54 protein-coding genes and 2 pseudogenes are annotated in these 57,007 nt (G+C 66.2%); 26 read left to right on the top strand and 30 right to left on the bottom strand.

The genetic code is table 11. The annotated features are described in order from the left end of the window. Window positions 1–99: 99 nt before the first annotated feature. The 5 genes from A5678_RS13395 to A5678_RS13375 all read right to left on the bottom strand — a co-directional run bounded on the left by A5678_RS13395 (window position 100) and on the right by A5678_RS13375 (window position 4,930). A complete protein-coding gene (locus A5678_RS13395) occupies window positions 100–834 on the bottom strand; it encodes a TetR/AcrR family transcriptional regulator (RefSeq protein WP_156746910.1) in 735 nt (244 codons plus the stop codon). A 78-nt stretch (window positions 835–912) separates the two neighbouring features. After that, on the bottom strand, window positions 913–3,090 hold the full coding sequence (nrdE, locus tag A5678_RS13390) for a class 1b ribonucleoside-diphosphate reductase subunit alpha (protein WP_082945553.1): 2,178 nt from the start codon (window positions 3,088–3,090) through the stop codon (window positions 913–915). Continuing rightward, the gene (gene nrdI / locus A5678_RS13385; protein ID WP_067210928.1) at window positions 3,060–3,503 is read right to left on the bottom strand and encodes a class Ib ribonucleoside-diphosphate reductase assembly flavoprotein NrdI; all 444 of its coding nucleotides are present in this window, start codon (window positions 3,501–3,503) and stop codon (window positions 3,060–3,062) included. The genes nrdE and nrdI overlap by 31 nt, the downstream gene beginning before the upstream one ends. Window positions 3,504–3,610: 107 nt before the next feature. Continuing rightward, window positions 3,611–3,850, bottom strand: coding sequence for a redoxin NrdH (locus tag A5678_RS13380; RefSeq protein ID WP_007171236.1), 240 nt, complete (start codon window positions 3,848–3,850; stop codon window positions 3,611–3,613). A gap of 519 nt (window positions 3,851–4,369) precedes the next feature. Beyond that, on the bottom strand, window positions 4,370–4,930 hold the full coding sequence (locus tag A5678_RS13375; RefSeq protein ID WP_231983662.1) for an NAD(P)H-dependent oxidoreductase: 561 nt from the start codon (window positions 4,928–4,930) through the stop codon (window positions 4,370–4,372). A gap of 93 nt (window positions 4,931–5,023) precedes the next feature. On the opposite strand from A5678_RS13375, the gene A5678_RS13370 reads away from it, so the two are divergent. Continuing rightward, the gene (locus A5678_RS13370; RefSeq protein WP_068043036.1) at window positions 5,024–5,638 is read left to right on the top strand and encodes a TetR/AcrR family transcriptional regulator; all 615 of its coding nucleotides are present in this window, start codon (window positions 5,024–5,026) and stop codon (window positions 5,636–5,638) included. Continuing rightward, window positions 5,638–6,671 (top strand): annotated as a pseudogene (locus tag A5678_RS13365) (DNA polymerase IV). Before A5678_RS13370 ends, A5678_RS13365 begins: the two are co-directional and overlap by 1 nt. On the opposite strand, the gene A5678_RS13360 reads toward A5678_RS13365, so the two are convergent. Beyond that, window positions 6,606–7,529: an SDR family oxidoreductase gene (locus A5678_RS13360; RefSeq protein WP_068043034.1), complete on the bottom strand. Its 924-nt coding sequence runs from the start codon at window positions 7,527–7,529 to the stop codon at window positions 6,606–6,608. The pseudogene A5678_RS13365 and the gene A5678_RS13360 overlap by 66 nt on opposite strands. Window positions 7,530–7,556: 27 nt before the next feature. Beyond that, window positions 7,557–8,192: a TetR/AcrR family transcriptional regulator gene (locus A5678_RS13355; RefSeq protein WP_068043033.1), complete on the bottom strand. Its 636-nt coding sequence runs from the start codon at window positions 8,190–8,192 to the stop codon at window positions 7,557–7,559. 114 nt (window positions 8,193–8,306) lie between these two features. On the opposite strand from A5678_RS13355, the gene A5678_RS13350 reads away from it, so the two are divergent. Next, complete coding sequence (locus A5678_RS13350) at window positions 8,307–9,785, top strand: cytochrome P450 (RefSeq protein ID WP_068043032.1); 1,479 nt, start codon at window positions 8,307–8,309, stop codon at window positions 9,783–9,785. A gap of 79 nt (window positions 9,786–9,864) precedes the next feature. Here the strand turns inward: A5678_RS13350 and A5678_RS13345 are convergent, their stop codons facing one another. Beyond that, a complete protein-coding gene (locus tag A5678_RS13345; protein WP_068043031.1) occupies window positions 9,865–10,356 on the bottom strand; it encodes a homocitrate synthase in 492 nt (163 codons plus the stop codon). Between the two features lie 316 nt (window positions 10,357–10,672). On the opposite strand from A5678_RS13345, the gene A5678_RS27130 reads away from it, so the two are divergent. Next, complete coding sequence (locus tag A5678_RS27130) at window positions 10,673–10,813, top strand: hypothetical protein (RefSeq protein WP_156746909.1); 141 nt, start codon at window positions 10,673–10,675, stop codon at window positions 10,811–10,813. 659 nt (window positions 10,814–11,472) lie between these two features. Here A5678_RS27130 and A5678_RS13340 read toward each other — a convergent pair. The 3 genes from A5678_RS13340 to A5678_RS13330 all read right to left on the bottom strand — a co-directional run bounded on the left by A5678_RS13340 (window position 11,473) and on the right by A5678_RS13330 (window position 15,216). After that, window positions 11,473–12,462 carry a sensor histidine kinase gene (locus A5678_RS13340; RefSeq protein ID WP_068043030.1) on the bottom strand — a complete coding sequence of 330 codons (990 nt, stop codon included), beginning with the start codon at window positions 12,460–12,462 and terminating at the stop codon, window positions 11,473–11,475. Between the two features lie 97 nt (window positions 12,463–12,559). Next, window positions 12,560–13,990: a FadR/GntR family transcriptional regulator gene (locus A5678_RS13335; protein WP_068043028.1), complete on the bottom strand. Its 1,431-nt coding sequence runs from the start codon at window positions 13,988–13,990 to the stop codon at window positions 12,560–12,562. A gap of 32 nt (window positions 13,991–14,022) precedes the next feature. Further along, the gene (locus A5678_RS13330) at window positions 14,023–15,216 is read right to left on the bottom strand and encodes a thiolase family protein (RefSeq protein WP_068043026.1); all 1,194 of its coding nucleotides are present in this window, start codon (window positions 15,214–15,216) and stop codon (window positions 14,023–14,025) included. Between the two features lie 53 nt (window positions 15,217–15,269). Here A5678_RS13330 and A5678_RS13325 point away from each other — a divergent pair, with 53 nt between their 5' ends. Then, a complete protein-coding gene (locus tag A5678_RS13325) occupies window positions 15,270–15,605 on the top strand; it encodes a Zn-ribbon domain-containing OB-fold protein (RefSeq protein ID WP_068043025.1) in 336 nt (111 codons plus the stop codon). Window positions 15,606–15,696: 91 nt separating this feature from the next. Here A5678_RS13325 and A5678_RS13320 read toward each other — a convergent pair whose 3' ends face one another. Further along, complete coding sequence (locus tag A5678_RS13320) at window positions 15,697–17,862, bottom strand: acyl-CoA dehydrogenase (protein ID WP_068043023.1); 2,166 nt, start codon at window positions 17,860–17,862, stop codon at window positions 15,697–15,699. Window positions 17,863–17,970: 108 nt separating this feature from the next. Beyond that, a complete protein-coding gene (locus A5678_RS13315; RefSeq protein WP_068043021.1) occupies window positions 17,971–18,729 on the bottom strand; it encodes an SDR family NAD(P)-dependent oxidoreductase in 759 nt (252 codons plus the stop codon). Window positions 18,730–18,850: 121 nt separating this feature from the next. Between A5678_RS13315 and A5678_RS13310 the strand changes: the two genes are divergently transcribed. From A5678_RS13310 to A5678_RS13295, 4 genes are read left to right on the top strand one after another with little or no spacing between them, the layout of a single operon-like run. Next, window positions 18,851–20,380 carry an ATP-dependent DNA ligase gene (locus A5678_RS13310; RefSeq protein WP_068043019.1) on the top strand — a complete coding sequence of 510 codons (1,530 nt, stop codon included), beginning with the start codon at window positions 18,851–18,853 and terminating at the stop codon, window positions 20,378–20,380. 39 nt (window positions 20,381–20,419) lie between these two features. Further along, on the top strand, window positions 20,420–22,684 hold the full coding sequence (locus A5678_RS13305) for a carbon starvation CstA family protein (protein ID WP_068043017.1): 2,265 nt from the start codon (window positions 20,420–20,422) through the stop codon (window positions 22,682–22,684). 9 nt (window positions 22,685–22,693) lie between these two features. Then, complete coding sequence (locus tag A5678_RS13300) at window positions 22,694–24,223, top strand: Hsp70 family protein (protein WP_068043016.1); 1,530 nt, start codon at window positions 22,694–22,696, stop codon at window positions 24,221–24,223. A gap of 7 nt (window positions 24,224–24,230) precedes the next feature. Next, the gene (locus A5678_RS13295; protein WP_068043013.1) at window positions 24,231–24,896 is read left to right on the top strand and encodes a nitroreductase family protein; all 666 of its coding nucleotides are present in this window, start codon (window positions 24,231–24,233) and stop codon (window positions 24,894–24,896) included. 14 nt (window positions 24,897–24,910) lie between these two features. Here the strand turns inward: A5678_RS13295 and A5678_RS13290 are convergent, their stop codons facing one another. After that, window positions 24,911–25,372 carry a cyclic nucleotide-binding domain-containing protein gene (locus tag A5678_RS13290; protein ID WP_068043010.1) on the bottom strand — a complete coding sequence of 154 codons (462 nt, stop codon included), beginning with the start codon at window positions 25,370–25,372 and terminating at the stop codon, window positions 24,911–24,913. A gap of 139 nt (window positions 25,373–25,511) precedes the next feature. Here A5678_RS13290 and A5678_RS13285 point away from each other — a divergent pair, with 139 nt between their 5' ends. Beyond that, a complete protein-coding gene (locus A5678_RS13285) occupies window positions 25,512–26,342 on the top strand; it encodes an oxidoreductase (RefSeq protein ID WP_068043006.1) in 831 nt (276 codons plus the stop codon). A gap of 44 nt (window positions 26,343–26,386) precedes the next feature. On the opposite strand, the gene A5678_RS13280 is transcribed toward A5678_RS13285, so the two are convergent. The 3 genes from A5678_RS13280 to A5678_RS13270 all read right to left on the bottom strand — a co-directional run bounded on the left by A5678_RS13280 (window position 26,387) and on the right by A5678_RS13270 (window position 30,196). After that, window positions 26,387–27,493: an NDMA-dependent alcohol dehydrogenase gene (locus A5678_RS13280; RefSeq protein ID WP_068043005.1), complete on the bottom strand. Its 1,107-nt coding sequence runs from the start codon at window positions 27,491–27,493 to the stop codon at window positions 26,387–26,389. Continuing rightward, the gene (locus A5678_RS13275) at window positions 27,490–28,764 is read right to left on the bottom strand and encodes a cytochrome P450 (protein WP_068043004.1); all 1,275 of its coding nucleotides are present in this window, start codon (window positions 28,762–28,764) and stop codon (window positions 27,490–27,492) included. The genes A5678_RS13280 and A5678_RS13275 overlap by 4 nt, the downstream gene beginning before the upstream one ends. Before the next feature lie 133 nt (window positions 28,765–28,897). Further along, a complete protein-coding gene (locus A5678_RS13270) occupies window positions 28,898–30,196 on the bottom strand; it encodes a sensor histidine kinase KdpD (RefSeq protein WP_231983661.1) in 1,299 nt (432 codons plus the stop codon). Window positions 30,197–30,232: 36 nt separating this feature from the next. On the opposite strand from A5678_RS13270, the gene A5678_RS13265 reads away from it, so the two are divergent. Further along, window positions 30,233–30,907, top strand: coding sequence for a response regulator transcription factor (locus A5678_RS13265; RefSeq protein ID WP_197502134.1), 675 nt, complete (start codon window positions 30,233–30,235; stop codon window positions 30,905–30,907). Here the strand turns inward: A5678_RS13265 and A5678_RS13260 are convergent. Next, on the bottom strand, window positions 30,900–31,094 hold the full coding sequence (locus tag A5678_RS13260) for a ferredoxin (RefSeq protein ID WP_068043001.1): 195 nt from the start codon (window positions 31,092–31,094) through the stop codon (window positions 30,900–30,902). The genes A5678_RS13265 and A5678_RS13260 overlap by 8 nt on opposite strands. 176 nt (window positions 31,095–31,270) lie before the next feature. Between A5678_RS13260 and adhE the strand changes: the two genes are divergently transcribed. Continuing rightward, window positions 31,271–33,904, top strand: coding sequence for a bifunctional acetaldehyde-CoA/alcohol dehydrogenase (gene adhE / locus A5678_RS13255; protein WP_068043000.1), 2,634 nt, complete (start codon window positions 31,271–31,273; stop codon window positions 33,902–33,904). On the opposite strand, the gene A5678_RS13250 is transcribed toward adhE, so the two are convergent. Then, window positions 33,889–34,845: an LLM class F420-dependent oxidoreductase gene (locus tag A5678_RS13250; protein WP_068042998.1), complete on the bottom strand. Its 957-nt coding sequence runs from the start codon at window positions 34,843–34,845 to the stop codon at window positions 33,889–33,891. The two genes, adhE and A5678_RS13250, sit on opposite strands and share 16 nt — an antisense overlap. A gap of 455 nt (window positions 34,846–35,300) precedes the next feature. Here A5678_RS13250 and A5678_RS13245 point away from each other — a divergent pair, with 455 nt between their 5' ends. The 4 genes and pseudogenes from A5678_RS13245 to A5678_RS13230 all read left to right on the top strand — a co-directional run bounded on the left by A5678_RS13245 (window position 35,301) and on the right by A5678_RS13230 (window position 38,939). Further along, on the top strand, window positions 35,301–36,497 hold the full coding sequence (locus tag A5678_RS13245) for an acetyl-CoA C-acetyltransferase (RefSeq protein WP_231983660.1): 1,197 nt from the start codon (window positions 35,301–35,303) through the stop codon (window positions 36,495–36,497). Then, window positions 36,494–37,276, top strand: coding sequence for an enoyl-CoA hydratase/isomerase family protein (locus tag A5678_RS13240; RefSeq protein ID WP_068042996.1), 783 nt, complete (start codon window positions 36,494–36,496; stop codon window positions 37,274–37,276). Before A5678_RS13245 ends, A5678_RS13240 begins: the two co-directional genes overlap by 4 nt. Window positions 37,277–37,322: 46 nt before the next feature. Next, window positions 37,323–37,643 (top strand): annotated as a pseudogene (locus A5678_RS13235) (CoA transferase); the annotation flags it as partial. Beyond that, window positions 37,644–38,939 carry an acyl-CoA dehydrogenase family protein gene (locus tag A5678_RS13230; RefSeq protein ID WP_068042992.1) on the top strand — a complete coding sequence of 432 codons (1,296 nt, stop codon included), beginning with the start codon at window positions 37,644–37,646 and terminating at the stop codon, window positions 38,937–38,939. It begins immediately after the preceding pseudogene. Here A5678_RS13230 and A5678_RS13225 read toward each other — a convergent pair. Then, window positions 38,936–39,583 (bottom strand): MspA family porin, encoded by a 648-nt coding sequence (locus A5678_RS13225; protein WP_068042991.1) that lies wholly within the window; start codon window positions 39,581–39,583, stop codon window positions 38,936–38,938. The two genes, A5678_RS13230 and A5678_RS13225, sit on opposite strands and share 4 nt — an antisense overlap. A 247-nt stretch (window positions 39,584–39,830) precedes the next feature. Here A5678_RS13225 and A5678_RS13220 point away from each other — a divergent pair, with 247 nt between their 5' ends. Next, entirely contained in the window at window positions 39,831–40,058 is a 228-nt protein-coding gene (locus A5678_RS13220) for a hypothetical protein (protein ID WP_231983659.1), read from the top strand. On the opposite strand, the gene A5678_RS13215 is transcribed toward A5678_RS13220, so the two are convergent. Genes A5678_RS13215 through A5678_RS13200 form a run of 4 tightly spaced genes read right to left on the bottom strand, consistent with a single transcriptional unit; the run spans window position 40,059 to window position 43,237 of the window. Continuing rightward, the gene (locus A5678_RS13215; RefSeq protein WP_068042986.1) at window positions 40,059–41,030 is read right to left on the bottom strand and encodes a phosphotransferase family protein; all 972 of its coding nucleotides are present in this window, start codon (window positions 41,028–41,030) and stop codon (window positions 40,059–40,061) included. Beyond that, the gene (locus tag A5678_RS13210) at window positions 41,031–41,831 is read right to left on the bottom strand and encodes an SDR family NAD(P)-dependent oxidoreductase (protein ID WP_068042984.1); all 801 of its coding nucleotides are present in this window, start codon (window positions 41,829–41,831) and stop codon (window positions 41,031–41,033) included. It abuts the gene before it with no gap. A gap of 45 nt (window positions 41,832–41,876) precedes the next feature. Further along, window positions 41,877–42,317: a DoxX family protein gene (locus A5678_RS13205; RefSeq protein WP_068042982.1), complete on the bottom strand. Its 441-nt coding sequence runs from the start codon at window positions 42,315–42,317 to the stop codon at window positions 41,877–41,879. Continuing rightward, window positions 42,314–43,237, bottom strand: coding sequence for an alpha/beta hydrolase (locus A5678_RS13200; RefSeq protein WP_082945550.1), 924 nt, complete (start codon window positions 43,235–43,237; stop codon window positions 42,314–42,316). Before A5678_RS13200 ends, A5678_RS13205 begins: the two co-directional genes overlap by 4 nt. Window positions 43,238–43,304: 67 nt before the next feature. On the opposite strand from A5678_RS13200, the gene A5678_RS13195 reads away from it, so the two are divergent. The 7 genes from A5678_RS13195 to A5678_RS13170 all read left to right on the top strand — a co-directional run bounded on the left by A5678_RS13195 (window position 43,305) and on the right by A5678_RS13170 (window position 50,227). Continuing rightward, window positions 43,305–43,628, top strand: coding sequence for a multidrug efflux SMR transporter (locus tag A5678_RS13195; protein WP_082945554.1), 324 nt, complete (start codon window positions 43,305–43,307; stop codon window positions 43,626–43,628). A gap of 190 nt (window positions 43,629–43,818) precedes the next feature. After that, window positions 43,819–44,436: a hypothetical protein gene (locus A5678_RS13190; protein WP_156746908.1), complete on the top strand. Its 618-nt coding sequence runs from the start codon at window positions 43,819–43,821 to the stop codon at window positions 44,434–44,436. A 215-nt stretch (window positions 44,437–44,651) separates the two neighbouring features. After that, window positions 44,652–46,130, top strand: coding sequence for a hypothetical protein (locus tag A5678_RS13185; RefSeq protein WP_068042974.1), 1,479 nt, complete (start codon window positions 44,652–44,654; stop codon window positions 46,128–46,130). Window positions 46,131–46,155: 25 nt separating this feature from the next. Continuing rightward, window positions 46,156–46,332 carry a hypothetical protein gene (locus A5678_RS27555; RefSeq protein ID WP_197502133.1) on the top strand — a complete coding sequence of 59 codons (177 nt, stop codon included), beginning with the start codon at window positions 46,156–46,158 and terminating at the stop codon, window positions 46,330–46,332. Between the two features lie 18 nt (window positions 46,333–46,350). Then, a complete protein-coding gene (locus A5678_RS13180; protein WP_068042969.1) occupies window positions 46,351–46,785 on the top strand; it encodes a hypothetical protein in 435 nt (144 codons plus the stop codon). Between the two features lie 218 nt (window positions 46,786–47,003). Next, entirely contained in the window at window positions 47,004–47,402 is a 399-nt protein-coding gene (locus A5678_RS13175; protein ID WP_068042967.1) for an MmpS family transport accessory protein, read from the top strand. Continuing rightward, window positions 47,399–50,227, top strand: a complete 2,829-nt coding sequence (locus tag A5678_RS13170; protein ID WP_068042965.1) for an RND family transporter — start codon at window positions 47,399–47,401, stop codon at window positions 50,225–50,227. The genes A5678_RS13175 and A5678_RS13170 overlap by 4 nt, the downstream gene beginning before the upstream one ends. Here the strand turns inward: A5678_RS13170 and A5678_RS13165 are convergent. The 6 genes from A5678_RS13165 to A5678_RS13145 all read right to left on the bottom strand — a co-directional run bounded on the left by A5678_RS13165 (window position 50,224) and on the right by A5678_RS13145 (window position 54,260). Further along, window positions 50,224–50,964 (bottom strand): SDR family NAD(P)-dependent oxidoreductase, encoded by a 741-nt coding sequence (locus A5678_RS13165; protein WP_068042963.1) that lies wholly within the window; start codon window positions 50,962–50,964, stop codon window positions 50,224–50,226. The two genes, A5678_RS13170 and A5678_RS13165, sit on opposite strands and share 4 nt — an antisense overlap. Window positions 50,965–50,979: 15 nt before the next feature. Then, window positions 50,980–51,225 (bottom strand): hypothetical protein, encoded by a 246-nt coding sequence (locus tag A5678_RS26520; protein WP_082945549.1) that lies wholly within the window; start codon window positions 51,223–51,225, stop codon window positions 50,980–50,982. An 88-nt stretch (window positions 51,226–51,313) separates the two neighbouring features. Next, the gene (locus A5678_RS13160; RefSeq protein ID WP_068043040.1) at window positions 51,314–51,508 is read right to left on the bottom strand and encodes a long chain fatty acid-CoA synthetase Faa4p; all 195 of its coding nucleotides are present in this window, start codon (window positions 51,506–51,508) and stop codon (window positions 51,314–51,316) included. Window positions 51,509–51,906: 398 nt separating this feature from the next. Beyond that, window positions 51,907–53,106 (bottom strand): NAD(P)/FAD-dependent oxidoreductase, encoded by a 1,200-nt coding sequence (locus A5678_RS13155; protein ID WP_068042961.1) that lies wholly within the window; start codon window positions 53,104–53,106, stop codon window positions 51,907–51,909. 3 nt (window positions 53,107–53,109) lie between these two features. Next, complete coding sequence (locus A5678_RS13150) at window positions 53,110–53,298, bottom strand: ferredoxin (RefSeq protein ID WP_067204616.1); 189 nt, start codon at window positions 53,296–53,298, stop codon at window positions 53,110–53,112. After that, window positions 53,295–54,260 carry a metal-dependent hydrolase gene (locus tag A5678_RS13145; protein ID WP_068043039.1) on the bottom strand — a complete coding sequence of 322 codons (966 nt, stop codon included), beginning with the start codon at window positions 54,258–54,260 and terminating at the stop codon, window positions 53,295–53,297. The genes A5678_RS13150 and A5678_RS13145 overlap by 4 nt, the downstream gene beginning before the upstream one ends. Before the next feature lie 294 nt (window positions 54,261–54,554). Here A5678_RS13145 and A5678_RS13140 point away from each other — a divergent pair, with 294 nt between their 5' ends. After that, window positions 54,555–55,364 (top strand): DUF1906 domain-containing protein, encoded by an 810-nt coding sequence (locus A5678_RS13140; RefSeq protein WP_068042959.1) that lies wholly within the window; start codon window positions 54,555–54,557, stop codon window positions 55,362–55,364. Window positions 55,365–56,146: 782 nt separating this feature from the next. After that, a complete protein-coding gene (locus tag A5678_RS13135) occupies window positions 56,147–56,872 on the top strand; it encodes an MBL fold metallo-hydrolase (RefSeq protein WP_068042957.1) in 726 nt (241 codons plus the stop codon). Window positions 56,873–57,007 lie beyond the last annotated feature (135 nt).

Here is a 57,007-nt window from a genome sequence, read left to right as displayed (position 1 = left end):
ATCGGTCTTCCTGTTAGCTCTCCCGAAATACCCAGTACCCAGGGTATCGAATGCCACGAGTGTTGACGAACGGCGGAGCGATGTCAACGCCGCTGCGGCTCAGCTCGCGGCGGGGTTGCTGGGCACCACGCTGTGAACCGGCTGGTCTGGGTCCATCGTGATGCCGAGCACCTCGGCGGTGCCGACGATGACCCCCACCATGATGGTCGTCAGATGGGCGACGAACTGGTCGCGCGGCATGCGGCGCGCGCTTTGCGGGTCCGGGCCAAGCCACCACTCCGTGGCCGACGCCGCCGAGCCGAAGGCCGCATGCGCGGCCAGCTCGAACGCGGCATGATCGAGCTCCATCTCACGCAGCTCGTTGTCGAACAGGTCGGCCATCGCCAACGTGATCCCGCGGCCCTCGTTGAGGATCTGGGGGCTGGCCGCCGAGCGGCCCTGAATGAAGACCCGCAGCACGTTGGGGTGCTGGTCGACGAGGCCGACGTACTCGTCGACGGCGCGCCGGATCACCTCGCGCGCCGAGTCGGTCTTCAGGTCCACCGCCGGGAAGATCGCCGCCCAGAGCATGTCGCGCAGGCGTTCCCCGATGGCCTGGAACAGATCAGACTTGTCGTGGAAATGGCGGTAGATCTTCGGCTTGGCGGTGCCGGCCTCCTCGGCGATCTCCCGCACGCTGAGCTCGGGACCCAGACGGTCGATGGCGCGGAACGCCGCGTCCACGATTTCACCGCGCACCTTCTTGCGGTGTTCGCGCCAGCGCTCGCTGCGCGCGTCGACCTTGGCCCCCGGCGGCTTGACGCCGGGGTGGGGTGGTCGCGGAATTCTCACCACGTCAAGCACCATACCCCTCCGGGACCGCCCTGAGCCGCTGACCTGGGCAGACTGCGCGCCGGGAGCCCGGCGCGGCCGTCAGAGCATGCAGGACACGCAGCCCTCGACCTCGGTGCCCTCCAACGCCATCTGCCGCAGCCGGATGTAGTACAGCGTCTTGATGCCCTTGCGCCAGGCGTAGATCTGCGCCTTGTTCACGTCGCGGGTGGTGGCGGTGTCCTTGAAGAACAGCGTCAGGCTCAGCCCCTGGTCCACGTGCTGGGTCGCCGCGGCGTAGGTGTCGATGACCTTCTCGTAGCCGATCTCGTAGGCGTCCTGGAAGTACTCCAGGTTGTCGTTGGTCATGTAGGGCGCCGGGTAGTAGACGCGGCCGATCTTGCCTTCCTTGCGGATCTCGACCTTGCTGGCGATCGGGTGGATCGAGCTGGTGGAGTGATTGATGTAGGAGATCGACCCCGTCGGCGGGACGGCCTGCAGGTTCTGGTTGTAGATGCCGTACTCCTGCACCGATTCCTTCAGCCGTTTCCAGTCGTCCTGGGTCGGGATCCGGATGTCGGCGTCGGCGAAGAGCTGACGCACCTTCTCCGTCTGCGGCTCCCACACCTGCTCGGTGTACTTGTCGAAGAATTCCCCCGACTTGTACTTCGACCGCTCGAAACCGCCGAACGCCCTGCCGCGCTCGATGGCGATGCGGTTCGACGCCCGCAGCGCGTGGTAGAGCACCGTATAGAAGTAGATGTTGGTGAAGTCGATGCCTTCCTCGGACCCGTAGAAGATGCGCTCCCGGGCAAGGTAACCGTGCAGGTTCATCTGCCCCAGCCCGATCGCATGGGATTCGTTGTTGCCCTGCTCGATCGAGGGCACCGACGTGATCGACGTCTGGTCACTCACCGCGGTCAGCGCGCGGATCGCCACCTCGATGGTCTGCGCGAAGTCGGGCGAGTCCATCGCCTTGGCGATGTTCAGCGATCCCAGGTTGCACGAGATGTCCTTGCCCACTTTGGAATACGACAGATCGTCGTTGAACTCCGACGGTGTGGACACCTGCAGGATTTCCGAGCACAAGTTCGAGTGCGTGATCTTGCCCTCGATCGGATTGGCCCGGTTCACCGTGTCCTCGAACATGATGTAGGGGTAGCCCGACTCGAACTGCAGCTCGGCCAGCGTCTGGAAGAACTCCCGCGCCTTGATCTTCGTCTTGCGGATGCGGGCGTCGTCGACCATCTCGTAATACTTCTCGGTCACCGAGATGTCGGCGAACGGCAACCCGTAGACCCGCTCGACGTCGTACGGCGAGAACAGATACATGTCCTCGTTCTTCTTGGCCAGCTCGAAGGTGATGTCGGGAATCACCACGCCCAGGCTCAGCGTCTTGATCCGGATCTTCTCGTCGGCGTTCTCGCGCTTGGTGTCCAGGAAGCGGTAGATGTCGGGGTGATGCGCGTGCAGGTACACGGCGCCGGCGCCCTGGCGCGCACCCAGCTGGTTGGCGTAGGAGAACGAATCTTCGAGCAGCTTCATGATCGGGATGACGCCCGAGGACTGGTTCTCGATGTTCTTGATCGGCGCGCCGTGCTCACGAATGTTGCTCAGCAGCAACGCGACTCCCCCGCCGCGCTTGGAAAGCTGCAGGGCGGAGTTGATCGATCGCCCGATCGACTCCATGTTGTCCTCGATGCGCAACAGGAAGCAGCTCACCGGCTCGCCGCGCTGCTTCTTGCCCGAGTTCAAGAACGTCGGGGTGGCCGGCTGGAAGCGGCCGTCGATGATCTCGTCGACCAGCTTCTCGGCCAGTCCGGTGTCGCCGGCGGCCAGGGTGAGCGCCACCATGACCACGCGGTCCTCGAAGCGCTCCAGATACCGCTTACCGTCGAACGTCTTCAGCGTGTACGAGGTGTAGTACTTGAACGCGCCGAGGAACGTCGGGAACCGGAACTTCTTGGCATACGCGCGGTCCAGCAACTCCTTGACGAAGTTGCGCGAGTACTGGTCGAGAACCTCACGCTCGTAATAGTTTTCACGGATCAGGTAGTCGAGCTTCTCGTCCTGATTGTGAAAGAAGACGGTGTTCTGGTTGACGTGCTGCAGGAAGTACTCGCGGGCCGCCAGCACGTCCTTGTCGAACTGAATCCTGCCGTCGGCGTCGTACAGGTTCAGCATCGCGTTGAGCGCGTGGTAGTCAGATCCCGCCTGGCCCCCAAAAGGGTTGGTGTGCGCGCCGGACGTTACAGGCTCTGCAGTGACGGTTGGTGGCACGTCTGTTCCTTCCAGAATTCTTCCAAACCCGCGCGGACGGCTTCCACGTCGTCCGGGGTTCCCATCAGTTCGAAGCGGTAAAGGTAAGGAACGCCGCATTTGCGCGAGATCACGTTGCCCGCATAGGCGAATTCGGCGCCGAAGTTGTTGTTGCCCGCGGCGATGACGCCGCGGATCAACGACCGGTTGTGCTCGTTGTTCAGGAATGCGATGACTTGCTTGGGGACATAGCCACCGGCATTGAGATCCGGGGTGGCCCGGCCGCCGCCGTACGTGGGCAGTATCAGCACGTAAGGCTCGTCGACCTCGATGCGGCCGTGCAGCGGTATCCGCGTGGCGGGAACACCCAGCTTCTCCACGAAGCGGTGGGTGTTCTCCGACACGGAGGAGAAATAGACCAGTGGCGATCGCAAGCGCGGCGCTGGGGGCACCTCCCGCTTGCGTAGCGGGTCGCCACTAATCCAACTTGGGTTGCGCGACTGCACCGCAACCTCCTTACCTAATGTCTGCCACTAACTGCTCAGGCGCTGAGCGCCGATTCCGCGAGCGCCTTGATGCGGTCCGGGCGAAAACCCGACCAGTGGTCGTTGCCCGCCACCACCACCGGGGCCTGCAAGTAACCCAGCGCCATCACGTAGTCGCGCGCCTCGTTGTCCAGCGAGATGTCGACCTTCTCGTAGCCGATGCCCTGCTTGTCCAGGGCCTTGAACGTGGCGCTGCACTGCACGCATGCCGGCTTGGTGTACACGGTGATGCTCATAGAAGCCGCTCCTTTGCGGAAGGTGGGACTTGTTATGGACTGGCAACTACTCGGGTACTGCAACGAACTCTGTCCTCGCTGTGTTACAGCGGCCCGTCAAGTCCTCCGATTCCCGTCCTGCGACCGACGGGGTCGAATGACCTGTCGAGCCGATTTCGGGTGGTGAACCAGGCCCCGGTCGGGCTGGTGAACCTGGGATCTGCCGGTGCTCGAAACACTACACCTAGTGGCTGACAAGATGTCGAGATACAAGATGTTCGGAATAACATTTCTGAAATTCGCTGGTCGTAAGCCCTCTCGATGACACGCGCCCGGCGTGTCGCAGGTCACATTTCTCATCGAGCCCATCCATACGAATGGGTATATCAGCGGCCACCGACAACACCGCGCCGGCGCCGGCCCATCACCCAAGGCCGGGCCGCCGCCAGCAAAGCCGCCAGCCGGAGGCTGGCGGCTTTGGCCATTCGATTACAGCAACCTCGCTGGTCGCCCGGCGACCGGCTTGTTGACTTCTGCCAATCAGCCGACTTCGGCGACGAGCTTCCCGACGAGATCACGTACGTTCCCCGAGAGTTCGGCGTGCTCCGCTGGCGCCTTGCCTTCCAGGGTTTTGAACGGCACCGAGAGCTTGATCGACTCGACAACGCGTGCGCCGGCTATCCCGAACGACTTGCGGGTTTCGTCGTGCGCCCAGACCCCGCCGTACTGACCGAAGGAGCCGCCGATGACGGCCAGCGGCTTGCCCTTAAGAGCGCCGTTGCCGAACGGGCGGGACAGCCAGTCGATCGCATTCTTGATGACGGCCGGAATGCTGCCGTTGTATTCCGGGGTGACCACCAGCGCGGCGTCGGCCTCCGCCGCAGCGGCGCGCAGCGCGCTCACCGGAGCGAGCGGCGCAGCGTCGGCGTTCATCGCGTGGTCGATTTCCTCGTTGTAGAACGGCAGTTCCGCCAGCCCTTCGAACACCGTCACAGCGACGCCATCGGGGGCGACGTCCGCCGCCAGCTCCGCAATCTGACGATTGATCGACGCCGCGCGCAAGCTCCCCACCAACGCCAAGACCTTGATGTTTTCCGCCACCGTTGTCGTTTCCCTTCGGTTGTTGATTTCCATCCTCGCATGCTGCAACCGGACTGTAGTCCGGTTCTATTCCCGCCGCGTTAAAGTACTGGGGTGAGCAGTATCGAGCGGCTCGGCGAGTTGCCCGTGTGGGCGCCGCAAGCGGCCCTGCCGGAGCGGGGTGACGCGGCGCGTAACCGCGCCCTCCTCTTGGATGCGGCCCGGCGCTTGATCGCCGAGCGCGGTGCGGATGCCGTCACCATGGACGACGTGGCCGCCGCCGCCGGCGTCGGCAAGGGCACGTTGTTTCGCCGGTTCGGCAGTCGCGCCGGCCTGATGATGGTGCTGCTCGACGAGGACGAGCGAGCCAGCCAACAGGCCTTTCTATTCGGCCCGCCCCCACTGGGGCCCGACGCTCCGCCGACCGACCGGCTGGTGGCGTTCGGCCGGGAGCGGATCTGCTTCGCCCACGCCCATCACGAACTCCTGTCGGAAGCCCACCGCGATCCGCAGACTCGTTACAGCGCGCCCGTCCTGGTGCATTACACCCATATTCGGGCGTTACTCCAGGCGGCGCACACCACCGGCGATCTCGACGCTCAGACCAATGCCCTGCTGGCCCTGCTCAACGTGAACTACGTCGAGCATCAGCTCAACGATCGCGGCCATACCCTCCAGACCTTGGGTGATGCCTGGGAAAGCTTGGCGCGCAAGCTTTGTGGCCGCTGATGAGTCCGGTCTGGGTCCTGCACGTCGACCTCGATCAGTTTCTGGCGTCGGTCGAGTTGCGCCGCCATCCCGAGCTGGCCGGGCTGCCGGTCATCGTCGGCGGCAACGGCGATCCGTCCGAACCGCGCAAGGTCGTCACCTGCGCCTCCTATGAGGCGCGGGAGTTCGGCGTGCGCGCCGGCATGCCGTTGCGGTCCGCCGCGCGCCGCTGCCCCGACGCGACGTTTCTGCCGTCGGATGCCGCCGCCTACGACGCGGCCTCCGAACAGGTGATGGGGTGTTGCGCGATTTGGGGCACCCGGTCGAAGTGTGGGGATGGGACGAGGCGTACGTCGGGGTGGCGGCGACCGACCCGGCCGAAGTCGCCGAAGAGATCCGCGCGGTCATCTCGTCGGAAACCGGGCTGTCCTGCTCGATCGGAATCAGCGACAACAAACAACGCGCCAAGGTCGCGACCGGCTTCGCCAAACCGGCGGGCATCTTCACGCTCACCGATGCGAACTGGATGACCCTGATGGCGGACCGCCCGGTCGACGCGTTGTGGGGGGTCGGCCCCAAAACGGCCAAAAAGCTTGCCACGCTGGGAATCACGACGGTGTGGGAGCTCGCGCGCAGTGATGCCGAGCTGCTGACGTCCGCGTTCGGCCCGCGCACCGGCCTGTGGCTGTTGCTGTTGGCCAAGGGCGGCGGTGACACCGGCGTCAGCGCCGAGCCATGGATTCCGCGCTCCCGCAGCCACGTCGTCACCTTCCCGCGCGACCTGACCGATCGCAGCGAAATGGATTCGGCCATAACACAACTGGCCGAACAGGCGTTGGTGGACGTGCTGGCGTCGGCCCGGATCGTGACGCGGGTCGCGGTTACCGTGCGAACAGCGACGTTCTACACCCGCACCAAAATCCGCAAGCTGGACACCGCCACTACCGATCGCGACACCATCGTCGCCGCTGCGCTACGCGTGCTGGACCTATTCGAGCTCGACCGCCCGGTCCGGCTGCTCGGGGTGCGCCTCGAACTGGCCATGCCGGACTAGCGGCGCCGGGGCCGGCCGCAGAGCGCGCGTGAAGATGACGTTGACCTGACGCATCGCCACGCTGTAGGGCCACCAGGCCAGCCGCTTGAACGCGTACAGCGCCCGGATGTCCGCCGACGTGTAGATCAGGTAGCGGTTCTTGGCGACCCCGACCAAGATCTTCTCGGCCGCCTTCTCCGGCGAGACGGCGTGGCCGCTGAAGCGGTTCACCCAACGGGCGACCTTGGGATCTTCGCGGTCCACCCCGGCGATCTCGACGGTTTGGACCAGCGGGGTGTTCACCGCGCCCGGCACCACCACCGAGACCCCGATCCGGTGGCGGGCCAGGTCGAAGCGCAGCACCTCCGACAGGCCGCGCAGACCGTACTTGCTGGCGCTGTAGGCGGCGTGCCACGGGAGCGCGACCAACCCGGCCGCCGACGACACGTTGACCAGGTGCCCGCCGTTGCGGGCGGCCACCATCGGCGGCACGAACGTTTCGATGACGTGGATCGGACCCATCAGGTTGATCGCGATCATCTTGCTCCACTGGTCGTGGGTCAGCCGGTCGACCGTGCCCCAGGCGGACACTCCGGCGATGTTCAGCACGACGTCCATGCTCGGATGGTCGCGATGGATGTCGGCGGCGAAGGCCGCCACCTGCTCGTAGTCGGCGATGTCGAGGGCCCGATGTTCGGCCACCCGGGCGCCCAGCGCGCGGGCGTCGGCGACGGTGAGCTCGAGGCCCGCCCGGTCTCGGTCGGTCAGATAGAGTTCGGCGCCTTGTGCGGCCAGCCGCAACGCGGTGGCGCGGCCGATGCCGCTGGCCGCGCCGGTGACCAGACACCGTTTGCCTGCGTAGTACCCCTGCTGCCCCATTGCCGTGACGATACCGGCGGTAACGCCCTAGGGACGCCCGCCCCACAGGGCATGCAGCCACAACCGCTCGAGCACGCGCACGCGCCGGTCGCGATCGCTGTCACGGCCGGCCAGGATGGGATCGCCGGTCAGCACGAGCGCGGTGGTACCGGCCAGGGTGCGGATCAGTGTCGGCAGATCGTCGCTGATGGGGCTGGCGGTCCCGGCCTTCATCTCGGCCTCGACGATGGCGACGATCTGACCCAGCACCACCTCGAATTGTTGATCCATGAGGTTACGGATCTCGACGTCGGTAGTGCGGGCCTCGTTGCAGGCGGTCATCACCGGGTCGTTGTGCGCGTAGACGGCCGCCGCGCTGCCGACCATGCGCTCGGCGAACTGCTCCGGAGACTCGCCCAACTGGCGAGGGGCGAAATCCTGGGTCAGCTCTTCGAGTTCCTGGGCGGCCTCGGCCATCAGCTGGGCGAGCACGGCGTACTTGGAGTCGAAGTAGAAGTAGAAGCCCGACCGGGCCACCCCGGCCCGGAGGCTGATGGTGCTGACCGACAGCTCCGCGAATGGCTTCTCCTGCAGCAGTTCCCGCACCGCCTGCAGGATCGCCTGGCGCTGCTTGTCGCCGCGTCGTTGCCCGCCCGGCTCCGGAGTGGCGGGGTGGCTGCTCATTCCCCGACCTTGCACCACGCCGGTCAAAAAGCAAACTTGACAGCCGTCAAGTTTTTTCCGAAGGTTATAAGACAGTGACGGCTGTCACCTCGGAGGGAACGCAAAGGAGCGTCTATGACCGCCACGATCAGCACCCCGCAGTACCTGCTGGACCAGGCGCGGCGCCGGTTCACCCCGACGTTGAACACCATCCCGGGGATGGGTGCGGTCGAGAAGCGTCTGCTCGCCCACGACTGGGAAACCAAGGTGCTGGCCGAGCCGCCCGCCGGTAGCGGCCTCAAGCCCGTGGTGGGAGACGCCGGCCTGCCGATCCTTGGGCACATCATCGAGATGTTCCGTGGCGGGCCGGATTACGCGCTGCATCTGTATCGCACCCGGGGCCCCCTGCACTTCCTCGACTCACCGATCATGCCGGCGGTCACCGCGCTCGGTCCCGACGCCACCCAGGCCGTGTTCTCGAACAAGAACAAGGACTTCTCGCAAAAGGGCTGGCACCCGGTGATCGGGCCGTTCTTCAACCGCGGCCTGATGATGCTGGACTTCGACGAACACATGTACCACCGGCGCATCATGCAGGAGGCCTTCACCCGCACCCGGTTGACCGGCTACGTCGAGCACATCGACCGGGTGGCGAGCGACATCGTCGCCAATTGGCCGACCAACGACGCGCGGTTCCTGTTCCACCCGGCGATGAAGGAACTCACCCTGGACGTCGCGTCCCTGGTGTTCATGGGGCACGAGCCGGGCACGGACCACGACCTGGTGACCAAGGTCAATCAGGCGTTCACGATCACGACGCGCGCGGGCGGCGCGATCATCCGGCAGCCGCTTCCGCCGTTCAAGTGGTGGCGTGGGCTGCGGGCCCGCAAACTCCTCGAGGACTACTTCATCGAACGGGTGAAGGAACGCCGCAACGCGACCGGCGCCGACATGCTCACCGTGTTGTGCCACACCGAGGACGACGACGGCAACAGCTTCACCGACGAAGACATCGTCAACCACATGATCTTCTTGATGATGGCCGCCCACGACACGTCGACGTCGACGACCACCACCATGGTCTACAACATGGCCGCGAATCCGGAGTGGCAGGAGCGGGCTCGCGAGGAGTCGGCGCGGCTCGGCGACGGCCCGCTGGACATCGAGGCGCTAGAGAAGCTGGAAACGCTCGAGCTGATCATGAACGAGTCGCTGCGCATGGTGACACCGCTGCCGTTCAACATGCGGCAGGCCGTGCGCGACACCGAGCTGCTCGGCCACTACATCCCGGCAGGGACCAACATCACCATCTGGCCCGGCATGAACCACCGGCTGCCCGAATTGTGGACCGAGCCAGGCAAATTCGACCCCGAGCGCTTCGCCGAGCCCCGCTCCGAGCACAAGAAGCACCGCTACGCCTTCGCGCCGTTCGGCGGCGGCGCGCACAAGTGCATCGGCATGGTGTTCGGTCAGCTGGAGGTCAAGACCGTCGTGCACCGCCTGCTGCGCCGCTATCGGCTGGAGCTGGCCCGACCGGGCTACCAGCCGCGCTTGGACTACGGCGGCATGCCGATACCGATGGATGGCATGCCGATCGTCTTGCGCCCGCTCTGAGTCATCGCGAGCAGACGCAAAATCGCGTCTTGCGGCTGCTCGGCGTGCGATTCTGCGTCTGCTCGGCGACTCGAACGCATCAGGCGATCAGTCGGTTAGCGCAGGCGATCACCGCGCGCAGTGCCGACTCGGTGGGACCTTCCGACCAGCCCATCGCCCACTCTTCGCGGGCGCCGTTGCTGCCGCAGACGAAGGTGGCGGTGTCCCCGCCTGATCGCAGCTGATGGAACTTCAGGATTTCCACCGGGATTCCGCGCTCGTGCAGCATCGCGCTGAGCGCCGCGATCGGGCCGCCGGCCGCGGCGGTTGAGGTCTCGATGCGGTCGCCGACGGCGATCGTGGCCCGGAAGTTGCGGGCCTGCGGACCCGGCCGTCGGTGGGTGTCCGTGCATGCCCAGTTGCCGAGGCGGATCGGGCCGGCCGTGTGACCGTAAGTCGCGACGAAACGCTCCCAGGACATCGCGCCGGCCTGGTCCCGCAGGCCGCGGGGTAACGGAGTGTCGAACTGCTGGGCGAACCACACCGTGGCGAGGCATTGGCTGGCCGGATCGAGCCGCTCGGGAAAAGTCATCGTGCCGGTCTTCTTCGGTCGAGAGGAGTGACCGACGGCAGTAGCTTCCGACCCACAGCGGGGGGTCGGTCTAGGTCAGACCCCGCTGCGGGTGCTAGCTACTACGGCACTATCGAGAAGACGCACGAGCGCCGACATTAGCCGCACACCGCCCTGACGTGCAAGTTCCGGCTCCACGGGATAACGCGTCGATCGGTCTCGAAATTTTTCGGCGATTTTGGTTTACTCATGTTGAACAGCGGGTACGGGGCTGGGGCACTGCTCATTCAACGGCTGTGCAACAACCCCTCGGAAGAATGATGAAAGAAGGTTCATCATGAAGGCAGAAGACACCAAGAAGACCCTCAAAGTCGCCACCGTGGCCGTCGGGTTGGCCGCGATGTTGCTGATACCGACGGGCTGTGCAGCGACCGCGGGCACAACCTGCACCGTGAACGTTGGCACCGTCTGCGCCTGACGATGTAGACAAGCGACCCGTTCGACCGCCGCGCGGGGGTTCCCGAGCGGTCGCTCCCGTTATCCGGTCCATCCCGGTGACGGACTAAATTACCTCGCCTTCACGTGGGGCCTACAAATCGCATTTGCGACGTCATATTGCGGTTTAGTCGCCGCTTTAGGGCAATTGATCGAGTGCCGTGAAGCTGGCTATCTTCATTGCTCAATGACGTCTCAAACGTAGTTCTGCGACTGACGTCGTCTCCTCTAATCGCTCACTAGCACAGCATGATTGGGCTGCACAGCCCAGTACTAACCCAGGATGTTCCACAAATACTAAACAACTCGATAAAGGCTTTACGTGTATCGAATAGCAGTTATAACATTTGGTCTGCAGTGCTCGTTTACGCACGCGGCGCTATACCCATGGATGAAAGGTGCGAGTATGAATTCAATGAGGACGAAGAAGGTTCTTAAGGTCGCTGCAGCTGCTGCGGGATTCGTAGTGGTGCTGGCCCTGCCGACGGGATGTGCTTCGTCAGCGGCCGGCAGCGGCGGTCTTCTTGGTGGCACCACGGGTGGCACTGTGGGCGGGGTTATAGGCGGCATCACGGGCGGTCTTGGCCTTTAACCGATTACGTCAAGCAGCCCCTGGGGCTCGTCTCCAGCGGGCTGCTTGCGTTAACCCGTCGGGCCCGCCGACGGCTCGAACCGCAGATACGCCTGAATTGTCGTGCCGCTGGCGGTGGTGTGGGTGCGCACTAGATCCGAGATGGCGTTCACCAGATATAGGCCGCGGCTGGCGGGGCCGCACGGCCCCGGGTTCATGCGGCCCACCAACGGATCCTCGAAGCATCCGGTGTCGCGCGCCTCGCACACCAGGTACCCGTCGTCACGCCAGAACGCAAGCTGGCAGGCGCCGTCGGTGTACATCAAGCTGTTGCTGGCCAGCTCGGTGGCCACCAGTTGGAGATCCTCGATGGCGTCCTGGGACAACCCCATCCACCCGGCGTAATTCGTGGCGAACGAACGCGCGGGGCTGAGGTCCGACGACTTTTTGACCAGGTACGTGACGGCCGCCGGATTGCCGGGCAGCGGCCGGTTGCAGCGCCGCAAGGCGGCATCGGGCGCGTAGTCGGCGCTGCGTTGCAGCGCGTCGCCGCTCCACAGCAGCGGGTGTGTCGCTCGGGCGTCCGCCAGCACGTCGTCGTCGAGCCTGCGCCCGTCGTAGAGGCACAAACCGGTCACCTGGTAGCCGTCCATCGCCCCGTTGACCAGTGCCTCGTGCTCCACGCAGGCGATGAGCTCTTCCTCGGTGCGGCCGGGCCAGGCGACTTGGCTGACCATCCGCACCCGCTGGTCGGGGTGGTCGTCGACGAAAGTCCCCTCCATCGCCATCAGTCGGCTCGGGTTGCGGGCGACCTCGGTGACGTCGACCATCTGCAGATCGGCCGACGACTCACGAGTGCCCAGCGCGTCGCGCAGCAGCGCCAACTCGTCGGACGGCACCGCGACAAGTACCGCCTCGTCCAGCGCCAGCCCGTCGCTGACGAAGCGCGTCACAAAGTCCAGATACTCCTGCTGGGATTGGTAAATAAGTGCCGAATGAACGAAGCCGAGCTTTCCAATGTCGCGGCCCGTCGTCACTCCAGCACTCTCGCTCTCGATCACTGATGCCAACCCCCTGCTGGACCGGCCGCTCACTTCCTCCCTCCCCAGTACCCCCCGCGGGCCTCCGCTATACCGAGCTGCAGATCACATCTGACAACTACAGCCACCAGGACGCGGCGGCGTCCAGATGACGGCGCACACGGTAGCGGGCCAGGCTGTCGTCGCCCGCCTCGATGGCGTCGACGATCCGCAGGTGAGCGTGGTGGACGGCCAGGACGTCCGCCCAGGTCGGGGGCGATTGCCCGGTGCTTGACCAGTGCCGCCGAAAGAGCTCGACGATGATGCGCAGGAACAAGTCCAGAAGCGTATTGCCGGCCAGCTGGGCAAGTCCGACGTGGAACCGGAACTCCTCCACGGCGGCGTCGGCGACATCGCCGGGTGTTTCGTCAACCTCGGATCGATGGGCGGAAAGGAATGCGGCGACCTCGGATTCGCCGCGCCGCTTGACCGCCTTGGCGACGTTGTCGATCTCGATGGCATCCCGCACGCAACGTAAGTCCTCGCGACTCGGGTCACGGTATTGCAGGTACAAGGCGATGGTGTCAATGCTGGCCTGTGCCTGCGGTTTGGCAACGACGAGACCGCCGCCCGGCCCACGGCGCATGTGCGCAATCGAGTGGTATTCGAGCAGCCGCACCGCTTCCCGGAACACCGCGCGGCTCACCCGGTAGCGCTCGAGGAGGGCCGTCTCGGTGCCGAAGACCGAACCGACCTTCCAGCCGCTGGCCGCGATGTCGTCGCCGATCGTGGCCGCCAGCATCTCCGCCAGCTTGCCGCGAGGCACCTCGATGTTGCGCGGCCGACTTTTGCGCCGTCGGCTCGCGTTGCCGGGGTGATGGCGCTGCAGCCACGCGGTCACGGCCTCGACGTGTCGCTCGCTTAGCGTCTTGGCCCGCGCCGAGTCGCCGGACGTGACGGCCGCGACGATCTCGGCGTGATCGACGTGCATCCGGTCGACCGCTTCGATGGCCTCGCTGGCCGTGTCCGTCCGCGACTGCAGGGCGTACCGGGTGGTGAGCCGCATCAGCACATCGATAAACAGTTGCAGGACCGGGTTTTTCGATTGCTCTGCCAGCGCGATGTGGAACTCGTCCCGGGGCGTCGGCAAGCCGGGTTTCCATTGTTCCTCGCCCCGCAGCACGGCGCGCAGCCGAGCGATGCCCGCTTCGTCGATCCGTTCGGCGGCCAGCGAGGCCGCCAACGGTTCGAGCACCAGGCGCGCATTGAGCAGATCGCCCAACGTCGTGCCGAGGTATTCGAGATAGATGACGACGGCCCGGGTGGCGGGGCCGGCGTCGGGCTCGCAGATGATCAGGCCGCCGCCCGGCCCGCGGCGCATCCGGGCCACCTGGTGATGCTCGACGAGCCGGACGGCCTCGCGCAGCACCGAGCGACTCACCCCGAAGCGCTCTTGCAAAGCGTGTTCGGAGCCCAGCGATTCGCCGGTGGACCAGCCGCGGCGGACGATCTCGGCCTCTAGGTCGCCAGCGATCTTGGCAGCCAGCGTGTTCCCGGGACCAGTGCTCATGTCAGGCCCAACGACGCTTGGCGCAAGCCTTTTCAGCATGTGAGCAACATGCAGCCGGCGACGGGTCCGCCTCCCACGGAAACGACGCCGACCTCCGGGCGCTGCGACACCTGCCGCTCCCCCGCCTCGCCGCGCAACTGCAGGCAGCCCTCGTGCAACGCCCAGTAGCCGTGCATGCGCCCGGCAGACAGTTGGCCGCCATAGGTGTTCAGGGGAATTTCACCGTCGCGGGCGATCCGGGCGCCGCCTTCGACGAAGGGCCCCGCCTCGCCGTCGCCGCAGATTCCCAGGGCTTCCAGCCAGGCGAGGGTGAGATAGGTGAATCCGTCATAGAGCTCGGCGACCTTGAGGTCGGACGGCTGCAGGTCGGTCCGCGACCACATCTGCGCCGCCGCATCCGACATCGCCATCTTCGGGTAGTCGTCCCGGTGGAACCACCCGCCGGCGCCATCGGACCCGCCGATCGCCTCCACCGCCACCGCGCGGTGCGGGCAGTCACGCGCGTAGTCCGCATGTGAGACCACCACCGCGATCGAGCCGTCGATCGGGACGTCGCAGTCCAGTAGCCCGAACGGGGTGGATACCGGCCGCGCGCTGAGGTAGTCCGCCATGGTCATCGGGTCGCGGTACACGGCGCGGGGGTTGAGCGCGGCGTTGCGCCTGCCGTTGAGCGCTATCCAACCCAGCTGTTGCTTGGTGGTCCCGTACAGCTCCATGTGGCGCCGGCAGTTGAGCGCCAGCCAGTTCGCGGCGGAGTAGGCGTTGGCCGCAACCAGGTCGTTGACGTCGTCCATCGCGCCGACGGCAGGCCGTTCGGCACCCTCTGGCGCCTCGAACATCCGCGCGAGCGGCGGTGCGGGCGCGTCCTCCTGCGGCTTGACCGGCACCGTGCCCCCGAGCATCTGGATGGTCCGGTACACCACCACGTGGCGGGCCCGACGCTCGGCGACGGCCCGGCACGCCGACATCACCGGGCTGAGCAGGCCGCCGGTACCGAAGCCGGATCCGCAGTCAGCAGCCTCGATCCGCAGTTGCGCGTTCACGTCCGCGGCCGGGGTGTCGCCCAGCGTCGCGATGCCGTCGACGTCGGAGGGAACCAGCCCGGCGTCCTCGACGGCGGCCCGTACCGCTTCCATGGTCAGTTCCAGGCCCGGGATGCCCGTGCGGCGACCGATCCGCGAGATGCCGATGCCGGACAGGATCGCGTCCTTCTCGAAATGCGTCATGCACACCGCCCGTCAGACCACGCGTCGAATCAATTGAGTGTACTGTATTCGACGTGCCGGACCAGCCGCTGCTCATCGAATATTGCGACCATTGCGCGCGCTGGGTGCATCCGGCGGCCGGCGAATGCCGCACGTGCGGCGGCCCGTTGGTCGCGCGGCCGGTCTCCGGGCGCGGCACCGTGTTCACCTATACGGTCAACCACCACCCGTACAACCCAGAGATTCCGGTCCCGTACGTGATCGCCATCGTCGAACTTGCCGAGCAACCGGGTCTCCGGGTGGCCGCCAATATCGTTGACTGCGAACCCGATTCGGTCAGGTGCGGCATGCCCGTCGACCTGCAGCCGGAAAAGGGCAGCGGCGGGGCGCCGCTGTTCGCACCCGCCTGACGCGCCCGCCCCCCATCGCCAGCAGACGCAAAATCGCACGAAATCTAAGATTTCGACGCGATTTTGCGTCTGCTCGTGGGATTCCGGTGCGCTAGTTGATCAGCGGGTCGCGCGGCATGCCGAGGATCCGCTCGGCGATCTGATTGCGGGTCACCTCCGAGGTGCCACCGGCGATCGCCATGCCGCGGGCCCCCATCGCCAGCCGGCCCACGATCGCGCCGGGCCCGTCCATCAGTGCGACTTCCGGGCCCGCCAGCGCCGCCCAGATCGCGGCGCCGTCCACCATGTGCTCGGCCAGCTTCAACTTGGTGATGTTGCCTTCCGGGCCGGGTCCGGCTCCCTCGACGCTGCGCGCAGCGCGGCGCAGGTTCAGCAGCCGCAGGGCATGGTCGTCGGCGAGGAAGGATCCGATTCGAATCGCCGCCCCGGACAAGCTATCTGACTGCTGCTGAGCCAGCTGCACCAGGGTGGACGCCAGGCCCTCGTAGAACGATCCGCTGCCACCGATGCTCACTCGCTCGTTGCCCAGCGTCGCGCGGGCGACCGTCCATCCCGAGTTGGGCGCCCCGACGACGTCCTCGTCGGGAACGAACACGTCGTTGAAGAACACCTCGTTGAATTCCGAGCCACCGGTGATCTGTCGCAACGGCCGCACCTCGACGCCCGGGCCCTTCATGTCGATGATGACGGTGGTGATGCCGGCGTGCTTGGGAGCTTCCGGGTCGGTGCGCACGGTGGCCAGGCCGCGCGCGCAGTACTGGGCGCCGCTGGTCCAGACCTTCTGCCCGTTGATCTTCCAGCCGCCGTCCACCCGCGTCGCGCGGGTCTTGACGGATGCCGCGTCGGAGCCGGCCTCGGGTTCGGAGAACAACTGGCACCAGATCTCCTCTTGGCGCAGCGCCTTCTCCACGAATCTTTCGATTTGCCAATTGGTTCCGTGCTGGATCAGGGTCAGGATCACCCACCCGGTGATCGAGTAGTCGGGCCGCTTGATGCCGGCCGCGCGGAACTCCTCCTCGATCACCAGCTGCTCCACCGCGTCGGCGGCGCGGCCCCACGGCTTGGGCCAGTGCGGCATGACGTAGCCCGTCTCGATCAGCTTGTCGCGTTGCGCCTCTTTGTCCAGCGCAGCGATCTCGGCGGCGTCGGCATGGATCCGGGTGCGCAGTTCTTCGGCCTCGGGCGGCAGGTCGAGGCTGTTCTCCCGCTTGGCGCCGCCGGCCGTGCGCTCGAAGACATCCCGCGCCGGCGCGTCACCGCCGAACAGCGCCGCGACCACCAGCGCGCGGCGCAGATGCAGATGCGCGTCGTGCTCCCAGGTGAAGCCGATGCCGCCGTGCACCTGAATGTTCAGCTCGGCGTTGCGCGCATAGGCGGGGAACGCCAGGGCCGCTGCGACCGCGGCCGCCAGCTGGAACTGGCTTTCGTCCTCGGACGCCGCGCGCGAGGCATCCCACACCGCGGCGACCCCCGACTCGGCGGCCACCAGCATGTTCGCGCAATGATGCTTCACCGCTTGGAAAGTGGCGATGGTGCGCCCGAACTGCTGCCGCACCTTGGCGTATTCCACCGCGGCATCGACGCAGTCCGCCGCGCCGCCCACCGCCTCGGCGGCCAGCAGTGTCTGCGCCCGCGCCAGCGCCGACGCCCGCGCGCCCTCCAGGACGTCGTCGGCAGTGACGCTCACGTTCTCGAGGCGGACCCGTCCCGAACGCCGGGTCGGGTCGAAGTTGTTCGGCACCTCCACCGACACGCCCGCGCGACTGCGCTCCAGCAGCAGCACATCCTCGCCGACGGCGATCAGCAGCAGCTCGGCGAGCCCGGCGCCCAGCACGATTCCGGCGTCACCGTCGGCGATCCCGTTCTTGAGCCGCACCTGGCCGTCCAGGCCGATGCCGGCGGTGACGGTCCCGTCGATCAGCCCGGGCAACAGCCGCGACTTCTGTTCGGCGCTACCGTCTTTGGAGATCACCGCCGACGCGATGACGGTCGGCACGAACGGCCCCGGCGCGACGGCACGGCCGAGTTCCTCGACCACCACCACAAGCTCGGGCAGACCAAACCCGGAACCGCCGTGTTCTTCGTCGACGTGCAGGCCCAGCCAGCCCAACTCGACGAGGTTCTGCCAGAACGGCGGCCGGGATTCCTCTGCGGCGTCGAGTAGGGCCCGCGCCGCCCAGCGGGCCTTCTGCGAGGTCAGGAACCCGCGCGCAACCTCGGCGAGCTCACGGTGGTCGTCGGTCAGTGCGATACCCATGAGGGGCCCTCCTCGCTACCGGCTGGGTAGCCGGCCCCGCTTCGAGGGGAAGCGGGGCGGCTGCCTAAAGAGTGTACTTAATGCGAGGAGGGCGACCCGTGGGGGTGGTTACTTGGGCGCGAACCGCTGTCCGGCGTCAAGTCGCAGGCATTGGCCGTTGAGCATCGGGTTCTCCACGATGGCCGCCACCAGCTTGGCGTACTCGATCGGCCGGCCCATCCGCTTGGGGAAGGCGGCGTCGCGGGTCAGGCCGGCCGCCATCTCGTCGGGGACCATCGAGGTCAACCCGGTCAGGAACAGGCTGGGGGCGATGGCCAGCACCCGGATGCCCATCGAGCCCAGGTCGCGAGCCATGGTCAGGCACATGCCGGCGATCGCCGCCTTGGCCGCGGTGTAGGCGACCTGGCCGATCTGCCCCTCGAAGGCTGCGATCGACGCGGTGTTGATGATGACGCCGCGCTCCTCGTCCTCGGGCTCGTTCTTGGCCATGTGCGCGGCCGCGAGCCGGCTGATGTTGAAGGTGGCGATGAGGTTCAGGTCGATCACGGATTGGAAGGACTCGAGGTCGTGGGGCCCGGACTTGGTCAGTGTCCGCTTGGCGATGCCACCGCCGGCCGTGGTCACCGTGACGTGCAGTCCGCCCAGCTTGTCGACGGCGGTCTGCAGCGTCTCCTCGGTGCCCTTGAAGTCCGTGACGTCGACCGGATAGAACGCGCCGCCGATCGCTTCGGCGACGGTCTTGCCGTCGGAACCCTCGCGGTCCAAGATCGCGACGTCCGCACCGCGTTCGGCGAGCAGCTCCGCGGAGGCGCGCCCCATGCCCGACGCGCCGCCGATGACGACGACCTTCTTCCCGTTGATCTCCATCCGGACCCTTCCTTTCGGGTTGTCAGATCTCTTGCAATCTGTAACGTTACGTAGGCACGCTAGCGTGTCCGCCCGGCAGGGTTGTCCCCGCCTTGTTCAAGAGCCATGCCAAGCTGATTTCGTGCTCCTTCTCGACGTCGCGACGACCTCGATCGACGTGGGCGGCACGTCGTCACGGCTGGGCAAGATCGCGCACATCGCCGGCCTGTTGCGCCGCGCGGCGACCGAGCCCGACACAGTCGCGATCGTGGTCTCCTGGCTGTCGGGTGAGCTGCGCCAACGCCAGATCGGGGTGGGCTGGGCATCGTTGCGGTCGCGGCCGCCGCCTGCTTCGGATCCGACGTTGACCGTCGCCGGCGTGGACGCCCGCTTTTCGGAGATCGGGGCGGTGTCGGGCAAGGGTTCGCAGGCGCGGCGCGCCGAACTCGTGGCGGGGCTGTTCGCCGCCGCGACCGACACCGAGCAGGCCTTCTTGGTGCGGCTGCTCGGCGGGGAGCTGCGCCAGGGGGCGCTGGCGGGGATCATGGCGGACGCGGTGGCCAAGGCCGCCGACATCCCGGTCGCCGCTGTACAACGGGCCGCGATGCTGGGCGGGGACCTGCCGGCCGTGGCGGCCGCCGCTTTGGGCGGCGGGTCCGCGGCGCTGGACGCGTTCGCCCTGCGGGTCGGCCGGCCGGTCGGCCCGATGCTGGCGCAGACCGCGACCGGAGTGGCCGATGCGCTCGAACGCCACGGCGGCACAACAATTTTCGAGGCGAAGCTGGACGGCGCCCGGGTGCAGATTCACCGGGCCGGCGACGAGGTGACCGTCTACACCCGCAGCCTCGACGACGTCACCGTCCGCCTGCCCGAGGTGGTGGAGGCGACGCTGGCCCTGCCGGTACGTGAGCTCATCGCCGACGGGGAGGCGATCGCGTTGCGGCCCGACAACTCCCCGCACCGCTTCCAGGTCACCGCGTCGCGGTTCGGCCGATCGGTCGATGTGGGCGCAGCCCGTGCGGCGCAACCACTTTCGGTGTTCTTCTTCGACATCCTGCACCGCGACGGCGCCGACCTGCTCGACGCCCCCACCGCCGAGCGGCTGGCCGCCCTGGACGCGCTGGTGCCGGCCGCGCAGCGGGTCGATCGGCTACTGACCTCCGACCCCGCGGCCGCCAAGGGCTTCCTGGAGGCGACGCTGGCCGCCGGCCACGAAGGCGTGCTGGCCAAGGCGCCGGACGCGCCGTACCAGGCGGGTCGCCGCGGAGCCGGCTGGCTGAAGGTCAAGCCGGTGCACGCGCTGGATCTGGTTGTGCTCGCGGTGGAATGGGGATCGGGGCGCCGAAGCGGCAAACTCTCCAACATCCACCTCGGGGCGCGCGACCCGGCCACCGGCGAATTCGTGATGGTGGGAAAGACTTTCAAGGGAATGACCGACGCCATGCTGGACTGGCAGACCGCGCGGTTCAGCGAACTCGCCGTTAGCGGAACGGACGGGTACGTCGTCCGGGTGCGGCCCGAGCAGGTGGTCGAGGTGGCCCTGGACGGCGTACAGAAATCCTCGCGCTACCCCGGCGGCGTGGCGCTGCGGTTCGCCCGGGTGGTGCGCTACCGCGACGACAAAGGCCCGGCCGAGGCCGACACGATCGACACCGTGCGGGCGCTGTATTAAGTCAAGCGCTGTTCTTCTTCCGCGCGTAGGGTTCCCGCCGTGCCAGTGAAAGCGCGCGACAACGATGTCAGCTACATCCACACCGACGAGGAACTGCCGCCCGTCGCGATCGTCGACCGCTCCCCGATCACGGTCCGGCACAAGATGGTATTCGGGGCCGTCGCCGTGATCGGTGCGGTCGCGTGGGCAATCATCGCGTTCGCGCGCGGCGAGGCCGTCAACGCGGTCTGGTTCGTGGTCGCGGCGATCTGCACGTACCTCATCGGCTTCCGGTTCTACGCCCGGCTGATCGAGATGAAGATCGTCCGCCCGCGCGACGATCACGCCACGCCGGCCGAGGTGTTCGAGGACGGCACCGATTATGTGCCCACCGACCGGCGGGTGTTGTTCGGTCATCATTTCGCCGCCATCGCCGGAGCCGGACCACTCGTGGGTCCGGTGCTCGCCGCCCAGATGGGCTACCTGCCCTGCAGCATCTGGGTCGTCATCGGCGCCGTCTTCGCCGGCGCGGTGCAGGATTACCTGGTCTTGTGGATCTCCACCCGGCGGCGGGGACGTTCCCTGGGCCAGATGGCGCGCGACGAACTCGGCGCCACCGGCGGCGCTGCCGCCGAGGTCGGGGCGTTCGTCATCATGGTGATCATCATCGCGGTGCTGGCGCTGGTGGTGGTGCGGGGCCTGGCCCAAAGCCCCTGGGGCGTGTTCTCCATCGGCATGACCATCCCCATCGCCCTTTTCATGGGTTGCTACCTGCGGTTCCTGCGGCCCGGGCGGGTCGCGGAGGTGTCGATCATCGGTTTCGTGCTGCTGATGCTGGCCGTGGCCTGCGGCAACTGGATCGGTGAAACGCCTTGGGCCGCAACATGGTTGAGCATCTCGCCGGTGACGGTGTCGTGGCTGATCATCGGATATGGTTTCGTGGCTTCGGTGCTGCCGGTCTGGCTGCTGCTAGCCCCGCGCGATTACCTCTCCACCTTCATGAAGGTCGGCGCCATCGCCCTGCTCGCGGTCGGCATCTGCGTGGCCCGTCCCCTCATGCAAGCACCCGCGATCTCGCGGTTCGCCGCAACCGGCGACGGGCCGGTGTTCCCCGGCTCGCTGTTCCCGTTCCTGTTCATCACCATCGCGTGCGGTGCGCTGTCCGGATTCCACGCGCTGATCTCGTCCGGGACGACTCCCAAGCTGCTGGAGAAGGAAAGCCAGATGCGGTTCATCGGCTACGGCGGCATGCTCACCGAATCGTTCGTCGCCGTCATGGCCCTGATCAGCGCATCGATCCTCGACCAACACCTGTACTTCGCGCTCAACGCCCCGGCCGCGCGAACCGGCGGCACCGCGGCCACCGCCGCCGACTACGTCAATCGGCTGGGCCTGCCGGGGACCCCGGCGACCGCGAACCAGCTCACCCAGGCCGCCGCCGGCGTGGGAGAAAAGTCGATCGTGTCGCGCACCGGCGGAGCCCCAACGCTGGCGTTCGGCATGGCGGAGGTGTTGCAACGGGTGTTCGGCGGCGCGGGTCTCAAGGCCTTCTGGTATCACTTCGCGATCATGTTCGAGGCGCTGTTCATCCTGACCGCCGTGGACGCGGGCACCCGCGTCGCGCGCTTCATGCTCTCCGACGCACTCGGGAACCTCGGTGGTCCGCTGGCCAAGCTGCGCAACCCGAGCTGGCGGCCGGGCGTCTGGCTCTGCAGCCTGGCCGTGGCCGCGGCCTGGGGCAGCATCCTGCTGATGGGCGTGACGGATCCGCTGGGCGGAATCAACACCTTGTTTCCGCTGTTCGGCATCGCCAACCAGCTGCTGGCGGCCGTCGCGCTGACCGTCATCACCGTGATCGTCGTCAAAAAGGGCCTGCTGAAGTGGGCGTGGATTCCCGGGATCCCGCTGCTGTGGGACTTGGTGGTCACGCTCACCGCGTCGTGGCAGAAGGTCTTCTCTGCGGATCCCAACGTCGGCTACTGGACGCAGCACTTCCAATACCTCTCGGCCAGAAACGCCGGCAAGACGTCGTTCGGTTCGGCCAAGAACGCCCTTCAACTCGACGACGTCATCAGGAACACCTTCACCCAGGGCACCCTGTCCGTTTTGTTCGCGCTGGTTGTCGTCATCGTGGTCATCGTTGGGGTGGTTGTCGCGCTGGGGGCGATGCGCGGCGCGGGCAGGCCGCTGACCGAGGATGAGCCGGTGCCGTCGAAGCGGTTCGCGCCGTCAGGTCTGGTCGCCACCGCCGCCGAACGGGAGTTGCAAAAACGATGGGACGCGCCGGCCAAAAAGGTCGTGTCGAACTCCCCAGCGCGGTCCTAAGATTGCGCGATGAGAGTCGGCATCGACTTTGGCACCACACACACTGTCGTTGCGGCCGTCGACCGAGGCAACTATCCAGTCATCTCATTTGACGGCCTCGACGCGTGGCCGTCGATCGTCGCGGCCAACGCGGCCGGAGACTTGCGGTTCGGTGCGGAGGCCGCCGCCGTCCGCCACGACCCGGGGTGGTCGGTGTTGCGATCGTTCAAACGTCTGCTCAACGAAGCCGGGCCCCAGACCGAGGTGAACCTGGCCGGCCGCAGCCACCGCCTGGCCGACCTGCTCGCCGGCTTTCTGGCCCAGCTGAAGAGCGACCTACTGCGCCGCTCCAACGCCAGCCTCACCGCCGGGGAAACCATCGACGCCGCGATCAGCGTCCCGGCCAACGCCTCGAGCGCCCAGCGCCTGCTGACACTGGACGCCTTCGTCGCGGCGGGTTTCCACGTCGTCGCGCTGCTCAACGAGCCGTCCGCCGCGAGCCTGGAATACGCGCACCGATACCGCTCCACCATCACCGCCAAACGGGAGTACGTCCTCATCTACGACCTGGGCGGGGGCACCTTCGACGCATCGCTGCTTAAGATGACCGGGCACGCGAACGAGGTCGTCATCAGTGAGGGCATCCAGCGCCTGGGCGGTGACGACTTCGACGAGGCGATCGTCGACCTCGTCCTGGCCCGTTCGCAGCTGTCCGGGGTGGACGCCGCCGCCCGCGACCTGCTGCGGGAGGAGTGCGCCGCCCGCAAGGAGGCCGTGGGGCCACAGACGCGCCGCTTCCTGGTGGACCTCACGGGCGTTGACGGCGCGGAGCGGCCCCCGTTCTCGTGTCCGGTCGACGACGTCTATGCGGCCTGCGCGCCCCTGGTCGACAAGACGATGAAGTTGCTCGAGCGCGTCCTGCACAACCCGGCGCACGACGGCACCGACCTGACCTGGTCGGAGGTCGCCGGCATCTACGTCGTGGGCGGCGCCGGCAGCTTCCCGCTCGTTTCGCGGATGCTGCGCACCGCCTTCGGTGAGAAGCGGGTCAAACGCTCACCGCACCCCTTCGCGGCCACCGCCATCGGCCTGGCCGTCTTCCTCGACAAGGAATCCAATTTCGCGCTCTCCGAACGCTTCTCGCGCAACTTCGGGGTGTTCCGCGAGGCCGAGGCCGGCGCCGGCGTCGTCTTCGACCCGATCGTCTGCAAGGACGTCTCACTGCCCGCCGACGGGCACACCCCGCTGGTGGTGAAGCGGACCTACCGGGCGGCGCACAACATCGGCCACTTCCGGTTCGTCGAGTGCAGCCGCCTGGTCAACGGCCGGCCCGACGGCGACGTGACGCCCTACGACCCGGTGCTGTTCCCGTTCGACCCGGCCCTGCACGAGCGCGACGACCTGGGGCGCCAGCCGGTCGGCCGGTGGCGCGACGGCCCCGACGTCGAGGAGCGCTACGTCATCGCCCCCAGCGGCGCGGTCGAGGTGACCCTGACGACGCAGCCGGCCGGATTCAAGCGCACCTTCCGGCTGGAGCGCCGCGCCTCCGCGAGCGCCTGACGCCGCCATGGAGCTGTACGACGTCATGCGGACGACGTTCGCGGCGCGCGAATTCACCGACGACCCGGTGCCCGACGAGGTGTTGTGGCGCATCTTCGACAACGCCCGGTTCGCCCCCAGCGGCGGCAACCGGCAGGGCGCCCACATCACCGTGGTGCGCGACCCGGACACCCGCCGCCGCCTCGCCGAGCTGGGCGTGACCGCGGCCCGGCGCTACTTCGCCCAGCTGCAGGCCGGTGAAAATCCTTGGAATTCAATCCATCCCAGCGGCGTGCCGCAGGACGTCATCGACCAGACCGAAATCCCCGACACCTTCGTCGTGCCGATCGCAAAAGCGCCGGTCGTTCTTGTGGTTTCGGTCGACCTGACCGTGGTCGCCTCCATCGACCAAAACCTGGACCGCGTCGGCCTGGCGGGCGGCGCCTCGGTCTACCCGCTGATCTGGAACATCCTGCTGGCCGCCCGCGGCGAGGGGTATGGCGGCACCATCACCACCATGGCCATCGCGGCCGAGGACGAGGTTCGCCGGTTGCTCGCAATCCCCGACCTGCACGCGCTCGCCGCGGTTGTGCCCCTTGGCAAACCGGTGCGCCAGCCGACCAAGCTGCGCCGCCGCCCGGTCGCCGAATTCATTACTCGTGACCGCTTCGACGGTCCGGCATTCGAAGGCTGACGGCCTGTCCGTCCCTATACGACATCGGCATAGATGTCCAGCAGCCGGAACCTTGTCGCATCGAGATACTGGCCAAGCACCGCGATCACACGCTTCTGCAGCTCGTATCCCAATTCGTGGTCCTCTTCGCACTTGCCGCGCAAGCATTTGCCGTCGAAACCGATGGCGCGCGTCGTCTCGACCGCGCGCGCGTCGAACCGCCAGTTGTACGGTGGCACCAACCACGACCAGCCAAGGATGTCTCCGTCTCCGAGGGTCTGCACCGTCAAGCTGCCACGGCCGAGAGCGGGGGTTTCGAGCGCGATTCTGCCGGCGCGGATGAGGTAGAAGTGATCGGCGGGCTGGCCCTCGCGAAAGACCAACTCACCCGCGGTGAAGCGCAGATTTGCCGCACACCCGACCGCCAACTGCACATAGCGCGGGTCCATCCCGCGGAAGAACGGGTGTCTGGCCAGAACGCCCTCTAGCGTCCGCACTGCCTGTTTCCTTCACCGGTGCCGATCAATTGCTTAAGACGGACGATAGTTGATTATGACGGCCCACGTTCCGCGATCGAAGAGAAGAATTGCCGCGGCGTAGCCCCGCATTGCGTCTCGGCGAGAAGGAGCCATCCGCATGTCCACCTGGTTCATCACCGGCTGCTCGACCGGACTCGGCCGCGCGCTTGCCGAGGCCGTCATCGGGGCCGGTCACAACGCCGTCGTCACCGCCCGTGACGTCGCGAAGGTCACCGACCTGGCGTCGGCCGCGCCCGAACGGGTGCTCGCGGCCGCCCTTGACGTCACCAACCCTGCACAGGTCGCCTCGGCCGTGCGGCAGGCCCACGACCGATTCGGCCGCGTCGACGTCTTGGTGAACAATGCCGGCTACGGCTACCGCGCCGCGGTCGAGGAGGGCGACGAAGCCGACGTGCGCGCCCTGTTCGAAACGCACTTCTTCGGCACGGTAGCCATGATCAAGGCGGTCCTGCCCGGCATGCGGGCGCGCCGCAGCGGCGCGATCGTCAACATCTCCTCGATCGGCGCAACGGTGACCCCGGTGGGCTCCGGCTACTACGCGGCGGCCAAGGCCGCCATCGAAGGAATGAGCGGCGCGCTGCGCGGTGAGCTTGCCCCGCTGGGCATCTCGGTGACGATCGTCGAGCCCGGCGCGTTCCGTACCGATTTCGCCGGCCGCTCGCTCGTCCAGTCGGCCACCGTCATCGACGACTACGCGGACACGGCCGGGCAACGCCGCAAGGAGAACGACACCATGCACGGGAACCAGGCGGGCGACCCCGCCAAGGCGGCCACCGCGATCATCGCGGCGGTCGAGGCCAGCGAGCCCCCGGGATTCCTGCTCCTCGGCCCCGACGCCCTGGCCTTTTACCGCTACGTCGCGGACGCGCGCGCCACCGAGATCGCGAACTGGGAAAGCCTGACGAGCGGCACTAACTTCGGGCCGTAACGGCCTGCCGCAGCTTTTTCGGTTGGTGATGACTCATGATCGGTTCAGAACCGGATCAGCCCGCGGAGATTGACGCCGGCGTGCAGATCGGCGTAGCCGGTGTTGATCTCGTCGAGGGTGTATTCGCGGGTGACGAGTTCGTCGAGCTTCAGCCGCCCGGCGCGGTACAGGTCGAGCATCCGGGGTATGTCGTGCCGGGGATTGGACGATCCGAAAAGCGATCCGCGAACCTGCTTTTCGTACAGGGTCAAGTCGAAGAGCGACATGGCGACGGACGTGTCGGTCGGATGCGGGATCGCGGTCATCACCACCCTGCCGCGCTTGCCGACCAGGCTCAGCGCCTGCGCGACATACGCGCCCTCGGCCGAGTCGGTGCTGACCACGCAGACGTCAGCCATCTGGCCGCGCGTCAGATCGGTGATCAAGGCCTGGGCCTCGTCGACAGTCGCCGCGGTGTGAGTGGCGCCGAACTCGAGGGAACGGCCCCGCTTGTACTCCAGGGGATCGAGGGCGACGATCACGCGTGCCCCGGCGATCCGCGCGCCCTGCACCGCGTTCATGCCGATCCCGCCCACACCCATGACCACCACGGTGTCGCCGTCACGCGCTTCGCCGGTGCGCACCATGCTGCCGTAACCGGTGGTGACTCCGCACCCGACCAGGGCGGCGGTGTCCAGCGCGGTGGATGGGTCGACCTTGATCACCGAGGCCAGTGGCACGACCGTGTATTCGGAGAAGGTTCCCAGCACGCACATTTGGCCCAGCGCTTGGCCTTTCGCGTGGAACCGGAAGGTGCCGTCGAGTTGCGGTCCTGCGATGATGGCGGCGCCGAGCACGCACAGGTTGCTCATGCCGCGCGAACACGGTTCGCATCGGCCGCAGGCCGGAATGAAGCTCAGCGCCACCGAATCACCTTCGGCGACTTCGGTGACACCCGGGCCGACATCGACGACCACGCCGGCGCCCTCATGCCCACCGACCACCGGTAGCTGCATCGGCATGTCGCCGGTGATCAGGTGGTCATCGGAGTGACACAGCCCGGCGGCGGCCATCTTGACCAGGACCTCGTTCTCCTTGGGCCCGTCGAGGTCGACCTCTTCGACCTCCCACTTCTGGTGCAGCCCCCACAGCACCGCTGCTTTGGTTCTCATCGTTCCGGCGTCCAGGTAGCCGGCAGGCTGTTGACACCGTTGATGAAGTTGGCCAGGGCGTAATTGGGCTCCGGCGCAGAAATGTCCGGGATGCGCGTGTAGACCTCGGTCAGCAACGCCTTGAGCATGGTGCGGGCCAGGGCCGCACCCAGGCAGAAGTGCGGACCGCCACCGCCGAAGGCGATGTGCGGGTTCGGGTTTCGCAGGATGTTGAACGAGTGGGGATTTTCGAAGAAGTCCTCGTCGCGGTTGCCCGAGTAGTACCACAGCACCACCTTGTCGCCGGCCTTGATCTCCGAGCCGCGCACGGTGATGTCCCGGGTGGCGGTGCGGCGCATGTGCAGCAGCGGCGACCCCCAGCGCAGCACCTCCTCGACGGCGGTGCCGACCCGGCCCTCGACGTCCTCGACGAGCAGCGCGCGCTGGTCGGGGAATTTCGAGAGGGCGGCGATGGCGTGCGCGGAGGCGTGCCGCGTGGTGTCGTTGGACGCGACACCCATCAAAACGAAGAAGGCCTTCAGCTCGTCGTCGGTCATCTTCTTGCCGTCGAACTCGGCCTGCACCATCCAGGTCATCAGGTCGTCGCCGAGATTGGCCCGCCGCTGGGGGATCAGGACCGTCGCGACCTCGTGCAGGTCCATCACGGCGCCCATGAACAGTTCGAGTTCGCTCTGCTCGCCGCGGATGTTGGGGTCTGTCCACCCGACGAGCCGCTGGGCGGCGGTGACGGCCTTGTCCCGCAGCTCGCCTTCGGGCAGCCCGAAAAAGCTGCCGAATATGCGGCCGGGCAGTTTCACCGACACGAGTTGCACGAAGTCGCCCTCGCCCAGGTGGGCCATTTCGCTGACCAGGTCGTGGGCGTGGCCGCGGATCCAGCCTTCCAGGCGGCGCACGTTCTTGGGCTTGAAGGCTTCCGTCGTGATCCCGCGCAGCTGGGTGTGCCGCGGGGCGTCCATCGCGATGAACGACTGCGCGATCTCCACCGCCTCGGGGGCGAAGTCCTCCATGGTGATGCCCTGCGCGGAGGAGAAGATCTCCGGGTGGCGGCTGGCCATCCGGATGTCGTCTTGTTTGGTCAGCGACCAAAACCCCCTGGTGTTGAGCTCGGGGGGCAGCAGATCCGATTCCGCGGGGCGGCTCCACGGCACGGGGTTCTCGGCGCGCAGGACGGCGAAGGCGGCGTCGCGCGCTTCCGGGGGTTTCGCCCAGAATTCGCGGGCGCTCAGGTCGATGTCTTTGTGGGTTGGCGCGGTCGTGGGTGCGGTGGTCATTGTGGCCCTTTCTGGCGGTGGGCAGTGGTGCACGTCACCGCGGTTGCACCAATGCTGGTCAGCGCGGTGGCGACACGGCACAGGCGCGAGTGCCAAACACTGGCCTACGCGGGCCAGCGCATGGAACCGGCGATCAGGCGATCGGTGCGCGGAAGGTGGCGACCAGGCCACCGCCGTCGCGCGCGGCGAAGTCGACCCGGCCACCCATCGCTTCGGCGATCTGCTGCACAATCCACAGGCCGAGACCGGCGGTGCCGCGTTGGCCGCCGACGCTGACGTATTTGGTGGTCAGCCGGCCGAGGCTTTCCGCGGGGATGCCCGGCCCGCGGTCGGCCACCGTGCAGATCAACTCGTCGCCTTCCCGCGAGCACGTGACGTCGACCGGTTCACGGCGGCCGTGCCGGGAGGCGTTCTCCAGCAGGTTGGTCAGCAGCCGGCGCAGCCCTTGGGCGTTCACGGCCACGGCGCCGACGTCGCCGCTGACGCTCAGCCGCAACCGCGGCGCCGCCAGGCCGACGGCGTCGGCGGCGGCAACGATGAGGTCGGCCACGTCGACGCGGCGGACCCGCCCGGTCGAGAATGTCGGGCGGCGACTCAGCGCGACGTCGGAGAGCGCGTCGAGCATGTCGGCCAGGTGGTGGACGTGGCGGGTCACCAGCTGCAGACTGGTGTCCCGGTCGGCCTGCGACATCGCCTGCCGCGAGGTCAGTGCCTCGGTCAGCGCCTCCAACGACGTGACAGGAGTGCGGAATTCGTGCACCAGCACCTGCAGTCCGTCCTGTTGCGACTGATAGGACCGCAACAGGCGCGCCCGCAGGTCGCGTTCCTCTTCGGCGGCGGCGTGTTCAGCCTCGGCCTCCACCAGCGCCCGCACCCGGGAACGGTGTTCGCGCTCGGCGAGCGCGGACAGCCCCGCAGTGATGATGGCGACGAAGATCAGATACACCGCCGACCACCCCGCCTGTAGGGCCGGAACCGCGGTGACCGGAAGTTTCGGGGACGACATCAGCGCCACTGGGACATAGGCGGCGCCCAAAAGTACTGCGACCAACAAGGTTTCGCTGAATGACAGCCGAGCCGCCGAGGCGATGACCGCCAGCGCCAGCACCGCGACCACCGGGCTGTAGACGCCGCCGCTCAAGGCGATGAGGGCCAGCGTGAACGCCGAATCGAACCCGGTGACCAGCCACGAGTAGCGGGTGCGCCGCACCTCCAGTTGGGGATAGGCCATCACGACGGCCGCGTACAGCATCGCGGCGCCCAACACCGCCACCGTGGCCACAGTGTGCTGCCGGACCCACTGGGGCCCGATCGCCAGCAGCACGCCTATTGAGATGACGACGGCGACCCGCACCGCGACGACGATGCGGGCCAGCTCGTAGTCCTCGCCGTCGAAGTGCACCGTCGTTCGCAGCTGATCGAGCGGTCTCACCCAGCTGACCATAGAGTTGGGGTTAGCATCGCGGCAATGACTCGCTCGCCGTACGTCGTGGTGATCGTGGACGACCATGAACTGTTTGCGCAGGGCCTGGCCCTGTTGCTCACCCGCGAATGGGGCGAACTGTTCACCGTCGGCGGCCAGACGACATACGTGGAAGAGGCCGCCGACTTGGTGGCCCGTTGCGACGCCGATGTCGCGATCATCGACCTGTCGATGCCACCCCTGGGCGGGGTCGCCGCGGTCCGGCACATCAAGGCTCGCCACCCGAAGACCCGGATCTTGGCGCTTTCGGGGACCGACGACCTGGCGCTGGCCGAAGAGGCGTTGCGGGCCGGAGCCGACGGCTTTCTGCCCAAAACCGCGAGGCCCGAGGCGCTCGCGGGGCCACTATGGACGATCGGCGAGGGATTGCGCGTCGTCGACGGCGCCCTGCTCGATGCGCTGCTGAGCAACACCCGCAAGCCGCCGTCAGAGCTGCTGGACACCCTCAGCGCCCAGGAGCTCCAACTGTGGACCCTGCTCGCGACCGGCATGGAGACCGGTGACATCGCCCAGCGGATGCTGGTGTCGGAGCGCACCGCTAAACGCATGGTCGCCGCGCTCCTGCACAAACTTGGGGTCAACAACCGCATTGCCGCGGCTGCGTTGGCCGGGCGCTACCGGTTGCTCGATGACGTTGCCGAAACCGGCCGGCTCAGTTGAGGATTCGGATCGCTTGCGCCGGGCACATCGCGGCCGCGCGAATCACCCGTTCGCGGTCGGCTTCGGGCGGGTCCGGCTCGAGCACCACGACCTGTTCGGCACCGTCGGGAATGTCGAACACGTCGGGAGCGGCGAGCAGGCACTGTCCGTGCCCCTCGCACAGGTTGTAGTCGACGGTGACGCGCATGACCGCCAGTATCAGCCCGCGTATGGCCGGCGCGGACGGTCCGCACGCGCCAGATGTGGCCTGGCCGGGCCAGCCCGTCGAGGGCCTTTCAGCCCTACTTTTCGTCGAGGCGGACGACGTAGCATCTGCTCATTCTGCAGACCCATAGTTCCCGTTCCTGAGCCGAAAACGCGATCATGACCACTACCCAAACTCAGCCCGCCTCCTCCCCCGAAGCGCCCTCGGTGGTCGAAAAGCGCAGATACGAAGTCGACGCGATCGTCGACGCGGCGGCCGGGGCGGCCCGGGAGTTCCGCAAGCTCGACCAGCAGCAGGTCGATGCGATCGTCGAGGCAATGGTGCGCGCGGGGGTACGTGCCGCGGGGGAACTGGCGAGTGTCGCGATCGAGGAGACGGGTTTCGGCGTCTTCGAGGACAAAGTCGTCAAGAACTATGTGGCCACCGAGTTCCTGCACGACTACCTGCGGGGCAAGAAATCGGTGGGAGTCATCGAAGAAGACGTCGAGCACAACATCGCCCATGTGGCCGAGCCGATCGGTGTTGTGCTGGGGATCACGCCGGTGACCAACCCGACCTCGACGGTGCTGTTCAAGGCGATCGTGGCAGCCAAGACCCGCAACGCGATCCTGTTCCGGCCGTCACCGTATGCGGTGCGCTGTTGCGAACGCAGCCTCGAAATCCTCCGAACGGCGGCCGAAGCGGCCGGGATGCCGCCCGGGGCGCTGCAGGTCATTCCCGACGCCGCGCACGAGGTGACGCACTACCTGTTCAAGCATCCCAAGGTCGATTTCATCTGGGTGACGGGCGGACCGAAGATCGTCGCCTTGGCGAATTCGGCCGGGAAGCCGGGGCTTAGCGTCGGTCCCGGCAACGCGCCGATCTACGTTCACAAGACGGCGGACCTGAAAGGCGCGGTCGTCGACATCCTGATCTCGAAGACCTTTGACTCGTCGGTCATTTGCCCGGCCGAGCAAACCTGCATCATCGACGACGAAATATACGACGAGGTGATGGCCGAGTTCGAGCGGATGGGCGCGCGACTGCTCACCCCCGGCGAGGCCACGGCGGTGGCGGAGTTTGCGTTTGGCTGCGGCGACAAGATCTCGCACGAGGCGGTCGGCCAGAAGGCGTCGGAACTCGCCGCCCGAGCCGGCTTCAGCGTGTCGCCGACCGTGAAGGTGCTGCTGGCCGAGCTTCCCGCCGACCTGGACGAACTCGCTTCGCATCCCCTGTTGCAGGAGAAGCTGATGCCGGTGCTCGGGGTGGTGCGCGCACGCGGGGTCCAGCACGCCATCGATGTGGCCGTCCTGGTCACCGAACACGGCGGGCTGGGGCACACCTCGGCGGTGTACGCCAACGACGAGGACGTCATCCAGGCATACGGTCTGGCGGTTCGGACGGGGCGCATCCTGGTCAACGCGCCCACTGCGGTCGGAGCCCTCGGCGGGGTTTACAACAACCTGACACCCACGTTCTCGTTGGGTTGCGGCACCTGGGGCGGGTCGAGCACGACGGAGAACGTCAACTACCGCCAACTGCTGAACATCAAGACCGTCTCGCGGCGCCGCACCCCGCCGCAATGGTTCCGCGTCCCGTCCAATACCTACTTCAACGAAGGTGCACTGGACAACTTGCGCGAACTCGACTGCGAAACCGTCGTGGTGATCACCGACGTCCCGACCGAGGAGCGCGGCGTGGTCGACCAGCTGCGCGGCAAGTTGCGCGCCGCACACGTGCAGGTGTTCAGCCAGGTGACACCGGAGCCCGACGAGAGGACCATCCGCCGTGGCGTTGCGATGCTGCAGCGGGTCCAGCCCGATCTGCTGGTCGCCGTCGGCGGCGGCTCGGTGCTGGACGCCGGCAAGGCGATCCGCCTGTTCTACGAACACCCGGAGAAGAGCCTCGACGAGTTGACGATGCCGTTCCTCGACCCCCGAAAACGCGTGGCCGACTACCCGATCGACCGCCATCGCGTCCAATTGGTCGCTGTCCCAACCACATCCGGTACCGGATCGGAAGTCTCGCCGGCGGCGGTGTTGACGGTGCGCGGCAAGAAGGAGACGCTCGTCGACTACAGCCTGGTGCCTGACCTCGCGGTCGTCGACCCGGTCCTCACCTCGTCGATGCCGCGGGCACTGACCGCCGACACCGGCATCGACGCGCTGACCCACGCCCTGGAGGCGGCCGTCTCGATCTTCGCATCGCCGTATACGGATGCACTGTGCGCCCAGGCCGCACGACTGATCTTCGAGGCGTTGCCGAGGGCATACGATGATCCCGACGACCTGTCGGCGCGGACCGACATGTCCAATGCGGCAACCCTTGCCGGGCTTGCCTTTTCGAACGCTTTTGTCGGGACGAATCATGCGCTCGCCCACGCCGTCGGCGCTAAGTTCGGGATCCCGCATGGCCGGGCAAACGGTATTTTCCTGCCGCACGTGCTGCGCTACAACGCAAGCCTGCCAAGCAAGTTCATGCCCGCGCCGGGATATTCCGCCTACGTGGCCCCGGACAAGTACGCACAGCTCGGCCAACTGATATTCGGCGGCCATGAGCCGGACGAGTGCCGCGGCCGGCTGTTCCATGGGGTTGAAGATCTGCTCAACCAGCTGAGCATGCCCCGCTCGCTGCGGGAGTACGGCGTCGACGAGGAGCAGTTCCTGGGGGCGCTGCCCGCGCTGGCGATGACGGCATTCGAGGACCTCAGCAACCGCACAAATCCGCGGATGCCGCTGGTCAGCGAGATCGCCGACTTGCTTCGTGCGGCCTTCTACGGCGATGCCGAATCGCAGCCTCAGCCCCGCAGCTGAGGCAGCACGTCCCGCTCGTAGGCCGCGAAGAACCCGTCCATGTCCGGGCCGACCTGCTGGACGTACACCTCGTCGACGTCGGCGTCGAGGTAGTCACGCACCTTCGCGACATGCATGTCGGGTTCCGGTCCGCAGGTGACCGCCTCGGCAACCTGATCCGGCGTGACGAGAGACATCAGGGCGGCGAAGTCCTTGGGGCGCGGCAAGGTCTGCGCGGATTGCCCGGGTAGCGCATCGTTGCCCCACAGCCGGTGCGCCGCCTTCAGCGCGGTGTCGGCGTCTTTGTCCCAGCTGACTTTGGTGCCGGCCTGCACGGGCTTGTCACCTCCGCCGGACTCACGGAATGTCTTGACGAGGTCGGCCTCGGGCATCACCAGGACGAAGCCGTCCCCGATGCGTCCGGCCAGCTCCGCGCCCTGCGGCCCGAAGCCGGAAACGTAGATTGGCACCGGCCGCTCGGGCCGCGTGTAGATGCGGGCCTCCTGCACCTCATAGTGCTTGCCGTGGTGGCTCACCTCGTCGCCGCAGTGCAGCAGGCGGATGACGTCGACCGCCTCCTCCAGCATTTCCTGGCGGACGCCCACCGACCGCCACGGGTCGCCGAGGATGTGTTCGTTCAGCGCCTCGCCGCTGCCCACGCCGAGCACGAAGCGGCCGTCGAGTTGGACGGCGGCGGTGGCGGATGCCTGCGCGATGATCGCCGGGTGCGTCCGAATCGTCGGGCACGTCACGGCGGTGCTGACAGGCAGCGACGTCACCTCGGAGAGCGCCCCGATGATGCCCCACACGAAAGGGCTCTGGCCCTGCTCGTCGTTCCACGGGTGAAAGTGGTCGGAGATCCACAGCGCGTCGAACCCGGCAGCCTCCGCACGCTTGGCCTGGTCCACGAGTTCCTTGGGGCTGTACTGCTCGCAGGACAGAAAGTATCCGATCTTGGTCATGCCGTGCGGGCTACCCAATGCGCGCCGCGTTATGCGCCCACCGGACTGCTTAGCTCCTGTCGGCCAGTGAGTTTCGGCCCGCGGCGCGCCCCTGCGGCCCCCTCGGCGGTGTCCGGCGAAGAGTGACCATGGCTCACACCGGCCACAGCAGTCACGCCGCCGGAGGCACTGGGCTTTCTGCCCGCCTTACAGCGACAATGCGTGGGGGCAGCGCCGCTCGGCTGCGTTGTCGCTCCGAGGCGGGCAGATGGCCGATTGCTCCGGCCCAGAGGCTGGTGTGGCAGGTGTGACCTTGACGGCACAACATGCGGTTGCCAGACCAGCGAGAATCGCTTCGCTGATTTGGAGAGGGATGTTCTCCATAGTCGAGAGACGAATTACGATACCGGTGATCTGTAAGGGCCCGGCCCCCCGAACGATGGGAGTCCGTCATCGACGCCTGGATTCTCGATGCGGTGCGCACCCCCCGCGGCCGAGGCCGCCCCGACGGCGGACTGCACGCCGTCCATCCGCAAGCCCTGCTCGCCCGTTGCCTCACCGCGCTCGCCGAGCGGATCGGCTTCGAGCCGGCCGATGTCGATGACGTGATCGCCGGCAACGGCATCCTCCGCGGCGACCACGGCGACGACGTCGCGCGCCTGTCGGTTCTCCTCGCCGGATGGCCGGAGAGCGTGCCGGGCATGACGCTGAACCGCTTCTGCGGATCCGGCCAACAGGCCGTCACCGTCGCCGCGTCGTCGATCGCCGCTGGCAACCAGGACCTGGTGATCGCAGGCGGGGTCGAATCGATGTCGCGGTGGGACGTCAGCGCGGGAATCTCGACGATCGACGGCCAGAACCCGGACTTCCGGGCTCGATACCCGACGGTCCCCCAGGGCATTTCCGCCGACCTCATCGCCACGCTGGAGGGGTTCACCCGCGAAACCGTCGACGCCTACGCCGCGCAAAGTCAGAGCCGCGCCGCCGTGGCGATCGACGAGGGAAGGTTCGTGCGTTCGCTGGTCGACGTCCCCACCCCGAACGGCCCGTTCGGTCGCGACGAACATCCGCGCCCCGGCACCAGCACCGAGACTTTGGCGCGCCTCAAGCCCGCCTTCGCCGCGATGGGCGAGAGTCGCGCCGACGGTGAGCAACGCACGTTCGACCAGATCTGCTTGGATTGCTACCCGGGCATCGACCACATCGATCATGTGCACCACGCGGGCAATTCGTCCGGGGTGGTCGACGGCGCCGCCGCCGTGCTGGTCGCATCCTCCAACTGGATGCACGCCCAGGGCGTCACCCCACGCGCGCAGGTTCGCGCCACCGCGGCGATCGGTACCGAACCGATCATCATGCTCACCGCGCCGGGGCCGGCGGCCCAGTTGTGCCTGCAACGCGCCGGCATGACGGCGGCGGACATCGACCTCTGGGAAATCAACGAAGCCTTCGCCGCGGTTCCCCTCAAGGCGATGCGCGACCTCGACATCGACCCCGGGGTAGTCAACGTCAACGGCGGTGCCATCGCCCTCGGCCACCCCATCGGCGCCACCGGGGCGATGCTCATCGGCACGCTCCTCGACGAACTCGAACGTAGGGATCTGACAACGGGTCTGGTGACCATGTGCACCGGCGGCGGTATGGGCACGGCGACCATCATCGAGCGGGTGTGACCGTGCCGAGCGCGCTGGAGCTGGAGCGGCCGTGCGACGGGGTCGTGCTGCTGCGCCTGAACCGCCCAAAGCAACTCAACGCCATCAACGAGCCTATGCAATCCGAATTGCGCCAGACGCTGGGCGATTTGGCCACCGACAGCTCAGTGCGTGCGGTCGTCCTCACCGGCGCGGGGCGCGGCTTCTGTGCCGGGATCGACGTGCGCGACTTCGGCCCATCGATGCTGGAGGCGACCGCGCCCGCATTGGACCGGATGCGTTTCCAGGAGGGGATGGCCGCCCTGGCGGAATCCGTCCGCGCATTGCCGCAGCCCGTCATCGCCGCGGTCAACGGACCTTGCGTCGGGGCCGGCCTCGCACTGTGCCTGGCGGCGGATATCCGGATCTGTTCGGAGGCAGCGACATTCGGTAATGCCGCCATCCTGCTCGGGCTCTCCGGGGCCGAGATGGGCATGAGCTACCACCTGCCGCGCATCGTCGGCACCAGCGTGGCCGCGGACTGGATGCTCACCGGGCGCACCGTGTCGGCCGCCGAAGCCGACGGGCGTGGTCTGGTCAGCGAGTTGGTCGAGGCGGATCGGTTGGTGGAGCGGGCCGTCGAGTTGGCGTCACAGATAGCCAGCCATTCTCCGCTGGGCGTGCAACTGACCAAGCGCGCCCTGCAGGTCAACACCGACGCCGCCGGCCTTTCGGCGGCGCTGGAGCTGGAGAACCGCAACCAGCTGATTGCGCACGCCACGGACGAGGCGGCCGAGCGCCGCAAGAAGTGGTCGTCATGACGGGACCGTTACGGGGCGTACGCATCGTCATGATGGGCGGCCTGGGGCCCGCTTCTCCGAGAAATCGAAGGCGGAATGGGAGATGCTCCTCGCTACGACGGGATGCTGTGCGACGCCGGTGCTTTCGTTGACCGAGGCGCCAGGTCACCCGCATCTTGCCGCACGGAATACGTTCATCGATATCGACGGGATCCCGCACCCGGCGCCGGCGCCCCGGTTCTCCCGCACCCGCCCGGCGACGCCGTCGTCCCCCTCGCTGCCGGGTGATGACACCCGCGCGCTGCTGCCCGAAATGGGTTTGGACACAGAAACTATCGCCGAGCTCTTTGACTCGGGCGTGGTGGCACAGAGCAAGAGGAGACGATAGATGTCGTGGGATTTCTCGACCGACCCCGAGTGGGCACGGCAACTCAAGTGGGTCGAAGACTTCGTGCGCGAGGAGTGCGAACCGATCGACTTGATCGTCAAGGAGTCGCACGACCTGACCGATCCGGTGCGCCAGGCCCTGATCCCGCCGCTGCAAGAGATCATCAAGGAGCGCGGCTTGTGGGCCACCCACCTCGGTCCGCACCTGGGCGGCCCCGGCTATGGTCAGGTGAAACTGGCGCTGCTCAATGAGATTCTGGGCCGCTCGGAATGCGCGCCGATCGTCTTCGGTTCCCAGGCGCCCGACTCCGGCAACAGTGAAATCCTGGCGCACTACGGCACCCCGGAGCTCAAGGCCCGCTACCTCGAGCCGCTGCTCGACAATCGGATCGTTTCCTGCTTTTCGATGACCGAGCCGCAGGGCGGGGCCGACCCGAAGGTCTTCCGCACCACCGCGGTGCCCGACGGGAATCACTGGATCATCAACGGGGAGAAGTGGTTTTCGTCGTTCGCCTCGATGGCGTCGTTCATCATCGTGATGGCCATGACCGACCCCGACGCGCCGCCGTACCAGCGCTATTCGATGTTCGTCGTTCCCGGCGGAACCCCCGGCATCAACGTGCTGCGCGACGTCGGCCTGGGCTACCAGCCGCCGGGCGGCGGGCGCGAGGGCTACGTCCGCTACGAGAACGTACGCGTGCCGTCCGATCACATGCTGGGACCGCGAGGTGGAGCCTTTGTGGTCGCGCAAACCCGCTTGGGCGGCGGGCGGATTCACCACGCGATGCGCACCGTCGGGTTGGTCCGCCGGATCTTCGACATGCTCTGCGAGCGGGCGGTGTCGCGGTACACCCAGGGCGAGGTGCTGTCCAACAAGCAACTCGTTCAGGAGATGATCGCCGACTCGTGGATGGAGATCGAGGCTTTCCGGCTGCTGACCCTGCAAACCGCTTGGAAGATCGACCAATTCAACGACTACAAGGCGGTCCGGGCGGACATCTCGGCGGTCAAGGCGATGATGCAGAAGGTGCTGCACGACGTGTCGTCGCGGGCGCTGCAACTGCACGGGTCGCTGGGCACCACGCACGAGATGCCGTTCGTGCAGTACCTGGTGGAGTCGTTCGTGCTGGGCCTTGCCGACGGGCCGACCGAGGTGCACAAGGTGACGCTGGCCCGCCTGCTGTTGAAGGACCGCAAGCCGGCGCCCGACCTGTTCCCGTCCGAACACATGTTGCGGTTGCGCGCGGCCGCGGAGACGAAGTTCGCCGACAGGCTGGCCGGGATCCCCCGCGGTTAGACCGATTTGGTGACGCCGACGTACGACAGCACCACGTCGGACAGGTCGGTCATCCGGGTCAGCACCGCATAGGAGCGGATGAACGACTGGCCCACGCACCCGTCGATCTTGATGTGGAAGTTGCTGATCATGACCCAGGGGTTCGCGCCCTTGAAATTTTTCTTGATCACCGGCACCGTGAGGACGAGGCCGGGTTTCATTCCGATGCTCATGACGCCGTTCATCGGGGTCGAAACGAACGGTAACAGGGGCGGCAATGTACCTGTGGTGTCGAAGGTGGGGCTGACGCCCGGGATGATGCCGGCACCACCCTCCATGATCACGCCGTTGGACGTGCTCATATCGATCCCGCAGCCGATCTGGTAGCCCACTTCCAGGATGCCGTGGGGCTCTTCCGGTCCTTTCAGCGAGCCGACGAAGATGCCGCTGGCCAGGTATTCGCGCGACGCCACGGAGGTGGTCAGCGGTGCCACGGGGACTTGCGCCTCGTCCTTCGCGCCCAGCCCCAGAGTCCAGCCGTCCGGAGTGTTGAGGAGGACGGGGGGATTCGAGGGCACCGCTCCCCCGGCCGGCGCCGACTCGGCTGCACCGGCGGGCTCCACCTCGGGATCGGCCACTGTCACCGGCGCCGTGACCACCGACATGACGAGGCAAACGCCGACCGCCAGGGCGCGACGAACGACCACGGCTACCGGCCTCACGCAGGCCAACGTACGCACCCGCCGTTTACAGTCGCGAAATTTGCTGGGCCGCCGATCAATTTTGTTGTGTGTTCGTGACTCTTATGCGATATGGACGCCGAAGGTAGCATTAAGACTTGTTAGCTGGGCAGGTCGGGCCAACGACGGAAGGGCCACGATGATGAAGCGTAGGTATGCTGCTCTACTTGTCGTGGGGTTGACGGCGCTTGCGGTATTGACGGGCGGCACCGGGTTTTCGGTCGGAAGGGCGCTCGCGTCTCCGGACCCGGGCCAGGTGGACGACATCCCCACGATCGACGAATGGCAGATCCAGTACCCGACCACGATGACGAACCCATACGAAGATTCGGTCGGCTCGTCAGGGGACTGGGGTGGCGTCGGAATGTGGTGCCAAAATCTGCATGCGAACTGCAGCTGATCAGCCACGCCGTTGATCCAGCATTGACCGGGCCCGATCCAGCAACTTCGGAAGCATTGCTGCCATGGCTTCCCATTCCGCCCGTGGTGTGCGCCTTCGCCGATTGTGCTTGACGATCAGCGACCACGTCGCCGCCGACTTGAAGCACGCGAGCGCCTTGAACCAGGCCAAGTCGGTGACCTCGCGGCCCAGCTCTTCCTGGTAGATCGCGGCGAGTTCGGTGATGGGCGGCACCATGCCGGCCGAGCCAGGCACCCGACGGTACGTGTCCGGGTCGCAGTTGATCGAAAACCAGCCCGCGTCGATACGCGGATCACCCACGGACCAGATTTCCCAATCGATTACCGCGTTGATGCGGGATCCGGTGGCCAGCAGGTTGCCCAACCGGAGATCACCATGCACCACACTCGGACTCATCGCCGTCGGGGCGCAACTCAACAACCTGTCGCGCACCTCCGGCCAATCCGGAACCAGCGCCGTATCGACCGTCTGCAGCGTGTCGGACCACCGCCAGACCTCGGCGACCGCATCGACGATCGGTTCGCCCGCCAGGCCAAGCGCACTCGGTGACAGAGCGTGCAGCGCGGCCATGGCCCGGCATGCGTTGCGATAGCGCTCGGGGAGACCTGGAGAGCCGGCACAGCCGTCGAAAAGCGGCTCCACACAGTCGCCTTCGACGCGTGACATCACGAACAGGGGCGGCGTGTGCGGCGGGTCACCCGGGTCCTCCCACAACACCTCCGGTACCGGAACCCGTGTCCCGGCAAGGGCTTTGATGATGCGTGCCTGGCGGAGCACGTCGCGATGCGCGACGGGTTCGACGCCGGGCGGAGCAACCTTGATCACCACCGGCCGGCCGTCCAGGGTGCCTCCGAATGTGAGGCTGGAGGCGCCCCCGGACAGTGCAGCGACGCCGGTCACGCCGGCGCCATCCAGTCGCCGTCGCAACTCGTCGGGGTCCAGCTCGGCCATTCAGCGGGCGGGCTTGCTCCAGCCGACCTCGGCGAGGAAGGGCTGGGTATGGGCGATGCGCCCGGTCAGGGTCTTGGGGTCGCCGGTGCAAAGCCGGAAGGCCGTCTCGGTGATCAGCTCGATGTCTTCGGTGTCCGTCTTGGCCAGGTCGAGGGTGCCCGCTCCCGGTGTGGCCACGGGATTGCTGGGAGCGGCGGCGTTGACGGCGATCCCGTCGTCGTATAGCTCGGCCGCAAGGCTTTTCGTCAGCCGGTTCAGCGCGGCCTTGACCGTCCCGTAGATGCCGAAGCCCGCGGTGCGGTCGAACTCCGAGAACGGCGGCCCCGCAGGCAGATCGCCGCCAACCGAGGTCAGGTTCAGGATCCAGCCGCGCCCGCGTTCGCGCATCGCCGGGATCGCCAGTTGGCTCAATTGCAGTGGGCCGAGAACATGCATCTCCAGCATGAGGCGGACCCGCCGTTCGGGAAACCCGTCCAGGGGGCGCAGGAAGGTCACCGCCGCGTTGTTGACCAAAATGTCCGGGGGCTCGACGGCGCTGACCACCTCGGCGAAAAGCCGTCCGCGTTCCTCGGATTGGGACAGATCGGCTTGCACCGCGACGGCCTTCCCGCCGGCGGCCACAAGTTCGTCCAGGGTTTGACTCAGCGACCCTTGGTATTTGGGGTCGGGGTCCATCGTGCGGGCGGTCAACGCGACCGTGGCACCGCGTGCGGCGAGCCGCGCGGCGATCGCCTTGCCCAGCCCGCGGCTGCTGCCGGTGACAAGGGCCACCATCCCGTCGCACCGTTGGTCCGCGCTCATCATCGACCTCCTACGGAAATGGCTTCTCCGTATCAGAGAATGCCATTATCGCCGGTCGAGGGGAAGTACCGTGCCGCGCACGGCGTCGAGGGAGAACCTCCCGCCGCCCGTGAACACCAGGAGCAGGAACGCGAAGCAGAAGAGGATCGCCAACCCGCCGCCGTTTCCCGCCGGCGGATCGGCGACCGGCCAGAGCGCTTGCGGTTGGTGGATCCAGAAATAGGCGACCGCCATCTCCCCCGAGGCGACAAACGCGACGGCGCGGGTGAAGAGGCCGGCCGCGATCAGCAGACCAGCGACGACTTCGATCAACCCGGCGTACCAGCCCGGCCAGGACCCGAACTCGACGCGGACGGGCGAGGGGACGGGCCAATCGAAGAGGCTCCTCGAGCCGTACGCGGCGAACAGCAAGCCGTACACCGCCCGAAACACGCTCAGCACGGCCGGGGTATACCGATCGAACCGCCGGTCGAAATCCTTTGTCACGATGCAAAGGTTACGGTCGCGGCCCAGTCCAACAGGCGCCGCCAAATCCGATGCCGACTCGACGACATGTTGTGGCAATGTGCGCTGCCGGCCAGCACCAGGGTGGTGATGTCCGGGCACCGGCGATAGAGGCCGGCCTCGGCGCGTGGGTCCGGTGAGACGTCGACGACGCCGTACCCGAGCAACACGGGGACGTCGATCAGTGCGGCGTGTTCGGCGACGACACCGGGGATCATGGCGGTGCCGAACACGCGCGGCACCATCGACTTTGCCACGACGCAGTCCGCGGCCACGACGTCGGTGGGGACGTCGCCAAGGTGGAACCAGCTCTGCAGGTGCTCGCGCGGGCCCTCGAAGTAGGGCCGCGAGAGGGCGGACAGGATCTCCCGGGTGAGCTCGGCGCGTCCCTGCGCGGTCGCCGACCGGGCGATGAACGCCGGATCGAGGTTCAGCGGCGCTACGTGTTGGTTGGTGCACCCGAGCAGGGCTAGTGCGGCGAAGCTGGAGAACAGCGCCTGTTGAGTGATTGCCAGGTAGCCGCCGAGGGAGTGTGCCATCGCCACCGGACGCGCGTCGATGCCGGTTACGGCCGGCAACGCGCAGACGGTGTGCGCGAGCGCAGCGGCGATATCTCTGAAACCGAAATCTATTGCGGGTTGTGAGCTTTCGCCGGTACCCAGCGGATCGATGGTGATGACGGCGTAGCCGTTTCCGGTGGCGAACTCGGCGAAGCTGTACCCGTGATGGGCCGGGATGTGCAGGTCCCAGTAGTCGCGGCTGTAGGTGCCACCCGGGAGACAGACCAACAGTCCTCGTGCCTCCGCGCCGGTGCGCGCGGGATAGTACGTCGCCGCCAGCGACGCTTCCTCACCGATCACGTCGCCGACGTCGAAGTTCAGTGGCCGCGCGGCAAACGTCATACGGGGCAATCCTTCCACGACCTGTCCTGTACACACATACATGTACGTCGGTACGCAAGGAGGCGTCTTGACCTATGTGTTTCTCCTCTGCGCCATCTTCGCAGAGGTGACAGCGACCAGCCTGCTCAAGAGCACGGAAGGCTTCACCCGATTGTGGCCGACGGTCATCTGCCTCGCGGGTTACGCAATCTCATTTGCGCTCTTGGCACTGTCGATCGCGCGCGGCATGCAGACAGACGTCGCCTACGCGTTGTGGTCGGCAATCGGTACGGCCCTCATCGTGCTGATCGCCGTGCTGTTTCTGGGTTCGACGGTGTCCGTGGCCAAGGTGGTCGGTATCGGGTTGATCATCGCCGGTGTGGTCACGTTGAACTTGTCCGGTGCCCACTGACGCTCGCCGAGTACAGCTAGCGGCGCGCTCAGCAGGCCGCGCTACCCCTCGCAAACGCCCCTGCGTGGCAATTTCTCGCCCGATCGCGCCATCACCGGGTGCGGCGACGACATCTGGAACGTGTGGCCGCTGCCGGTCAAGATGTGGGGAAGCGGCTGATAAACGCGGCGCCTGAGCCTAGGATCTCGCCATGTCTATCCTGGGCAATGCAATGGTCGTCCTCGCGCGCCTGACGAGGTCGACATCCAACGCGTTGCGGGTCGAGCTCGCCACCCCCGACGGCACCGAATTGGCGTGCGCCAAGCAAAAGGGCGGCGCAGCAGTGCTATTCGGCTTCAAGAACGGCGGCAAAGGCGAGTACACGCTGTCCGCGGCCAGCGGTGATGAACTCAAGATCGCGGTGGCCGCAACGACCACCATCACCAACGGAAACACGCCGGTCGGAAAGATCGTCCCCGCCGACGGCGCGGCGCGCGTGGAAGACGGTGGCGGCACCGTGCTGGCGGTGGTGCGGCCGCACACCGGCCACAAGGCCGACGGCGCCTGGCATCATCGCTTGTTGTCGCCGTCCGGCGGGGCGCTCGGCGTCCTTACCCTGATGACCGTCCACACCGGTTGGAGCGACACCGAATCCGAAGCCATCCAGTTGCTGACCAAACACAACATCGCGACGCTGAAGGCGCCGTCGGCGGGCGCGATGCTCACGCTCGCCGCGCCGGTCGACCCACAGTTGGGCGACGTCCTGGCCGCGGCGTGCGTCGACTTCTCCGTGCTCCCCCGCGGGTACATCGAGCAAAGCCAGACCTAGTGATAGCCGGGGAGATCCGGCACTCCGTTGCCGGTCAACCCATCGGCCACCGTCGACAACCAGCGTCGCTCCGGTGATCAACGCCGCCTTGCACTGCAGCAGATCGGCCCGAAAAGGGCCGCGCCGGGCGCTCACACCGTCAAGGCCACGACGGGCGGTGGACGTTTTCACCGTCCACCGCAAGGATCGACATAGTGACCCCTGGCAGGAGGAAAGTGACCTTACGATTTCGTTGGCTTGTGCTGGCCCCGTTTACCGTGGCGCTGGCGATGCTGGTCGCGCCGCCCGCCTCGGCCGACACCTACACCGATCAGCTGGTGGGCAGGTTCAACGCCCAGACGCACGTGGTTGCCGACTCGGCGGCCAGACCGCCGCTGCAGGACCCGGACAGGCTGAACGACCAGATTCTCAGCAGCCACTGGACGTGGAGTTCCACCCCGCCGATCTGGGTGGCGGCGGTGGCGCCCAGGCAGACCGGCGTGACCACACCGGACGCCATCCACAACGTCATCCTCGGCCGCAATCCCGCATTCAGCGGGATCATTCTGGTGATCGACTCCAAGGGCTATCACGTGCGTGCCTACAACGTGCCCAAGGCGATCGCGGACAGCGTCGATCCGTTCATGAGCCAGTCCGCCAGGGGCCACCGGAACGACCCGCAAGGCGCGACGAGTGAATTCGTCAGCAGGTTGACCAAGGTGGACGTGACCTCCGGGGGGCCGGCGGCCGCCACCTCCCCCGTCGTGCACAAGAACCCCGACCGCTGGGCATGGCTGTGGACGCTGCTGGTCTTTATCGCCGTCGCGTTGAGCGTCATCGCCTTGATCTCTTTCGCTGTCAGCCGAAATCGTAAGCGCCGCAACGACGCAGAGGCACGCGAGCAGGTCAAGCAGCAGTTGATCACCGCCGAATCGGATGTCAGCGACCTCGACAACGCGGTGCTCACCAACAGCGAAACGGACGTCAGCGCGGAGTCGACCAAGGCCAACGCCAGCCTGTACGACGCCCGAAAGGCTTACGAAACAGGCGACTACGGCGCGGCACGGGCGCACCTCCGAGTGGTGCAGTCCACGGTGGCCAAGGCCAACCAGAAGCTCAACCCCGGCCGCGCCGCGCCCAACGTTGCCGCGGTCGACTCGGTGCCCGAGGATGACCGCAAGCAAGCCTCGGTGCGGGCGAAGAACCCCGACACCGGCGAGTACGTGACGATCAACAACAACAACTACAGCACCACCGCGCAGCCCGGCTATCCGCACTATTTCGGGGGTGGCTACTACAACGGAATGTTCTTCTACCCGGGGTACTACCCGTACGCGTTCTGGGGGGCGGGTTGGGGTTGGGCGCTCACCGACGTCCTGCTGATGGATGCGCTGCTGGACGACCATTGGGGCGGCGGCTACGACCGGGGCTTCGAGGCCGGCCGCGACTCGGCTTATGCGGACGCCAACTATGACAGCGGCCAGAACGCCGGCTACGACAGCCAGCGAGGCGACGTCGGGTTCAGTGGCGGCTATGACTCCGGCGGCGACACCAGCTTCGGGGGCAACGACGGCTCGTATTCCGGCGGTGGCGACGTGGACTTCGGCGGGGGCTGGGACTCCGGCGGTTGGGACTCAGGCGGCGGGTCCGATTTCGGCGGATCCGATTTCGGCGGCGGTGGCTCGGACTCCGGCGGCGGCGACTTCGGGTTCTGATTCCCCCGAAGTAAGGTTTTCACCGATGGGCACCGACAAGATCAATCGCGGCATCCTGCTTGCCATGGTCGCGATCGGGGCGATCGCTTACGCGTTGCTCTACTCGCACGCCTCAACCGTCTTCAAGGTCTTGGTACCACTCGGGCTGGCCGTTGTGGTGGGCCTCATCGTCCGTGACGTGGTCAAGACCCGGAAGCGGTGACTCAGAAGGAGTTCGACAGTGACTGAGGGCTTGTTCGGTCTGCTGACCGTCGTCGCTCTGGGGCTGGCGCTGACACTTGCCGCCATTGCCACCGTATTCGTACGGCGGATGGAGCGGCGACCAACCACCCCGATAAGCGAAGAAATCGGGAGCTCCAAAGAGGTCGTGCGCAAACTGCGCAAACGCGAACCGATGTCACCGGAAGAGGTGCATTACGCAAAGCAAATCGTCGCCGATCGCAGTTCCTTCATGGCGCTCTGCATCCCCGGTGCGTTGTTCATGCTGGGCTGTTTTTACGTGTTCGGCAGCCTTTACCACCTGCATGGAGCCACGCCGTCCGAGCGGACATTTCTCGGCGTGATCCCCATGCTGACCTCCACGAACCTGGCCCTTCGCCTGCTCAGTAGCGCACGGTTGAAAAGGCGCCTGCGCGACGCCCCCACCGCGTCGTAACGCTCCGCATGACGAGGTCCGGCACGCCGAGATCGCGCCAGCGGCCCGAGTGCAGTAGTCTCTTTACCGTGACATATCAACTAGGTTGATATGTCACCTGGTCTTGCCGCACGCGCACGGCGGTCGGGGATGGGACGAGCACAAGGTCAGGAGGGGTACGGGGAGATGAACGAGTGAGCCCTCGTTCAGTCAGCAGGACTGTCTTGGAACGAGCCTGGATGCCGTTGGTCACCGTTGTCGCGGTCGGTGTCGGTTTGCTCTGCATGTACAAGGTGCACCAGTTCTCGGAACCTGAGCCGGTCATCACGGTCAATGGCCCGCAGGCACCGGAGCAGTTCAACCTCAAACGGATCACCTATGAGGTGTACGGCTCCGCAGGGCAGGGCGGAAAGCTCGTCTATATCGACATCGACGGCCATCCCCATCAGGTTGATATCACGACTCTGCCGTGGTCCCACACGGAGACCACCACGCTCTCGGTGGCGTCCGGCAGCATCTCCGTGCATGTCCGTGGCGGTCAGGTGAGTTGCCGGATGCTGGTGGATGGCGTGGTCCGCGACCAACAATCGGACGACCACCAGGACGCCGACGTCGAGTGCAGGGTCAAATCCGCATGACCGAGCATCGCCTCGACGAGCCGAGGACCAAACGCCCTTTCATCCCCAGGATGGTCCGCGCTTTCGCGATACCGATCATTTTGTTCTGGGGTCTGCTCGCGGTAAGCACCAATACCTTCATGCCCCAAGTAGAACGGGTCGCAGAAGAACTTGCCGGACCGATGGTCCCGCACTACGCCCCGTCGCAGCGGGCGCTGTTGCACATCGGCGAAAAGTTCCATGAATCCAACTCAACCAACCTGACCATGGTGGTGTTCGAGGCGAACCGGCCGCTGGGCGACCAGGACCATCGGTACTACGACGATTTGATGCGCCGCCTCCAGCACGACACCAAACACGTGCAGTACGTGATGGATCTGTGGGGCAAGCCGTTCACCGCGGCCGGAGCTCAGAGCGTGGACGGCAAGAGCACTTATGTGCTGTTGCGTCTCGCGGGCGACATCGGCCAGATTCAAGCCAACCAATCCGTGGACGCCGTCCGCGACATCATCAAGAAGGACACGCCGCCACCCGGCCTCAAGGTCTACGTCAGCGGCGCGGCTCCGCTGGCCTCCGACACGCTGGCCATCGCCAATGCCAGCCTGAACAACGTCACCATCGTCACGATCTGCCTCATCGTCGTGATGCTGCTGCTGGTGTATCGCACGCCGTCCACCCTGTTGGTGCCCTTGCTCGGCGTCCTCATCGAGATGCTCGTCGCGAAGGGCGTTGTCTCAACGCTGGGGCATTACGGATACATCGAACTCTCGTCGTTCGCGGTGAACATCGTCATCGCGCTAACCCTCGGCGCGGGAACGGATTACGGCATTTTCTTGATGGGCCGATATCACGAGGCGCGGCAGGCGGGCGAAAGCCGGGAGGATAGTTTCTACATCGCATACAAGGGTGTCGCGCCCATCATCATCGGCTCTGGCCTGACGATCGCCGGCGCGTGTTACTGCCTGACGTTCGCGCGCCTGAACTACTTCCACACCATGGGTCCGGCCGTCGCGATCACCATGCTGTTCACCATCGCGGCAGCGATGACGCTGGGCCCCGCGGCGTTGACCGTCGGCAGCCTGTTCGGAATGTTCGACCCGCGAACCAATACCCAAGGGCGCCTCTATCGGCGCATCGGGGCGAGCGTGGTGCGCTGGCCGGTGCCGGTCCTCGCGGCCAGTTCGGCCATCGTCATGATCGGGGCGATCTTCGTGCCGACGTACCGGCAGAACTACGACGATCGTCAGTACCAGCCGGCCGGTGCGCCCGCCAACCTTGGTTTCCAAGCGGCCGATCGGCACTTCCCCAAGAGCAAGCTGTTCTCCGAGATGCTGATGGTCGAGACCGATCACGATATGCGGAACTCGGCCGACTTCATCTCGCTGGACCGGGTCGCGAAGGCTCTGATTCGCCTGCATGGTGTGGCGATGGTGCAAGGCATGACCAGGCCATTGGGGCGGGCCCTCGAGCACGCCAGCATTCCCTACCTGTTCACCACGCAAGGCAGCGGCAACGGCCAACAGCTGCCGTTCAACAGGGAGCAGAACGCCAACACCGATGCGCAGGCCGATATCCAGGCGCACTCGGTCGCGGTGTTGCGCAAAGAGATCGGTTTTTTCCAGAAGGTGTCCGACGAACTGCACCAGACGGTGCTCACCGTCGAGGACCTGCAAAGGGTCAGCGACGACATCCGAGACGAAGTCTCTAACGTCGACGATTTCTTCCGGCCGATCAAGAGCTACTTCTATTGGGAGAGACACTGTTTCGACATCCCGATCTGCTGGACGTTCCGGTCGCTGTTCGAAACCATCGATCAGATCGACAAGCTGGCCGACGACATCGCGGACGCCAAGGTGTCGCTCCAGGAGGTGGACAAGACTTTCCCCCAGATCATCGCGCAACTGAAAGCCACCGCCGACGACACCGAGGCACTGCAGTCGAAGCTGGTCAACAGCTACGGATCCGCCGATCTGCAGTCGGTCCAAACCGAGCAGACTTTCGATGATCTGATCAACGTCGGCAACGACTTCGACAAGTCGCGCAGCGACGACTTCTTCTACATCCCGCACGAGGGCTTCGACAACGATGACGTCAAGACGGGTATGAAATTGATGATGTCACCGGACGGCAAGGCGGCCCGGTTCATCGTCACCCATGAGGGTGACGCTATGGGCCCCGAGGGCGTGGAGCACGTCGAGCAATTCCCCGACGCGATAAAGACGATCCTGAAAGAGACCTCGTTGGCCGGCGCGAGGATCTACATCGGCGGTTCGGGGTCCAACGACAAGGACATCAAGCAATACGCGATGTCCGACCTCATGATCGCGGCAATCGCTGCCTTCGTGCTGATCTTCTTGATCATGATGTTCATCACGCGAAGTCTGGTGGCGGCCTTGGTGATTCCCGGAACGGTGGCGTTCTCCTACGCCGGCGCATTCGGCCTGTCCATACTTGTTTGGCAGCACCTGATCGGCCTGCACCTGCACTGGCTCGTGCTACCGCTGACGTTCATCATCCTGGTGGCGGTGGGATCGGACTACAACCTGCTGCTGATCAACAGGGTCAAAGAGGAGCTGCACGGCGGAATCCACACCGGTCTGATCCGCGCCCTCGGCAGCACGGGTGGCGTCGTGACGTCCGCGGGGCTGGTCTTCGCCTTCACCATGCTGGCGATGCTCACCAGCGATCTGCGAACCATCGGTCAGGTGGGTTCGACCGTGTGCATCGGCCTGCTGCTCGACACACTGATCGTGCGTTCGTTCGTCGTGCCGTGCATCCTGCGAATCCTGGGGCCGTGGTTCTGGTGGCCGACCCTGGTGCGCAGCCGTCCGGCGGTAGTGCGCTAGCCGGCGCCCTTGCCGTTGTCGACGCGATAGACGGCGCCGTGCACGGCGGCCGCGGCATCGCTGGCCAGGAAGGCGATGACGTTCGCTACATCGAGGGGCTGCATCATGCCCCGCGGCGAGGCCGTGCGCATGATCAGGTCATAGTTGGGATTTTCCGGCGCGCTGAAGTGTTCGATCTGCGGTGTCAGCATCCCTCCCGGGCATATTGCGTTAACGCGCAAGCGATCCGCGGTGTACTCCACCGCCAGAGCGCGGGTGAGTCCGACCAGCCCGTGCTTGGCGGCGCAGTAGCCGGCCGAATACGCCTGGCCCTCGACGCCGGCGACGGAGCTGACGTTGACGATGTTGCCGCCCCGCTCCAACAGGTGCGGCAGCGCGGCCCGGCACAGGTAAAACGGCCCGCTGAGGTTGACCGCGAGATCGTGCGCCCAGTCGTCGTCGGTCATCGACTCCGTCCGGCGCATCTGGTGTTGCCCGGCGACGTTGACCAGGACGTCGAGCCCGCCCGACTCCCGCACGCAATGCTCGACCGCGTCGCGGCAGGCCTGGGCGGAAGCAATGTCCACCGATGCATAGGAACCATGCTCGACGTCGGCGAACACCTCGGCCAAGCGTGCGGCATCCCGGCCGATGCCGAAAACCGTTGCTCCCTCGCGGGAAAACAGCCGGGCCGTCTCGGCACCGAGGCCCGACGACGCTCCGGTCACCACGGCGACCTTGCCCTCTAAAGTTGGCATATCAGTCCGTGTCGCTCAGTAGGACCGCATCCGCGCGACACCACCTCGCAGCAATCCAAGCGGCACAACAAATCTTGGCCCCCAGAGGGTCATCGCACGGCGCGCGGTCAGCAACACGAGCAGACTGATCGCGAGCCGCCCCAACGCCACCCGACTCGTTCGCCTCTTCCAGGTTGACGGTGTCGAGCCCGCGCGCCGACCGAGGTAATAGCCGAAGCATGCCGCCATCGCCAGCGCGGCGACTGCCGCGAGCACTGTCATGTTGATGAGCGTTGTGCGTCACCGTTGCGGCGAGATCACGCGCGGGACACACCTTGGCCAAATAAGTGCGGCCAGGGCCGGGTCCGCGCTAATCGGCCTCGCTCACGACAAAAACGGCCACATAACCGATGGGGATGCCGGTCCAGGTCGCGATGCATTCTCGCGCCGCCAGCTCCACCGCGCCGCGACGGCTGGTGCGGGTGACCCTGCTGATCTCGGGAATCCGGATCATCCACCCGTCGGCGTCGCGCGCGATTTCGATATCGAAGCACTGGCCGACCATGGGGCACTTCACGCGGGGAGCGGCCCGATGAGCACGGGCGCTGCGCAGTGATTGTCGGCGCAGCAGGGTGGGCTGAATGGGCATGGCTGCTTTCGGAGAGTCGCAATCGAACCGCGGGAAAGATTAATGCGCATCGTGGCGAAAACCTAATCGGCGAGGCCATGCGGCCGTGCCCGCTACGCAGTCTCTACCAAGTCGTTGCCGGGACTTAATGTTTGAGTTCGAGTGCGATCGAAGGACGCACTAGGCGATTGGCACCTACGTCACCAGTGGACGAAGGTGGGATGAGATCAGCGCCGGCGTTTACGCGAGCAGGCCAGCGCCGGTCGGGCACGCAGGTGATCGCGGGCGCGACCCATGATGTTCCTGATCGTTGGCTTAGCGGGAGTCCGCAGTTGCTAATCGGGTCGGCTCGGCGGAAAGTCGGCTCGCTTCTCGATGCCTTCGCGATAGGCATGTACGCGGCCCGGGACAGTCCCGAGCACCGCGATGGTGCGACCGCCCCGCCCGTACGCGGCGACGAACGCCCAGGCGTCCGGATCGCCTTCGATGATCTCGATAGCGTCGTAATCGGTTGGCACACCCAGCATCTGCAGCTTGACGTCATATTGGTCCGACCAGAAGTATGGCACCTCGTCGTAGTTCTCCGCGCGCTCCGGCCCCGCCAGCAGAGTCCGGGCCGCGGCAGCGCCCTGACGGGCCGCGTCTTCCCAGTGCTCGGTACGCAGGTGCCGTTCGTATAGCGGGTGCCACCACCGCGCGACATCGCCGGCGGCGACAACGGCCGTCCCGGCGCCGCCCTCGGCCGTGCCCGTGGCGTCGCAGATCACGCCGTCGTCGATTCGCAGTCCGGAGCCGTCCAGCCAATCGGTGGCAGGACTCACCCCGAGGCCGACGACGACGAGATCGGCCGGGATCCGCGAGCCGTCGGTGAGCCGAACACCCTGCACCCGGCCGTCACCCTCGAATCCGTCGACGCCGACTCCAACCCGCAGATCCACGCCATGTTGCCGATGCAGCTCGGCCCAGCGCGGTGCAAGCTCCTTACCCAGCGCGGCCAGCAGTGGGCCGCTGGCCTTTTCGATCAGCACAACGTCCAGGCCTAGCGACCGGCAACTCGCGGCGACCTCGGCGCCGATGAACCCGCCGCCGACGACCACAACCCGCGGACGCGAACCCAGCCGGTCCCGGATGGCCAGGCAGTCGTCAACCGTGCGCAGCATCAGCACCCCGTCGGGAACCGGGCCGCCCGGCCATTGGCGCGGGACCGCGCCGCTGGCGACCACCAGTCCGTCGAACGGCAGCGAAAGGTCCTGACCGTCGTCACGCACGTGGACGGTGCGCGAGGACATGTCCAACCCGAGGGCCGACGCGTCCCGCAATACGCGCGCGTCCATATCGAATTGCGGCGCGAGATCGACACCGGCCCGGTGCACCTTGCCGGTGAGGAACTTCTTCGACAGCGGCGGGCGATGGTACGGGGCATGCCGCTCGGCGCCCACGATGGTCAGGGCGCCGTCATAGCCCTCCTGCCGCAGCGTCTCCGCCGCTCGCGTGCCCGCCACGCCGGCACCGACCACCACGACGTTCTCCAGCATCGCTCAGTCCTTCACCGTGATGGCCTGCGTGGGACAAGACACTTCGGCGCCGATCAACTGCTGGCGCAGCTCCTCCGGCGCCTCCTCCTGCAGTACATGAAGACCGTCCTCGCGTACGTCGAACACGTCGTGGCAGATGCTCATGCACACGCCGTTGCCGTCGCAGGTGTCAAGATCTACCGAAACCTTCATCGAACCTCTGCCTTTCGTGCTCCGTTGCCGGAAGTTTCGATCCCTTGCGTCTGATCCGGTGACTTCCCTTGGGATCGTGCCCGCTCCCGGGCGGCCTTCGCCACTGGCGAATACGCCAGGTAGTCGATCGCCATCTGCGTGGACGCTTCTTGGTTGGGGTGATGGCTGGGTCGCATGTATCGGACCGGCGTCGTCACCATGAGCTTCCATGGGCCCGGCAACCGGTACTCGCGGGCGGCCCAGAGCCAGTCCCGCCAGCGCCACTTGCGATCGATGGTGGGATCTTGGGCCATCAGGTAACGAGCCCCCGCGACCCACCAACCGATGAACAGCGGCGAGACGAACAACATCGAGAACGCCCTGATCAAGTAGTTCCCGGAGACGTGCTGGTAGACGTCGTACACGAGCGAGCGGTGCTCGACCTCCTCGGCGCCGTGCCAGCGCAGCAGGTCAAGCATCATGGGGTCGGCCTTCGCGTAGTCCAGACCTCGATTCGTCAGCACCCACTGGCCCAACATCGCGGTGTAATGTTCCAGCGCGGCCACATCGGCCAGCCGCCGATACAGCCACCAGCGCTTCATGGCCGGCGGAAACCACTTGGGCGGGTCACCCAGCGTCATCGACAACAGCCTCCCGAGCCGATCGGTGTACGGCTTGGTGTCGATGCCCTGATCGGCCAGGTGGTCGAGCACCACCTGGTGCGCCCAGGCATGCCAGGACTCCTGCTGGATGAACGGCTTGATCGCCGCCTCCAACTCCGGGTCATCAACCAGCGACGATGCCTCAAGGACGGCCTTGATGAAGTGGCGCTCGCCCTCGGGCAGCAGCAGGTGCAAGACGTTGATCATGTGCGTCGAGAACGGATCGTCCGGCACCCAGTGCAGCGGCGTCTCCGACCAGTCGAACCGAACCATCCGGCGGTACATCGGATGTCCCTCGTGGTGAAGTTGGACCTCGGGCATCGAAAGCTCCTCCCGGCCGACCGGGCGTGCTTGGTCGGTCTTTCCCTTCAGGTCCACCGTGACCGAGCCATACTGCGGGGCGCGGCGCGGCGAACAACCGTTCACGCAGCCGCGTACCCACATGGGTGGCGAGTTATGCGTACCAGTGGTACGGGATGCTGAGAGTTCCTGCCGCGCAGAACCGTCGTCAGCGCTACAGCCATTGACTCAGGGCGGTGAACCGCAAAGACCGATTTGATATCGACTACTGCGCGCTACTTCTGTTCACAAAAGTCTCATATCTAACATCACGCGATGCAGGACTTGTCGGGGGATGCTCGCCTCGAGCGGTCACGCGCTATTCCCCGGCGCGACGTGTTGCGGTGCGCCGTCGCTGTGTCTGCACTGCCCGGGTTGTATGCGGGATCGGTAGGTATCGCCGCCCCAGCGACGGCTGCCGCCGCTCCCAGGCTGATCGACTTCGCCATGCGCCAAATCCCGGCGGAACACATTCGAGCCGCCGGCTACTCCGGGGTCATCAACTACGTCTCGCTATCGCGTCCCGGCTCGTCGATGGGCGCCAAGCCGATCACCCGGCCTTACGCCGAGCAGCTGACCGCCGCCGGGCTGATCATCGTCAGCAACTACCAATACGGCAAGCCAGGCGGGACAGCACCATCGGACTTCAGACGCGGGTTCGACGGCGGTGTCGCCGATGCTCGCACCGCCTGGAAGCTGCATACCGCGGCGGGTGGCGGTCAGAGCGCCCCGATCTTCTTTAGCATCGACGAGGACATAAACCGCGACACATGGAACAATTTGGCCCTCAAGTGGTTTCGAGGAATCAATTCGGTACTGGGAGTGCAGCGGACCGGCGTCTACGGCGGTATCGATGTGTGCCGATGGGCCGCCGCGGACGGCGTTATCGGAACTTCGCGCACCCCCGGCCACCGATGGGCGTGGCAAACCAAGGCTTGGTCCCGCGGTCAGATCGAGCCCACCGCGGTTCTCTACCAACGCGTGGTCAGTACCGCGTCGAATCCTGGCCCGGTAGTCGGGGGGCTCGAAGTCGACGTCAACGACGTCCTCGCCGAGGATTGCGGCCAGTGGAACCTACATCGGTGAGCCTGGTGTCGTGGGGCCGCATCATCGACTTCCTTCGATGACCTTGAAAGACAACCGATTCACTCGGAGCAGGTAATCCTATGTCGCTCGGCGCCGGTTGCTCGATCGCCACGCGGCATGCCTCTCCGAGACCATGCGCACGCAAGAAGCCGATGACATCTGCTTCTCTTACAGCTTGCCCGCTTCGCCTTGGGATTGGGCGACAACGCGCAGCACGAGTGTTCGAGGATAGCCGTCTACAACGAGCTGTGACCGGGCGTGTCAGCACCCATCGCGAGCGTCCTTGCCGCCGAGCCGTCGCCAGTGGGCATCAGTTCGCCATCCGCTCGTCGTACTCACTGACATTGTTCGGGGACCACGTAGGCGTGAGGCCGGCACTTTCTCGTGAAGGCCCCCGCGCTCACCGTCGAGAAACTCGCTGCCGATGCGGGTGGTCTGCTTTCGTGTCTCGATAGTGCGGATCTTGACTCCCTCGGACGGGCTTTCCGTCTTGGCGCGGTAGATCCATTCGTCGCCGATCTCCACAGGTCATCATTGCGGTCGAAAACATTGTGCTCAGCGGTATCATTTCGCTGGGCGGAGGGTGGGTATGCAACCTCCCCTAATGAAACTATGCGGAACCAGTTAAGGATGTGCTGCCGCCAGGGGTTTCGGTCGATAACCGGGCCGCACAGTGAATCGACCAACGACCTGTTCTTTCGTGCCCCAGATGGGGCGGTTCAGGCGGATACTCCGCTTTGCGTCGCGCTGATTTGTTTGATGGGCTACCTATAGGGGCAGCAATGAGGGTCGCTGAAGTGCATCTGTTGGATGTTGGCACGGAGTCGTACGGAGATTGCCTGCTGCTGCGATTCGACACCGACGGCCGTCAGACTTGGGTGCTGATTGATGGTGGCCATCGCTCAGACAAAATGCGCCTAGTCGACCAGTTCACCGACATCATGAGGCGTAAGCCGCCGTTTCGCGTAGATCTGTTGCTGATCAGTCATGCCCACGACGACCACATCGGCGCGCTCCCAGACCTAGTGCGGGACGGCTATGTGCTGGCCAACTACGCGCTCATTCCTGACTCAGGTATGGCGTTCGGCCCACCTTTCGACAAGGAGGCGGCCCCCGATGCCGTCAGCCGGGCGATCGCGCTGCTACGCGAGGAGCCACTGGAAGACGTCGAGAGCACCGAGGAGTTGGACGCTCTGGCAATTGACGCCGCAAGTCTGCGAACACGCTATGACGAGATGCGCCGCCACCTCACCAATGCTGGTACCGATGTGGTGTTGTTCGGCTCCGGGAGCACAGTTGGCCTCGCGAGGCTGCGCCGTGCATTCACTCACATAGGGTTGAAGATTCTAGGACCGTCTCCGACGGCCCTTGATCGTGCTGCGGAGCTATTGCGCAGCGGCGGCCAGAACGTCATCGACGCGGCAAAGGCGTTGCGGCTGACTGCTCAAGACAGCGGTGTCATCGTCAATGCACTCGACGCCCAGCAGTATGTTTCGCGGTCCGCTTAGCGTGGGAACGGAGAATGTGCATACCACTGACTGGGCGTTGACAAGGTGGCCCAACCGTTGCTGGGCGTCGAGTGCATTGACGATGACACCGCTGTCTTGAGCAGTCAGCCGCAACGCCTTTGCCGCGTCGATGAC

Source organism: Mycobacterium sp. E2733, from assembly GCF_001667585.1.
Lineage (GTDB): Bacteria > Actinomycetota > Actinomycetes > Mycobacteriales > Mycobacteriaceae > Mycobacterium.
The sequence above is the reverse complement of the archived record's forward strand: the minus strand, read 5'-3'. Positions and strand labels throughout refer to the sequence as shown.

Bases quoted from the DNA above. Each gene is read 5' to 3' on its own strand.
- A5678_RS13380 (WP_007171236.1), bottom strand. From the start codon at position 3,850: ATGAGCATCACCGTGTACACCAAGCCGGCATGCGTGCAGTGCAGCGCC.
- A5678_RS13360 (WP_068043034.1), bottom strand. From the start codon at position 7,529: ATGGGGCAGCAGGGGTACTACGCAGGCAAACGGTGTCTGGTCACCGGC.
- A5678_RS13355 (WP_068043033.1), bottom strand. From the start codon at position 8,192: ATGAGCAGCCACCCCGCCACTCCGGAGCCGGGCGGGCAACGACGCGGC.
- A5678_RS13350 (WP_068043032.1), top strand. From the start codon at position 8,307: ATGACCGCCACGATCAGCACCCCGCAGTACCTGCTGGACCAGGCGCGG.
- A5678_RS13345 (WP_068043031.1), bottom strand. From the start codon at position 10,356: ATGACTTTTCCCGAGCGGCTCGATCCGGCCAGCCAATGCCTCGCCACG.
- A5678_RS27130 (WP_156746909.1), top strand. From the start codon at position 10,673: ATGAAGGCAGAAGACACCAAGAAGACCCTCAAAGTCGCCACCGTGGCC.
- A5678_RS13335 (WP_068043028.1), bottom strand. From the start codon at position 13,990: ATGAGCACTGGTCCCGGGAACACGCTGGCTGCCAAGATCGCTGGCGAC.
- A5678_RS13330 (WP_068043026.1), bottom strand. From the start codon at position 15,216: ATGACGCATTTCGAGAAGGACGCGATCCTGTCCGGCATCGGCATCTCG.
- A5678_RS13320 (WP_068043023.1), bottom strand. From the start codon at position 17,862: ATGGGTATCGCACTGACCGACGACCACCGTGAGCTCGCCGAGGTTGCG.
- A5678_RS13315 (WP_068043021.1), bottom strand. From the start codon at position 18,729: ATGGAGATCAACGGGAAGAAGGTCGTCGTCATCGGCGGCGCGTCGGGC.
- A5678_RS13300 (WP_068043016.1), top strand. From the start codon at position 22,694: ATGAGAGTCGGCATCGACTTTGGCACCACACACACTGTCGTTGCGGCC.
- A5678_RS13295 (WP_068043013.1), top strand. From the start codon at position 24,231: ATGGAGCTGTACGACGTCATGCGGACGACGTTCGCGGCGCGCGAATTC.
- A5678_RS13285 (WP_068043006.1), top strand. From the start codon at position 25,512: ATGTCCACCTGGTTCATCACCGGCTGCTCGACCGGACTCGGCCGCGCG.
- A5678_RS13280 (WP_068043005.1), bottom strand. From the start codon at position 27,493: ATGAGAACCAAAGCAGCGGTGCTGTGGGGGCTGCACCAGAAGTGGGAG.
- A5678_RS13275 (WP_068043004.1), bottom strand. From the start codon at position 28,764: ATGACCACCGCACCCACGACCGCGCCAACCCACAAAGACATCGACCTG.
- A5678_RS13265 (WP_197502134.1), top strand. From the start codon at position 30,233: ATGACTCGCTCGCCGTACGTCGTGGTGATCGTGGACGACCATGAACTG.
- A5678_RS13260 (WP_068043001.1), bottom strand. From the start codon at position 31,094: ATGCGCGTCACCGTCGACTACAACCTGTGCGAGGGGCACGGACAGTGC.
- adhE (WP_068043000.1), top strand. From the start codon at position 31,271: ATGACCACTACCCAAACTCAGCCCGCCTCCTCCCCCGAAGCGCCCTCG.
- A5678_RS13250 (WP_068042998.1), bottom strand. From the start codon at position 34,845: ATGACCAAGATCGGATACTTTCTGTCCTGCGAGCAGTACAGCCCCAAG.
- A5678_RS13230 (WP_068042992.1), top strand. From the start codon at position 37,644: ATGTCGTGGGATTTCTCGACCGACCCCGAGTGGGCACGGCAACTCAAG.
- A5678_RS13225 (WP_068042991.1), bottom strand. From the start codon at position 39,583: ATGTCGGTGGTCACGGCGCCGGTGACAGTGGCCGATCCCGAGGTGGAG.
- A5678_RS13215 (WP_068042986.1), bottom strand. From the start codon at position 41,030: ATGGCCGAGCTGGACCCCGACGAGTTGCGACGGCGACTGGATGGCGCC.
- A5678_RS13210 (WP_068042984.1), bottom strand. From the start codon at position 41,831: ATGAGCGCGGACCAACGGTGCGACGGGATGGTGGCCCTTGTCACCGGC.
- A5678_RS13200 (WP_082945550.1), bottom strand. From the start codon at position 43,237: ATGACGTTTGCCGCGCGGCCACTGAACTTCGACGTCGGCGACGTGATC.
- A5678_RS13190 (WP_156746908.1), top strand. From the start codon at position 43,819: ATGTCTATCCTGGGCAATGCAATGGTCGTCCTCGCGCGCCTGACGAGG.
- A5678_RS27555 (WP_197502133.1), top strand. From the start codon at position 46,156: ATGGGCACCGACAAGATCAATCGCGGCATCCTGCTTGCCATGGTCGCG.
- A5678_RS13175 (WP_068042967.1), top strand. From the start codon at position 47,004: ATGCCGTTGGTCACCGTTGTCGCGGTCGGTGTCGGTTTGCTCTGCATG.
- A5678_RS13170 (WP_068042965.1), top strand. From the start codon at position 47,399: ATGACCGAGCATCGCCTCGACGAGCCGAGGACCAAACGCCCTTTCATC.
- A5678_RS13165 (WP_068042963.1), bottom strand. From the start codon at position 50,964: ATGCCAACTTTAGAGGGCAAGGTCGCCGTGGTGACCGGAGCGTCGTCG.
- A5678_RS26520 (WP_082945549.1), bottom strand. From the start codon at position 51,225: ATGACAGTGCTCGCGGCAGTCGCCGCGCTGGCGATGGCGGCATGCTTC.
- A5678_RS13160 (WP_068043040.1), bottom strand. From the start codon at position 51,508: ATGGTCGGCCAGTGCTTCGATATCGAAATCGCGCGCGACGCCGACGGG.
- A5678_RS13155 (WP_068042961.1), bottom strand. From the start codon at position 53,106: ATGCTGGAGAACGTCGTGGTGGTCGGTGCCGGCGTGGCGGGCACGCGA.
- A5678_RS13150 (WP_067204616.1), bottom strand. From the start codon at position 53,298: ATGAAGGTTTCGGTAGATCTTGACACCTGCGACGGCAACGGCGTGTGC.
- A5678_RS13145 (WP_068043039.1), bottom strand. From the start codon at position 54,260: ATGCCCGAGGTCCAACTTCACCACGAGGGACATCCGATGTACCGCCGG.
- A5678_RS13140 (WP_068042959.1), top strand. From the start codon at position 54,555: ATGCAGGACTTGTCGGGGGATGCTCGCCTCGAGCGGTCACGCGCTATT.
- A5678_RS13135 (WP_068042957.1), top strand. From the start codon at position 56,147: ATGAGGGTCGCTGAAGTGCATCTGTTGGATGTTGGCACGGAGTCGTAC.